49 protein-coding genes and 1 CRISPR repeat array (2 of these 50 running past the window's edge) are annotated in these 56,007 nt (G+C 67.3%); of the genes, 18 read left to right on the forward strand and 31 right to left on the reverse strand.

Annotation, left to right across the window (positions count from 1 at the left end; all coding sequences use genetic code 11):
• From HFP89_RS01630 to HFP89_RS01645, 4 genes are all read left to right on the forward strand, one after another.
• A protein-coding gene (locus HFP89_RS01630; protein WP_168715898.1) for a glycosyl hydrolase crosses the window boundary here: on the forward strand, positions 1 to 2,866 show its 3' portion. 419 nt of this gene lie to the left of the window's left edge; 2,866 of the gene's 3,285 nt are visible here — the last part of the coding sequence; its start codon lies beyond the left edge, outside the window; its stop codon occupies positions 2,864 to 2,866.
• A 245-nt stretch (positions 2,867 to 3,111) separates the two neighbouring features.
• Positions 3,112 to 3,960 (forward strand): pteridine-dependent deoxygenase, encoded by an 849-nt coding sequence (locus HFP89_RS01635; RefSeq protein ID WP_168715899.1) that lies wholly within the window; start codon positions 3,112 to 3,114, stop codon positions 3,958 to 3,960.
• Positions 3,961 to 4,168: 208 nt separating this feature from the next.
• The gene (locus tag HFP89_RS01640; protein ID WP_168715900.1) at positions 4,169 to 4,936 is read left to right on the forward strand and encodes an EAL domain-containing protein; all 768 of its coding nucleotides are present in this window, start codon (positions 4,169 to 4,171) and stop codon (positions 4,934 to 4,936) included.
• An 87-nt stretch (positions 4,937 to 5,023) separates the two neighbouring features.
• Positions 5,024 to 5,584, forward strand: coding sequence for a phosphatase PAP2 family protein (locus HFP89_RS01645; protein ID WP_240955838.1), 561 nt, complete (start codon positions 5,024 to 5,026; stop codon positions 5,582 to 5,584).
• Between the two features lie 51 nt (positions 5,585 to 5,635).
• Here HFP89_RS01645 and hisIE read toward each other — a convergent pair whose 3' ends face one another.
• The 11 genes from hisIE to HFP89_RS01700 form a co-directional block, all read right to left on the reverse strand.
• Positions 5,636 to 6,247, reverse strand: coding sequence for a bifunctional phosphoribosyl-AMP cyclohydrolase/phosphoribosyl-ATP diphosphatase HisIE (gene hisIE, locus HFP89_RS01650; RefSeq protein WP_168715901.1), 612 nt, complete (start codon positions 6,245 to 6,247; stop codon positions 5,636 to 5,638).
• Positions 6,248 to 6,272: 25 nt separating this feature from the next.
• Positions 6,273 to 7,232 (reverse strand): arsenosugar biosynthesis radical SAM (seleno)protein ArsS, encoded by a 960-nt coding sequence (arsS, locus tag HFP89_RS01655; protein WP_168715902.1) that lies wholly within the window; start codon positions 7,230 to 7,232, stop codon positions 6,273 to 6,275.
• A gap of 22 nt (positions 7,233 to 7,254) precedes the next feature.
• Complete coding sequence (gene hisF, locus HFP89_RS01660; protein ID WP_168715903.1) at positions 7,255 to 8,049, reverse strand: imidazole glycerol phosphate synthase subunit HisF; 795 nt, start codon at positions 8,047 to 8,049, stop codon at positions 7,255 to 7,257.
• On the reverse strand, positions 8,046 to 8,801 hold the full coding sequence (locus HFP89_RS01665; protein WP_206212173.1) for a HisA/HisF-related TIM barrel protein: 756 nt from the start codon (positions 8,799 to 8,801) through the stop codon (positions 8,046 to 8,048). Before HFP89_RS01665 ends, hisF begins: the two co-directional genes overlap by 4 nt.
• Positions 8,802 to 8,803: 2 nt before the next feature.
• A complete protein-coding gene (hisH, locus tag HFP89_RS01670; protein WP_168715904.1) occupies positions 8,804 to 9,397 on the reverse strand; it encodes an imidazole glycerol phosphate synthase subunit HisH in 594 nt (197 codons plus the stop codon).
• Positions 9,398 to 9,605: 208 nt separating this feature from the next.
• On the reverse strand, positions 9,606 to 9,824 hold the full coding sequence (locus HFP89_RS01675) for a hypothetical protein (protein WP_168715905.1): 219 nt from the start codon (positions 9,822 to 9,824) through the stop codon (positions 9,606 to 9,608).
• 124 nt (positions 9,825 to 9,948) lie between these two features.
• Positions 9,949 to 11,016 (reverse strand): bifunctional histidinol-phosphatase/imidazoleglycerol-phosphate dehydratase HisB, encoded by a 1,068-nt coding sequence (gene hisB, locus HFP89_RS01680; RefSeq protein ID WP_168715906.1) that lies wholly within the window; start codon positions 11,014 to 11,016, stop codon positions 9,949 to 9,951.
• Positions 11,013 to 12,080, reverse strand: a complete 1,068-nt coding sequence (gene hisC, locus HFP89_RS01685; RefSeq protein WP_168715907.1) for a histidinol-phosphate transaminase — start codon at positions 12,078 to 12,080, stop codon at positions 11,013 to 11,015. Before hisC ends, hisB begins: the two co-directional genes overlap by 4 nt.
• Complete coding sequence (gene hisD / locus HFP89_RS01690) at positions 12,077 to 13,390, reverse strand: histidinol dehydrogenase (protein ID WP_206212174.1); 1,314 nt, start codon at positions 13,388 to 13,390, stop codon at positions 12,077 to 12,079. Before hisD ends, hisC begins: the two co-directional genes overlap by 4 nt.
• Entirely contained in the window at positions 13,387 to 14,286 is a 900-nt protein-coding gene (gene hisG, locus HFP89_RS01695) for an ATP phosphoribosyltransferase (protein WP_168715908.1), read from the reverse strand. Before hisG ends, hisD begins: the two co-directional genes overlap by 4 nt.
• Positions 14,283 to 14,597: a YerC/YecD family TrpR-related protein gene (locus HFP89_RS01700; RefSeq protein WP_168715909.1), complete on the reverse strand. Its 315-nt coding sequence runs from the start codon at positions 14,595 to 14,597 to the stop codon at positions 14,283 to 14,285. The genes hisG and HFP89_RS01700 overlap by 4 nt, the downstream gene beginning before the upstream one ends.
• 360 nt (positions 14,598 to 14,957) lie before the next feature.
• Between HFP89_RS01700 and HFP89_RS01705 the strand changes: the two genes are divergently transcribed.
• Complete coding sequence (locus HFP89_RS01705) at positions 14,958 to 16,979, forward strand: sodium-translocating pyrophosphatase (RefSeq protein ID WP_168715910.1); 2,022 nt, start codon at positions 14,958 to 14,960, stop codon at positions 16,977 to 16,979.
• A gap of 1,730 nt (positions 16,980 to 18,709) precedes the next feature.
• Here HFP89_RS01705 and HFP89_RS01710 read toward each other — a convergent pair.
• From HFP89_RS01710 to HFP89_RS01725, 4 genes are all read right to left on the reverse strand, one after another.
• Positions 18,710 to 19,303 carry a TetR/AcrR family transcriptional regulator gene (locus HFP89_RS01710; RefSeq protein WP_168715911.1) on the reverse strand — a complete coding sequence of 198 codons (594 nt, stop codon included), beginning with the start codon at positions 19,301 to 19,303 and terminating at the stop codon, positions 18,710 to 18,712.
• Between the two features lie 41 nt (positions 19,304 to 19,344).
• A complete protein-coding gene (gene plsB / locus HFP89_RS01715; protein WP_168715912.1) occupies positions 19,345 to 21,870 on the reverse strand; it encodes a glycerol-3-phosphate 1-O-acyltransferase PlsB in 2,526 nt (841 codons plus the stop codon).
• A gap of 273 nt (positions 21,871 to 22,143) precedes the next feature.
• A complete protein-coding gene (gene pyrF, locus HFP89_RS01720) occupies positions 22,144 to 22,857 on the reverse strand; it encodes an orotidine-5'-phosphate decarboxylase (RefSeq protein WP_168715913.1) in 714 nt (237 codons plus the stop codon).
• Positions 22,832 to 23,695, reverse strand: a complete 864-nt coding sequence (locus tag HFP89_RS01725) for an alpha/beta hydrolase (protein ID WP_168715914.1) — start codon at positions 23,693 to 23,695, stop codon at positions 22,832 to 22,834. Before HFP89_RS01725 ends, pyrF begins: the two co-directional genes overlap by 26 nt.
• A gap of 87 nt (positions 23,696 to 23,782) precedes the next feature.
• On the opposite strand from HFP89_RS01725, the gene HFP89_RS01730 reads away from it, so the two are divergent.
• Positions 23,783 to 24,202 (forward strand): hypothetical protein, encoded by a 420-nt coding sequence (locus HFP89_RS01730; protein ID WP_168715915.1) that lies wholly within the window; start codon positions 23,783 to 23,785, stop codon positions 24,200 to 24,202.
• A gap of 36 nt (positions 24,203 to 24,238) precedes the next feature.
• Here the strand turns inward: HFP89_RS01730 and uvrD are convergent, their stop codons facing one another.
• The 3 genes from uvrD to tyrS all read right to left on the reverse strand — a co-directional run bounded on the left by uvrD (position 24,239) and on the right by tyrS (position 29,638).
• Positions 24,239 to 26,395, reverse strand: coding sequence for a DNA helicase II (gene uvrD, locus HFP89_RS01735; RefSeq protein ID WP_168715916.1), 2,157 nt, complete (start codon positions 26,393 to 26,395; stop codon positions 24,239 to 24,241).
• Between the two features lie 503 nt (positions 26,396 to 26,898).
• Positions 26,899 to 28,185, reverse strand: coding sequence for a phosphoribosylamine--glycine ligase (purD, locus tag HFP89_RS01740; RefSeq protein WP_168715917.1), 1,287 nt, complete (start codon positions 28,183 to 28,185; stop codon positions 26,899 to 26,901).
• 205 nt (positions 28,186 to 28,390) lie between these two features.
• Positions 28,391 to 29,638, reverse strand: coding sequence for a tyrosine--tRNA ligase (gene tyrS / locus HFP89_RS01745; RefSeq protein ID WP_168715918.1), 1,248 nt, complete (start codon positions 29,636 to 29,638; stop codon positions 28,391 to 28,393).
• A gap of 174 nt (positions 29,639 to 29,812) precedes the next feature.
• On the opposite strand from tyrS, the gene HFP89_RS01750 reads away from it, so the two are divergent.
• The 5 genes from HFP89_RS01750 (at position 29,813) to HFP89_RS01770 (ending at position 35,482) form a co-directional block, all read left to right on the forward strand.
• Positions 29,813 to 31,300, forward strand: coding sequence for a peptidoglycan DD-metalloendopeptidase family protein (locus tag HFP89_RS01750; protein ID WP_168715919.1), 1,488 nt, complete (start codon positions 29,813 to 29,815; stop codon positions 31,298 to 31,300).
• Positions 31,293 to 32,411 (forward strand): anhydro-N-acetylmuramic acid kinase, encoded by a 1,119-nt coding sequence (locus HFP89_RS01755; RefSeq protein WP_346775175.1) that lies wholly within the window; start codon positions 31,293 to 31,295, stop codon positions 32,409 to 32,411. The genes HFP89_RS01750 and HFP89_RS01755 overlap by 8 nt, the downstream gene beginning before the upstream one ends.
• 169 nt (positions 32,412 to 32,580) lie before the next feature.
• Positions 32,581 to 33,366 (forward strand): hypothetical protein, encoded by a 786-nt coding sequence (locus HFP89_RS01760; protein WP_168715920.1) that lies wholly within the window; start codon positions 32,581 to 32,583, stop codon positions 33,364 to 33,366.
• Positions 33,363 to 34,100, forward strand: coding sequence for a hypothetical protein (locus HFP89_RS01765; protein ID WP_168715921.1), 738 nt, complete (start codon positions 33,363 to 33,365; stop codon positions 34,098 to 34,100). The genes HFP89_RS01760 and HFP89_RS01765 overlap by 4 nt, the downstream gene beginning before the upstream one ends.
• Complete coding sequence (locus tag HFP89_RS01770) at positions 34,097 to 35,482, forward strand: type IV secretory system conjugative DNA transfer family protein (protein WP_168715922.1); 1,386 nt, start codon at positions 34,097 to 34,099, stop codon at positions 35,480 to 35,482. Before HFP89_RS01765 ends, HFP89_RS01770 begins: the two co-directional genes overlap by 4 nt.
• 21 nt (positions 35,483 to 35,503) lie before the next feature.
• Here the strand turns inward: HFP89_RS01770 and HFP89_RS01775 are convergent, their stop codons facing one another.
• The gene (locus tag HFP89_RS01775; protein ID WP_168715923.1) at positions 35,504 to 36,640 is read right to left on the reverse strand and encodes a hypothetical protein; all 1,137 of its coding nucleotides are present in this window, start codon (positions 36,638 to 36,640) and stop codon (positions 35,504 to 35,506) included.
• Between HFP89_RS01775 and HFP89_RS01780 the strand changes: the two genes are divergently transcribed.
• From HFP89_RS01780 to HFP89_RS01800, 5 genes are all read left to right on the forward strand, one after another.
• Complete coding sequence (locus HFP89_RS01780) at positions 36,639 to 37,160, forward strand: hypothetical protein (RefSeq protein ID WP_168715924.1); 522 nt, start codon at positions 36,639 to 36,641, stop codon at positions 37,158 to 37,160. The genes HFP89_RS01775 and HFP89_RS01780 overlap by 2 nt on opposite strands.
• Positions 37,161 to 37,225: 65 nt before the next feature.
• Positions 37,226 to 37,465, forward strand: a complete 240-nt coding sequence (locus HFP89_RS01785; RefSeq protein ID WP_168715925.1) for a hypothetical protein — start codon at positions 37,226 to 37,228, stop codon at positions 37,463 to 37,465.
• The gene (locus HFP89_RS01790; protein WP_168715926.1) at positions 37,462 to 37,926 is read left to right on the forward strand and encodes a hypothetical protein; all 465 of its coding nucleotides are present in this window, start codon (positions 37,462 to 37,464) and stop codon (positions 37,924 to 37,926) included. Before HFP89_RS01785 ends, HFP89_RS01790 begins: the two co-directional genes overlap by 4 nt.
• 418 nt (positions 37,927 to 38,344) lie before the next feature.
• Positions 38,345 to 38,809 carry a type II toxin-antitoxin system VapC family toxin gene (locus HFP89_RS01795; protein ID WP_206212175.1) on the forward strand — a complete coding sequence of 155 codons (465 nt, stop codon included), beginning with the start codon at positions 38,345 to 38,347 and terminating at the stop codon, positions 38,807 to 38,809.
• Entirely contained in the window at positions 38,806 to 39,024 is a 219-nt protein-coding gene (locus HFP89_RS01800; protein ID WP_168715927.1) for a type II toxin-antitoxin system Phd/YefM family antitoxin, read from the forward strand. The genes HFP89_RS01795 and HFP89_RS01800 overlap by 4 nt, the downstream gene beginning before the upstream one ends.
• A gap of 53 nt (positions 39,025 to 39,077) precedes the next feature.
• Here HFP89_RS01800 and HFP89_RS01805 read toward each other — a convergent pair whose 3' ends face one another.
• Positions 39,078 to 40,235, reverse strand: a complete 1,158-nt coding sequence (locus HFP89_RS01805; protein ID WP_168715928.1) for a DUF1887 family CARF protein — start codon at positions 40,233 to 40,235, stop codon at positions 39,078 to 39,080.
• A gap of 210 nt (positions 40,236 to 40,445) precedes the next feature.
• On the opposite strand from HFP89_RS01805, the gene HFP89_RS01810 reads away from it, so the two are divergent.
• Complete coding sequence (locus HFP89_RS01810) at positions 40,446 to 40,721, forward strand: DUF1778 domain-containing protein (RefSeq protein WP_168715929.1); 276 nt, start codon at positions 40,446 to 40,448, stop codon at positions 40,719 to 40,721.
• A gap of 98 nt (positions 40,722 to 40,819) precedes the next feature.
• On the forward strand, positions 40,820 to 41,224 hold the full coding sequence (locus HFP89_RS01815; protein ID WP_206212176.1) for a GNAT family N-acetyltransferase: 405 nt from the start codon (positions 40,820 to 40,822) through the stop codon (positions 41,222 to 41,224).
• An 85-nt stretch (positions 41,225 to 41,309) separates the two neighbouring features.
• Here the strand turns inward: HFP89_RS01815 and HFP89_RS01820 are convergent, their stop codons facing one another.
• The 11 genes from HFP89_RS01820 to cas2 all read right to left on the reverse strand — a co-directional run.
• A complete protein-coding gene (locus tag HFP89_RS01820) occupies positions 41,310 to 41,759 on the reverse strand; it encodes a cyclic-phosphate processing receiver domain-containing protein (RefSeq protein ID WP_168715931.1) in 450 nt (149 codons plus the stop codon).
• A gap of 180 nt (positions 41,760 to 41,939) precedes the next feature.
• A complete protein-coding gene (locus HFP89_RS01825) occupies positions 41,940 to 42,344 on the reverse strand; it encodes a hypothetical protein (protein WP_168715932.1) in 405 nt (134 codons plus the stop codon).
• Positions 42,319 to 42,870 carry a metallophosphoesterase family protein gene (locus HFP89_RS01830; protein WP_168715933.1) on the reverse strand — a complete coding sequence of 184 codons (552 nt, stop codon included), beginning with the start codon at positions 42,868 to 42,870 and terminating at the stop codon, positions 42,319 to 42,321. Before HFP89_RS01830 ends, HFP89_RS01825 begins: the two co-directional genes overlap by 26 nt.
• A gap of 3 nt (positions 42,871 to 42,873) precedes the next feature.
• Positions 42,874 to 43,839 carry a DUF4852 domain-containing protein gene (locus tag HFP89_RS01835; protein ID WP_168715934.1) on the reverse strand — a complete coding sequence of 322 codons (966 nt, stop codon included), beginning with the start codon at positions 43,837 to 43,839 and terminating at the stop codon, positions 42,874 to 42,876.
• Positions 43,840 to 44,114: 275 nt separating this feature from the next.
• Positions 44,115 to 46,887: a CRISPR direct-repeat array (repeat unit 34 nt; unit sequence GTCTCAATGGCCTGTGCGGCCGAGCAGTCGCGAC).
• Positions 46,888 to 47,215: 328 nt separating this feature from the next.
• Positions 47,216 to 49,390 (reverse strand): TIGR03986 family CRISPR-associated RAMP protein, encoded by a 2,175-nt coding sequence (locus tag HFP89_RS01840; protein ID WP_168715935.1) that lies wholly within the window; start codon positions 49,388 to 49,390, stop codon positions 47,216 to 47,218.
• Complete coding sequence (locus HFP89_RS01845; protein WP_168715936.1) at positions 49,390 to 49,872, reverse strand: hypothetical protein; 483 nt, start codon at positions 49,870 to 49,872, stop codon at positions 49,390 to 49,392. Before HFP89_RS01845 ends, HFP89_RS01840 begins: the two co-directional genes overlap by 1 nt.
• Positions 49,865 to 51,325: an RAMP superfamily CRISPR-associated protein gene (locus tag HFP89_RS01850; protein WP_168715937.1), complete on the reverse strand. Its 1,461-nt coding sequence runs from the start codon at positions 51,323 to 51,325 to the stop codon at positions 49,865 to 49,867. Before HFP89_RS01850 ends, HFP89_RS01845 begins: the two co-directional genes overlap by 8 nt.
• Positions 51,322 to 52,863 carry a hypothetical protein gene (locus tag HFP89_RS01855; protein WP_168715938.1) on the reverse strand — a complete coding sequence of 514 codons (1,542 nt, stop codon included), beginning with the start codon at positions 52,861 to 52,863 and terminating at the stop codon, positions 51,322 to 51,324. Before HFP89_RS01855 ends, HFP89_RS01850 begins: the two co-directional genes overlap by 4 nt.
• Positions 52,860 to 53,444: an RAMP superfamily CRISPR-associated protein gene (locus HFP89_RS01860; RefSeq protein WP_168715939.1), complete on the reverse strand. Its 585-nt coding sequence runs from the start codon at positions 53,442 to 53,444 to the stop codon at positions 52,860 to 52,862. Before HFP89_RS01860 ends, HFP89_RS01855 begins: the two co-directional genes overlap by 4 nt.
• 11 nt (positions 53,445 to 53,455) lie before the next feature.
• A complete protein-coding gene (locus tag HFP89_RS01865; protein WP_168715940.1) occupies positions 53,456 to 55,075 on the reverse strand; it encodes a hypothetical protein in 1,620 nt (539 codons plus the stop codon).
• 767 nt (positions 55,076 to 55,842) lie between these two features.
• Positions 55,843 to 56,007, reverse strand: the 3' portion of a protein-coding gene (cas2, locus tag HFP89_RS01870) for a CRISPR-associated endonuclease Cas2 (RefSeq protein ID WP_168715941.1). It continues 114 nt past the right edge of the window; the window shows 165 of its 279 coding nt (coding positions 115-279); its start codon lies off the right edge, out of view; the stop codon is at positions 55,843 to 55,845.

A 56,007-nucleotide genomic window follows, 5' to 3' on the forward strand; every position in this document is an offset into this window, starting at 1 on the left:
GGCCAGCAAGGGCCTGGAGGATTCGGAGCGCATCAGCACGATCATCATCCACCCCGACGACAGCGACACGCTGTGGGTGGCGGTGCAGGGTCCGCTGTGGTCGCCGGGCGGCCAGCGCGGGTTGTACATGACCACCGACGGCGGCGAGAGCTGGGAGCGGACGCTGGTCGGCGATGAAGGCGACGACGTCTGGACCGGGGTCACCGACGTGGTCATCGATCCGCGCGATCCGGACGTGCTCTACGCCGCGACCTGGCAGCGCCACCGCACCGTGGCGGCCTACATGGGCGGCGGCCCGAATTCCGGCGTGCACAAGTCCACCGACGGCGGCCGGACCTGGACGAAGCTCGGCGGCGGCCTGCCCGGCGGCAACCTCGGCAAGATCGGCCTGGCCATTTCGCCGCAGAATCCGGACGTGGTCTACGCCGCGATCGAGACCAAGCGCCGCGAAGGCGGCATCTGGCGCTCGACCGACCGCGGCGCCTCCTGGCGCAAGATGTCGGACAGGGTGGCCGGCGGCACCGGCCCGCACTACTACCAGGAGCTGTACGCCAGCCCGCACGCCTTCGACCGCATCTACCTGATGGATGTCCAGGCGCGTGTGTCGCACGACGGCGGCGCGACCTGGGAGAACATCGACGCCGACTCCAAGCACGTCGACAACCACGCGCTGGCCTTCCGCGACGACGATCCCGACTACATGCTCTGGGGCACCGACGGCGGCCTGTACGAGACCTTCGACCACGCCGAAACCTGGCGCTACATCGACAACCTGCCGGTCACCCAGTTCTACAAGGTCGCCGTCGACGACGCCGAACCGTTCTACCACGTCTACGGCGGCACCCAGGACAACAACACCCAGGGCGGCCCGTCGCGCACCGACAACGTGCACGGCGTGCGCAACGCGGACTGGTACGTCGTGCTGTTCGGCGACGGACACCAGCCGGCCACCGAGCCCGGCAACCCGGACATCATGTACGCGCAGTGGCAGCAGGGCAACCTGGTCCGGTTCGACCGGACCACCGGCGAGATCGTCTACGTCCAGCCCCAGCCCGAACCGGGCGATGACCCCGAGCGCTGGAACTGGGACGCGCCGATCCTGGTCAGTCCGCACGATCCGACGACGATCTTCCACGCCTCGCAGCGCGTCTGGCGCTCGGACGACCGCGGCGATTCCTGGCGCCCGATCTCCGGCGACCTGACCCGGAACCAGACCCGGATCGAGCTGGACCTGATGGGGCGGCAGTGGAGCTGGGACGCGTCATGGGACCTGTTCGCGATGTCGAAGTACAACACCATCACGTCGCTGGCCCAGTCGCCGATCGACGAGAACATCCTGTATGCCGGCACCGACGACGGCCTGATCCAGGTCACCACCGACGGCGGTGAAACGTGGCGCGAGATCGAGGTCGGCGACCTGCCGGGCGTGCCCGATCTCGCCTTCGTCAACGACATCAAGGCCGACCTGTTCGATGCCGACACGGTGTACGTGGCGCTGGACAACCACAAGTACGGCGACTTCGCCCCCTACCTGCTGAAGTCCACCGATCGCGGCCGGCGCTGGACCTCGATCGCCGACGACCTGCCGGAGCGGCACCTGGTCTGGCGCGTGGTGCAGGATCACGTCGACCCCGAGCTGATGTTCGCCGGCACCGAGTTCGGCGTGTTCGTCACGCTCGACGGCGGCGAGGAATGGACCGAACTGACCGGCAACGCGCCGAACATTTCCTACCGCGACCTGGCCATCCAGCGCCGCGAGAACGACCTGGTCGGTGCGACCTTCGGCCGCGGCTTCTGGCTGCTCGACGACTACAGCCCCCTGCGCGGGCTCGACGACGACACGCTGGCCGCCGAGGCGACGCTGTTCGACACCCGCCGGGCCTGGTGGTACATCCCGCAGGGCGTGCTCGGCATGAACGAAAAGGGGTCGCAGGGCGATGGCCTGTACACGGCCGAGAACCCGCCGTTCGGTGCGGTGTTCACCTACCACCTGGCCGATGGCTACACGACCGACGAGCAGGATCGCCAGGCGCGCGAGAAGCCCCTGATCGCCGAGGGCGAGGACGTGCCGTTCCCGGGCTGGGACGCACTCGAAGCCGAAGTTCGTCAGCCCGCCCCGACCATGCTGCTGACCGTACGCGATGCCGACGGCAACGTCGTTCGCAGGCTCGAAGGACCGGCCTCCCGCGGTTTTCATCGGGTGGCCTGGGACCTTTCCCTGCCGTCGCCGATGGCGATCGGCGCCGGCGGCGGCTTCGGCATGGGCGGCGGCTTCATGGTCGCCCCGGGCCGCTACACCGTCGAATTGGCCAAGCGCATCGACGGCGCGGTCACGCCGCTGGACGGACCGAAGGCCTTCGACGTGGTCCGGATGCGCGAAGGCGCGCTGGACGGCGCCGAGCCGGAAGAAACCGCCGCGTTCTGGAAGCGCCTGTCCGAGATGCAGCGCCGCACCACGGCCGCAGGCCAGGTGATCGGCGAAGCGCGCGCCAAGATCGATTCCATGCAGCAGGCGCTGGGCCGCAGCCAGGCGCCGGCCGGTGACCTCGATGCGCAGCTGTACCGCGTCGACCAGGCGCTGTACGAGATCGCCGAGCAGCTCGAAGGCAAGCAGACCATGAACCAGGTCGGTGAGCTGCAGCCGCCGACGATCGGTCAGCGGATGTTCGTGGCGATGATCGGTACCGGCCGGTCGACCTACGGACCGACCCCGACCCACGTCCGCTCGCTGGAGATCGCCGAGAGCGAATTCGCCGAGGTCCGGGCCGAACTCGAACGCCTGGTCGAGCAGCGGATTCCGGCGCTGGAACAGGCGCTCGAAGACGCAGGCGCGCCGTGGACCCCGGGGGCACCGATTCCCGACTGACGACGGCTCGGCCGACCCGAGGGAGCGCGGGCGGCACACGCCGCTCGCGGTCCTGCCGTGCCGGACCCGGCTCCCGGGTCCGGTCCGACGGCCCGAGCGCCGGGGTGGCGGTCGCCGTCGCCGTTGGCGAAATGCCGGTATGCTTGCCGCCGTCCCGTCGCCCACAGACTCACCGAATGCCGCCGAATCCTCGCCCTGACACCGCGCTCGATCTGTCGGTTCACGCCGCTGCGCAGCCCGGTTGCATGCTGCCGATCGCTCTGAACGGTTCCCGGCACCCCGTCGGCCCCGGACTGGAGCGGCTGGGCGGGGACTATGATCACGAGGCCTGGTGCGGCAGCGTCGACGATGTCCGGGCCTTCGTGCTGGGCCTGCCGGACCGGCCGGACGCCGATGCGGCCGAGCCGGCCGAGCGGTTGTATCGGGAATTGATCGACCGACTGCGGGACTCGCCGTTTCCCTACCCGCTTCGCTTGTGGAACTACCTGCCGGCGATCAACCTCGGCGACGGCGACGACGAGCGCTATCGTCGCTTCTGCGTCGGCCGCGGCCGGGCCCTCGAGGCGGCCGGGCTGGCCGATGCGCAGATGTGCGCAGCGACCGCGATCGGCGGGGAGGCGCCGGTGATGCAGCTGGTCGCGCTGGTCGGGCGCCGGCCGGGAGTGTCGATCGAGAACCCGCGCCAGGTCAGCGCCTGGAACTATCCGCGCGACTACGGCCCGCGCCAGCCGGCGTTCGCCCGCGCCACCGCCGTGCCGCTGTCCGACGGCCGGACCGGCCTGCTGATCTCGGGGACGGCCAGCGTGATCGGGCACGCCACGGCCCATCCGGGCGATGTGGTCGCCCAGACCGACGAGGCGGCCAGCAACCTCGATGCGCTGCTGCGCAACGCCGCCGGCACGCTGGAGCGGCCCTCGCTGGCCTACTTCTCGACCGACGCGCTGGCTCGCGTCTATGTGCGGCATGCCGAAGACTGGCCCCGGATCCGGGCCCGGCTCCGCTCGCGCTGGCCGGCGCTGAGGCTGTGCGCGCTGCGCGGCGACGTCTGCCGGGACGATCTGCTGGTCGAGATCGAGGCCTGGCAGGTGGCCTGACCGGACAGCGCCCTGTCAGTCCTTGCCGTATCCGCGCGCAGCAACGCATCGAGTGCGGCCATGGCTCTGCCGGCTCGCGTCCCTTCGTGCGGCCCGAACCGTGATGAACCCGACATTATTGATGGCTTGGCACCGGAATTGAATGTAAAGGCCATTCGCGTTGGCGACCCTCGGGGCCAGCGCCAGCCCAATGACCCGGAGCCGAATCATGGACCAGAACACCGACGTCGACCGCAGCGCCGCGCCGCTGTCGAACCCCGAGCGGGCCGCTGCGGATTTCAGTTTCGCGTTCCAGCCGATCGTCGACCTGGAGACCGCCGAGGTGGTCGCCCACGAAGCCCTGGTTCGCGGCGCCTCCGGCGAATCGGCCGGCGATGTGCTGGGCTCGATCCGCCCGGAAAGTCGCCACCTGTTCGATGAGGCCTGTCGCCACCGCGCGCTGGACATCGCGGCCCGCCTGGGCATGCAGGGCGCGCTGCACATCAACTGCTCGACGGTCACCCCCGAGCGGCTCGAGGCCACCCTGGCGTCGACCCGCGAGGCCGCCGAGGACGTCGGCATCGATCCGGGCCGGGTCGTGCTGGAATTCAGTCGCCTGGAGCCGCTGGGCAGCCCGCGCGAACTCGACCGGGTCCGCCAGGTCGCCAACCAGGCCGGGTTCGAGGTGCTGGCCGACAACTTCGGCGCCAGCGAGGTCGGCATGAAGCGGCTGGTGGTGTTCCAGCCGCAGTGGCTGAAGCTGGATCGCAATCTGGTCCAGCGCATCCACTGCAGCGAGCGGCGCAAGGCCCTGGTCAGCGGCCTGCTGGCGACCTGCCGATTGCTGAACATCGACGTGATCGCCGGCGGCATCGAGGAACCCGAAGAGCTGGAATGGATGAAGAGCGCCGGTGTGCGCTATGCCCAGGGCTACCTGCTTGCCCGGCCGACCTTCGAGTCGGTGCCGCGGTTCGATCCGGCGCGCCTCGCGGTCTGATCGACCGGGCGGCCGATGCAAGCGGCGTCATCGTGCCGTCAGCGCTCTGAAACGCACCTGTCGCATAGTCGGTATAGTGTCTGCTGCATGGAAATGCCGTTTTCCAATGCAGCGCAGCGCGGACTGGCCCGCGTGGATCAGCTGGAGCAGCGACTCTGCCTGACCCTGAACCGGGCTTCGACCCGCGCCTCGGTGCGATCGTTCTTCGCGGCGGTCAGCCGCGTCGGGGACGGTATGGTCTGGTATGCACTGATGACCGTGCTGGCCGCCACCCAGGGCATGTACGGCGTGCGCGCCGCGCTGGTCATGGGTCTGTCCTCGTTGATCGGCGTGGGCCTCTACAAGGTGCTCAAGGAGCGCCTGGTTCGCGAGCGGCCCTACCTCACCCACCACGCGATCCGGGTCGGCTGCGCGCCGCTGGACCGCTACAGTTTCCCGTCCGGGCATACGCTGCACGCGGTGTTGTTCACGACCATCGCGATCGCCTGGTTCCCGGCGCTGGCCGCGGTCCTGATCCCGCTGGCCGTGCTGATCGCCCTGTCGCGCGTGGTGCTCGGCCTGCATTACCCGACCGACGTGGTGTTCGGCGCGTTGATCGGCTGGGGCCTGGCCGAACTGGCGCTGTGGGGCTTCCCCCCGGCGACCTGATCCGCGCTGACCGCTCCGTGCCCCGATTGCCTTGTCCTGGTCCCGTCCCGTTCAGGCCCGGTGTCGCTGTTCGAGCACGGCAAGCACCTCGTCGAGCCCCACCTCCGAAGCGGTCAGCACCACCAGCAGGTGATACAGCAGGTCGGCGCTTTCGTTGACCAGTTCCTCGCGGTCGCCCGCTGTCGCGGCCAGCGCGACTTCGACGCCCTCTTCGCCGACCTTCTGGGCGCAGCGCTTGACCCCCCGGGCCAGCAGCTTCGCGGTATAGCTCGACGCCGGATCCGCGCCGCGTCGGGATTCGATCACCCGATCCAGCTCGCCGAGAAAGGCCAGCGGCGGGCGAACGGCGTCGCCGAAGCAGGTCGCCGTGCCGGTGTGGCAGGTCGGCCCCTGCGGCCGGGCCAGGACCAGCAGCGTGTCGCGGTCGCAGTCGGCCCGGGCCTCGACCAGCGCCAGCGTATGGCCGGAGGTTTCGCCCTTGGTCCACAGCCGCTGCTTGCTGCGCGAGAAGAAGGTGACGTGGCCGGTTTCGCGGGTCTTCGCAAGGGCCTCGGCGTTCATGTAGCCGAGCATCAGGACCCGGCCGGTGTCGGCGTCCTGGACCACGGCCGGCAGCAGCCCGTCGCCCTTGGCCCAGTCGAGATCGTCGGAAGAAGTCGTCATTCGATGTCCTTGCCGGGTCGCGGGCTCAGCTCAGTGCCCCGCCGCAGCTCGAGCCCTGTCCGGCGGTACAGCCGTAGCAGTGATCGGCCACGGCGATCGCCGCCGGCACCTCGGTGCGCTCGAGCAGGTCGGCCAGCGTCGGCCGACGTTCGTCGCCGCCCAGCGGCAGGCCGAGCATCTGGTTGAAATCGCAGTCGTAGAGCCGGCCTCGGTAGTCGACGCTGATCAGGTCGCGGCACATCACGCCGGCCAGGTTGTCGCGCCGGTAGCTGTTCTTGAGCAGCGTCATGTAGTCCTCGAACTGGCCCTTGGCCAGCAGGATCGCGCCGAAGCGCTTGATCGGCATGTTCGCCAGCGTGAACAGCCGGTCGAAGCGCAGGCCGAATTCATCGTCGAGCAAGCGCTTGTAGTCGGCCTCCAGGGCCGCCTGGTCCGGCGGCAGGCTCGGGCCCAGCGGGTTGTAGACGAGGTTCAGCACCCGGTCGGGATCGCCCTGTCCGTAGCCGAGCTCGTTCAGGGTCTTCAGCGCCTTGATCGAGGCCTCGAACACGCCGTTGCCGCGTTGGGCGTCGACGTTCTCCTTCGAATAGCACGGCAGCGAAGCCACCACCTCGACGTCGTGCTCGGCCAGGAACGGCCCGATCCAGTCGTAGCCCGGTTCTTCCATCAGGGTCGGATTCAATCGATCCATCACGTGCACGTCGCGGGCCCGGGCCTGCTCGACCAGCCAGCGGAACTCCGGGTTCATCTCCGGCGAGCCGCCGGTCAGGTCCAGCGTGCGGATATCGAACCGGTCGATCACCGCCAGCGCCGTTTCCATCGTCGCGCGGTCCATCAGTTCGGTGCGGTTCGGGCCGGCGTTGACGTGGCAGTGGATGCAGGCCAGGTTGCACAGGTAGCCGAGGTTCATCTGCAACGTGTCCAGCGCGCGGCGCTTGATGGCCGGAAAGTCGGTGGTCTCGAGCAGTGGGAAGGTGTCTCGCATCGGGGTCTCCTCGGGCGTCCGCTCAGGATGCCACGGATCCGGTCCGGGTCCGGACGCCCTGTTCGCCGAGCCAGCGCTTGAGGTCCGGAATCTCGATCTGGCCCGAGTGGAACACGGTCGCCGCCAGCGCGCCGTCGACGTCGGCGCGGCGGAACACGTCGAGGAAGTGCTCCGGCGTGCCGGCGCCGCCCGAGGCGATCAGCGGCACATCGCAAATGCCTCGAACGTCGGCCAACTGGTCGATATCGTACCCGGAGCGGACGCCATCGGCATCCATGCAGTTGAGCACGATCTCGCCGGCGCCGAGCGCCTGGACCCGCTCGACCCAGGCCCGCGTATCGAGGTCGGGGTCGGTCATGTTGTCCGGGTCGCCGGTGTTGGCGCGCAGCCGGTAGCGGCCGTTCTCGCGGATCGAATCGATGCCGATGACCACGCACTGGCTGCCGAAGGCATCGGCCAGCTCGGCGACCAGGTCGGGCCGGGCCAGCGCCGGCGAGTTGACCGAGATCTTGTCGGCGCCGGCGTGCAGCACCGCGCGGGCCCGGGCCACGTCGCGAATGCCGCCGGCCACGGTGAACGGGATGTCGATCGCCTCGGCGACCCGCTCGACCCATGCCACATCGACGCTGCGGCCTTCCGGGCTCGCGGTGATGTCGTAGAACACCAGTTCGTCGGCGCCCTGGTCGCGATAGGCCGCGGCCCGCTCGAGGATGTCGCCCATGTCGACGTGGTCGCGGAACTTCACGCCCTTGACCACCCGTCCGCCCCGCACGTCCAGGCACGGGATGATGCGGACCGCGACGCCTTCGCCGATCATGCCGGTGCGCTCGGCAGCGATTCGGCCAGCACGTCCAGCGGCACGCGGCCCTCGAGCAGCGCCCGGCCGACGATGCAGCCGGCCACGCCGGTGGCCGCGACCTCCGCGAGGTGGGCGGGTTCGCCGATGCCGCCCGAGGCCTGGACGACCAGGTCGGGATAGCGCGCGGTCAGTTCTCGATACAGCGCGCGGCCGGAGCCGGTCAGCATGCCGTCGCGGGTGATGTCGGTGCACAGCAGGTGGCGCAGTCCGCCCGCTTTCAGCCGCTCGAGCAGCGCGAACAGGTCTTCGTCGCCGGCCTCGGTCCAGCCGGCGGCCTGTGGAATCCAGCGGCCGCCGTCGCCGGGCCGGACGTCCAGCCCCGCGACGATGCGTTCGGGCCCGTAGCGCTCGAGCCAGCCGATCACGAGGTCGGGGCTGCGCACGCACAGGCTGCCGAGCACGACCCGGTCGATGCCGGCGTCCAGCCGCCGCGCGAGTCCGGCCTCGTCGCGCACGCCCCCGCCGGCCTGGACCGGGATCGACAGGGCCTCGGCGATCGCGGCGATCGTGTCGAGGTTGCCGTCGCCGCCGTCGCGGGCCGCGTCGAGGTCGACCAGGTGCAGGATCTCGGCGCCGGCGTCCTGGTAGGCGCGGGCCTGGTCGACCGGCGACAGCGCGTAGCGGGTTTCGCGCTGGTAGTCGCCCTGCTGCAGGCGGACCACGCCGCCGTCGCGCAGGTCGAGTGCGGGAATCACGATCATCGAGGTCATGGTCAGGACTCCAGGAAGTTCATCAGCAGGCGATGGCCGGGTCCGGCCGATTTCTCGGGATGGAACTGGCAGGCGGCGAAATTCCGGTGGCGCACGACGGCGGCGAAGTCGTCGCCGTGATGGCCGCGGGCCACGCAGGCCGGGCTGTCGGCCGGCGCGCAGTAGCTGTGCACGAAGTAGTACCAGGCGTCCGGATCGATGCCGGCAGCCAGTGGGTCGTCGCGCTGCCAGGCCAGCTGGTTCCAGCCCATGTGCGGCAGGCGCAGGCCGGGGCCACCGACGAGCCGGCGCACGCGGCCGGGGATCAGCCCCAGACCGTCGGCGTTGCCTTCGTCGGAGCCCTCGAACAGCAGCTGAAGGCCGAGGCAGATCCCGAGCACCGGTTGCTCGAGGCTCCGGATCACGTCGACCAGTCCGGCCTCGCGCAGCGCGTTCATCGCCCAGGCCGCGGCGCCGACGCCGGGCAGGATCACCTTCGAGGCACGGCGGATCGTGGCCGCGTCGCTGGTCAGCGTCGCCTCGGCCCCGATCCGGTGCAGGGCCTGCACCACCGAGCCGAGATTCGCACCGCCGGAATCGATCACGGCCAGCGTCATACGCCGTCTCCCGAACCGTTGAAAAGCGACGAACCGCAGATGAACGCAGATGAACGCAGATCAGAGCAAGATGGCGCGAAATCCAGGAGCCGGGTACCACGACATTCGGTGTCCGGTTCCGCTGGCGGCCTGGAAGCGCCTGGCAGGAAAAGCGCGTTCATCCGTGTCCATCCATGTGCGTTTGCGGACACTCTCGTCGTTGCGCCGGTCATCGCCGCTGGTCCTTCCCGGCGGACGGATCGCTGTCGCTGCGCTCGATCACCGGGCTCGTGCGATGCAGTTCGGGCGCGGCGGAATAGAGCTGCGCCAGGAAGGACACGGCCACGTCCGGTGGGCAGTCCAGTTCCACGGCAATCCGCCTTTCCGTCCCGGTCTCCGGGCTCGGCGCCCCGAAGTCCGTCGTTCTCGGGTCCTTGATCGATCCCATCAGCGATTCCTTCCCGCGCCTTCAGGGCGTGTCCTGTTCATGTTCTTCCCGAGGGCCTTTCTCTGCGCCTCTGCGCCTCTGCGCGAACCGCTTTTCGCGGTCCTTCCCGAACGAAGCGATCCCATCACAGCACCCCCTTGGTCGACGGCAGGCCGCCGGTCCCGCGGGCCAGCGCCGGGCGCAGCGCCCGGCCGACCGCCTTGAAGCAGCCCTCGACCATGTGGTGGGTGTTCTGGCCGGTGACCTGAAGGTGAATGGCGCAGCGCAGCCGTTGAGACAGCGACTGGAAGAAGTGACCGACCATTTCGGTGTGCAGCCCGCCGACCGACTCGCGCGGGAACGCGCCGTCGAGCACGAAGGCGGGCCGCCCGGACAGGTCGACCGCAGCGGTCGCCAGCGATTCGTCCATCGGCACGGTGAAGCCGTAGCGGCCGATCCCGTGGCGATCGCCCAGCGCCGTGTCCAGCGCCTCGCCGAGGGCCAGCGCGCAGTCTTCGACGGTGTGGTGCTCGTCGATGTGCAGGTCGCCCCGACAACTCAGGTCCAGCGAAAAGCCGCCGTGGGCGGCCAGCTGGTCGAGCATGTGGTCGAAGAAGCCCAGCCCCGTCTCGTTGCGGACCGGCGCGGTGGCGTCGAGGTTCACCGCCACGCGGATCGCCGTTTCGTTGGTCCGGCGTTCGGTCACGGCGGTGCGCGGCGCGCCGGTCAGCGCCTCGGCGATGCTCGGCCAGTCCTGGCCCTCGGGGCCGACGCGGAAGCCGGGCAGCCCCATGTTCGCGGCCAGCTGCAGGTCGGTTTCCCGGTCGCCGATGACCGCCGAGCGGGCGCGGTCCAGGCCCGGATCGCGGAGGTAGTCGAGCAGCATGCCGACGCCCGGTTTGCGGGTCGGCGCATGGTCGTCGGGGAACGAGCGGTCGATATGGATGGCATCGAAGCCGATGCCCTGCGATTCGAGAATCTGCAGCAGCAGATCGTGCGGGCCCTGGAAATCGGCCTCGGGAAACGACGCGGTGCCGAGGCCGTCCTGGTTGCTGACCATGACGAAGCGATAGCCGTCGGCCTTCAGTTTCAGCAGCGCCGGGATCACGCCCGGCATCAGCCGGAACTTCTCGAAGGCATCGACCTGCTCGTCGGCCGGCTCTTCGATCAGGCAACCGTCGCGGTCGATGAACAGGATCTTCTTGGTGCTCATGGCGTCCAGGTCTCCAGGAAGGCGATCAGCGCCCGGTTCTCGTCGGGCGCGCCGACGGTGATCCGCACGCAGTGGTCCAGGCCGGGCTGGGCCGACTGGTTGCGCAGCCGGATGCCGGCGGCCGCGGCATCGTCGATCAGGCGGGCGGCATCGGCGACGCGAACCAGCACGAAATTGGCTTCACCGGGCCACATCGCACGTATCGAGTCCAGCGACCGAAGGGCCTCGACCAGGCGCTGCTTCTGCTGATCGATTTCCGCGATCCGCCGGGCCTGGGTGGCCAGGGCCTCGGGCGTCAGTGCCGCCAGCGCGGCCTCGACGGTCGGGGTCGGCAGCGGGTACGGCGCGATGATGCGCTTGAGCAGGCCGATGACGGCCGGGTCGGCGATTACCGTGCCCAGCCGGCAGCCGGCCAGCGCATGCGCCTTGGACAGGGTCCGCAGGACGACCAGGTTCGGCAGTTCATCGAGCAGCGTGGTGAACGAGTCGCCGTGCTGGAACTCGACGTAGGCCTCGTCGACCACGACCAGCCCACGGCCGTCCAGCGCCCGACCGACCTCGCGTACGGTGGCTTCGGTCAGCACGTTGCCGGTCGGGTTGTTGGGCGAACACAGGAACGCGAGCTTGCAGTCGCGGGCGCGTTCGACGAGGTCGTCGGGCGCCTCGAACCGGTCGGCGTGTTCGACCAGCGGCGCCTCGATGACCCGGGCGCCCTGGACGCGGGCCGACAGCGCGTACATGCCGAAGCAGGGCGGGACGGTCAGCACTGCCTCGCCGGGTGCACAGAAGGTCCGCACCAGCAGATCGATGCCCTCGTCGCTGCCGCGGGTCACCAGCAGGCGTTCGCGCGCGACCCGATACAGATCGGCCAGCCGGTCGAGCAGCGCGGTCGGCTGCGGGTCCGGATATCTGTTCAGGCCCAGGCCGGGATCGCCGGGCGAAGGAAACGGGTTTTCGTTGGCGTTGAGCAGGATGCCGGCCGAGTCGGCCAGCGCCCGGGCCGAGGCGTACGGCGTCAGCGACCGGATCTCCGGCCGGGCCAGGGCTTCGAACGACGCGTTCATGTCGATGGGGTCTCCAGCCGGTCCAGCCGGGCGGTGATCGCCAGCCGGTGGGCGTCGAGCCGTTCGTGCGCCGCCAGCCGGGCGCCGGCCGGGCCGAGTTCGCGCAGTCCCTGGGCGGTCGCGGTCTGCACCGTCATCCGGCGCAGGAAGTCGGCCGTGCCCAGGCCGCTGTGGGTGCGGGCCCAACCCCCGGTCGGCAGCGTGTGGTTGGTGCCCGAAACGTAGTCGCCGAGCGATTCCGGAGTCCAGCGACCGACGAACACCGAGCCGGCAGTGGTGATTCGTGCGGCCAGGCCTTCGGCGTCGTCGGTGACGATGATCAGGTGTTCCGGGGCATAGGCCTGGCTGACCTCGACCGCCACGTTCATGTTCGGTACGCGAACGATCGCTGCATGTTCGAGTGCTTTTCGCGTCACTTCGGCGCGTGGAAGTGTTTCCAGGCGGCCCGCCAGTGCCGCCGGCACCGCGTCGATCAGTCGCGCCGAATCGGTGACCAGCAGCACCTGCGAGTCGGGGCCGTGCTCGGCCTGGCTGAGCAGGTCGAGCGCGACGAAGTCCGGGTCGGCGCCGTCGTCGGCCAGCACCATCACTTCCGACGGGCCGGCCGGCAGGTCCCGGGCCGCACCGTCGACGTCGAGCGCGACCTGGCGCTTGGCCTCGGCGACGAAGCGGTTGCCCGGGCCGTACAGCTTGGTGCAGGCCGGGATCGATTCGGTGCCGTAGGCCATCGCCGCGATCGCCTGGGCGCCGCCGGCGATCAGCACCCGGCCCAGGCCCAGTTTTTCGGCCACGGCCAGCACCGCGTCGTCGGCGCGGCCCTGCGCATCGGGCGGCGTGGCCAGCACGATCTCGCGGCAGCCGGCCAGCCGGGCCGGCACCAGCAGCATGATTGCCGTCGACGGCAGCGGTGCCGAGCCGGCCGGCACGTACAGCCCGACCGGGTCCAGCGGCACGTGGCGCATCGTGCAGGTCACCCCGGGTGCCGTTTCGACCGCGTAGTCCTGGGGGCGACCCCGCTCGTGAAAGGCCCGCACGGTTTCGATTGCGCGGTCGATCGCTGCATCGAGTTCCGGGTCCAGCGGTGCGCGGGTGTCGACGGCCTGCCACAGCGAGGCCGGTTCGACGCGATCGAAGCGCCGGGTGCAGTCGAGCAGCGCGGCATCGCCGCCGGCGCGGACCTCGGCGAGGATCGCTTCGACCCGGCGGGTCAGTTCCTCGTCGGATTCCATCCGCGGCCGGGCCAGCAGCGCGCGGCGCTCGTCGGCGTCGAGGGCGGTCCAGTCGACGACAGTCAGGTTCGGTCGGCTCATGCCAGCATCTTCTCCACCGGCAGCACCAGGATCGCCGATGCGCCGGCCTGCTTGAGTTCTTCGAGGTGCTCCCAGAACACCTGCTCGGTGCACAGCGCATGGACCGCGACGCGGTCCGGCTGGCCTTCCAGCGGCAGGACGGTCGGCGTTTCGGCGCCCGGCAGCACCTCGGTGATCCGGGCCAGTCGCTCGCGCGGTGCGTGCAGCATCACGTACTTGGTTTCCCGTGCGGTCTGCACGCCCTGGATGCGCTGGACCAGCTTGTCGAGCAGGTTCTGCTGTTCGGCATCGAGCTTCGACGGGCCGCGGTACAGCGCGGCCTGGCTTTCGAGCACCGTGTCGACGGCTTTCAGGTGATTGGCGCGCAGCGTGGTGCCGGTCGAGACCAGGTCGACGATGGCGTCGGCCGTGCCCAGGCTGGGCGCGATCTCGACGGCACCGCTGAGCTCGACGATATCGGCCGAAATTCCGTTTTCCTGGAGCCAGCGCGCGGTCAACTGCGGATAGCTGGTTGCGATCCGGGCGCCTTCGAGCTGCTCCGGGCCGGTGTACTGCTGGCCTTCGGGCAGGGCCAGCATCAGGCGGCAGTGGCCGAAGTCCAGCGACGCCAGCGCGTCCAGCGCGGCCCCGGGGCGGCGCGCGGCGGCGCCGAGCAGCGCTTCGGCGGCGACGTTCTCGCCGACGATGCCCAGCTCGCAGACGCCTTCGAGCAGCAGCCGCGGAATGTCGTCGTCGCGAACCAGCAGCAGGTCCACCGGCAGGTTGCGGCCGAACCAGAACAGCTTGTCCTTGCTGCGCGAGAACTGGAGCCCGGCACGTTCGAGCAGCTTCAGCGAGGTGTCCGACAGCCGGCCGGATTTCTGGATCGCGATCTTCAGTCGTCGTTCGTCGGTCATTCGCCTTCGCCTTGCAGTCGTTTCAGGGCCAGCGCGTAGCCGCCGTGACCCATGTCCAGGAATCGCGCGACGCGGCCGATGGTGGTGACGCTGACCCCGGTGCGATCGTGGATCTCCCGATACGGCAGGCCGGCGTCGAGCAGCTGGACCACCCGCCAGCGGTCGACCAGCGCCTCGAGCTCGGCCGGGGTGGTGAGGTCGCGCAGCAGCGCGCGGATCTCGTCGGGCGTTTCCATGGCGTGGAACGCCTCGGCCAGGCTGTTGCGGGCGGCCCGGTTGGCCTTGAGGTGCTGCTCGTCGAGTTGTTTCATGGCGGGGCCGTGGGGTGGTTTTTCAGCATACTAGCACGCTCGTGTATTAATACGCTATTACATTATCAAGGCGATGTGAACGCCGGCCGGTCCGACTGGCCGGGTCCGCGCGCCGAACAGACCGCCGGGAGGTCGTGTCCATATCGGCCCGCCCGTGCTTCCCGCAACGGTTCTTGCGATTGCCGCGGGCCATCCGAACCGGCTAGAATGCAGCGCTTTGCCGGTGCTTGCCGGTTCCGCCGCACCGTGCACCGGAACGCGTCTCGTTCCGGAGCTTCAAGCCCGTCCAATCGATTATCCGTTCGATCATCGGATCGACGAACCAACGATGGATTCAACGACAACAACCAGGGAGACACCATGGATATGAGTCTGATCCCGCCGGCGCTCGGAATCATCGGGCTGATCACGGCGTTCATCATCTACAGCGCGATGATGCGCTACCCGGTCATGGAAGGAAAACCGGCCGATATCGCGAAGTTGATCCAGCAGGGGGCGATGGCCTTCATGCGCCGCGAGATCGTGATGATCGGAGGCTCCGTTGCCGTGCTGTTCATCGCGCTGGCCTTCTCCGGCCTGGGCATCGAAACGGCGATTTCGTTCCTGGTCGGCGCGTTCTGCTCGGCGATCGCCGGCTACTTCGGCATGATCGCGGCGACCCGCGCCAACGTGCGCACGACCACCGCCGCCCATAACCACGGCACCGACCAGGCGCTGACCGTCGCCTTCTACGGCGGCTCGGTGATGGGCCTGGTGCTGGCCTCGCTGGGCCTGCTGGGCCTGGGCACGCTGTACCTGGTCTTCGGCACCGATCCTGAAACCGCGCACCGCATCCACGGCTTCGGCATGGGCGCCGGTGTCGTTGCCCTGTTCTACCGCGTCGGCGGCGGCATCTTCACCAAGTCGGCCGACGTCGGCGCCGACCTCGTCGGCAAGGTCGAAGCGGGCATTCCCGAAGACGATCCGCGCAATCCGGGCGTGATCGCCGATAACGTCGGCGACAATGTCGGCGACGTCGCCGGCATGGGTTCGGACATCTTCGAGTCCTACTGCGGCGCGATGATCGCCACCGTGGCGCTGGCCACCGTGATGGTCAAGCAGGCCGGCTCCACCGGCCTGGTACCGGGCATGGGTCCGGACGAGGCGCTGATGGGCCTGCCGCTGCTGTTGTCCTCGCTGGGCCTGGTCTGCTCGATCCTGGCCATCGGCCTGGTCCGCATGTCGGCCAAGAAGAGCCCGGAAGTGGCGCTTCGTATCGGCACGATCTCCGCCGCCGTGGGCTTCGTGGTCCTGGCCTACTTCCTGATCAGCGCCCTGGAAATCCAGAACGGCGTCTGGCTGGCGACGATCGTCGGTGCGGTCGGCGGCGTGATCATCGGTCTGTCGACCGAGTACTACACCGCCTCCAAGCCGGTCCGTGAAATCGCCCAGTCGGGCGAAACCGGTCCGGCCACGGTCATCATCGCAGGCCTGGCCACCGGCATGCGCTCGGTCGTGATTCCGATCCTGACCATCTGCGTGATGATCTTCATCGCCAACGGCCAGGCCGATCTGTACGGCGTCGGTATCGCAGCGGTATCGATGCTGGCCACGGTTGCCATGACCATGGCGATCGATGCCTACGGCCCGGTCGCCGACAACGCCGGCGGTATCGCCGAAATGGCCGGCCTGGGCGAGGACACCCGCAAGATCACCGACTCGCTCGACGAGCTGGGCAACACCACGGCCGCGATCGGCAAGGGCTTCGCGATCGGCGCCGCCGCACTGGCCGCGCTGACCATCATCTCGGCCTACATCGCCGAGATCCAGCACGACATGACGGACTTCGTACTGGCGATCTCCGACCCGAACGTCCTGATCGGCATGTTCATCGGCGGCCTGTTCCCGTTCCTGGTCGCGTCGATCACGATGACCGCGGTCGGTGCGGCGGCGTTCGAGATGATCACCGAGATCCGCCGTCAGTTCCGCGAGATCCCTGGCCTCCTCGAAGGCAACGCCGAGCCGGACGCGGCGCGCTGCGTCGATATCGCGACGACCTCGGCGATCAAGCGCATGCTGCTGCCGGCCGCGCTGGCCGTGCTCGGCCCGGTGGTCGTCGGCTTCGGCCTCGGCCCGCAGGCCCTCGGCGGCATGCTCGGCGGCGCGCTGGTCTCGGCGGTGCTGCTGGCCCTGACCATGGCCAATGCCGGCGGCGCCTGGGACAACGCCAAGAAGTACGTCGAGAAGGGCAACTTCGGCGGCAAGGGCTCCGACACCCACAAGGCGAACGTCGTCGGCGACACCGTCGGCGACCCGCTGAAGGACACCTCGGGCCCGTCGATGAACATCCTGATCAACGTCATGGCCATCGTCAGCCTCGTCATCGCCCCGCTGCTGCACTGAGCGAAGCGACCACGCACCACAAGAAAGCGCGGCCCCGGGCCGCGCTTTTTTTGTGCCTGATTACGAATGAATCTCGGCCTCGGTCGGGTAGCCTCCCGGCATCGGAGTGCCTCCCTTCGCCCGCAAGCGGCCTCCGACAGGCCTTCGATCGAGTGCGCCGCCCACTTCGCCTGTTGGAGGGCGCTTGCGCGCGAACTGCCCTGACCACCCTTCGCCCGCAAGCGGCCTCCAACAGACCTTCGATCCGGCCTCGGCGCTGATTCGCCTGTTGGAGGGAGCTTGCTCGCGAACTGCTCGGGCCACCCTTCGCCCGCAAGCGGCCTCCAACAGGCCTTCGGTCGGGCGTTGCGCTGATTCGCCTGTTGGAGGGCGCTTGCTCGCGAACTGCTCGGGCCACCCTTCGCCCGCAAGCGGCCTCCAACAGGCCTTCGTTCGGGCGTTACGCTGGCTTCGCCTGTTGGAGGGCGCTTGCGCGCGAACCGGTCGGGCCACCCTTCGCCCGCAAGCGGCCTCCAACAGGCCTTCGTTCGGGCGTTACGCTGGCTTCGCCTGTTGGAGGGCGCTTGCGCGCGAACCGGTCGGGCCACCCTTCGCCCGCAAGCGGCCTCCAACAGGCCTTCGATCCGGCCTCGGCGCTGATTCGTCTGTTGGAGGGCGCTCGCGCGCGAACCGGCCGGGCCACCCTTCGCCCGCAAGCGGCCTCCAACAGACCTTCGATCCGGCGCCGGTGATCCGTCGCCTGTTGGAGGGCGCTCGCGCGCGAACCGGCCGGGCCACCCTTCGCCCGCAAGCGGCCTCCAACAGGCCTTCGTTCGGGCGTTGCGCTGCCTTCGCCTGTTGGAGGGCGCTCGCGCGCGAACCGGCCGGGCCACCCTTCGCCCGCAAGCGGCCTCCGACAGGCCTTCGATCGAGTGCGCCGCCCACTTCGCCTGTTGGAGGGCGCTTGCGCGCGAACCGATCCGGCCACCCTTCGCCCGCAAGCGGCCTCCAACAGGCCTTCGATCGGGCGTTGCGCTCGCTTCGCCTGTTGAAGGGCGCTCGCGCGCGAACCGGCCGGGCCACCCTTCGCCCGCAAGCGGCCTCCAACAGACCTTCGATCCGGCGCCGGCGATCCGTCGCCTGTTGGAGGGAGCTTGCTCGCGAATCGGCCGGGCCACCCTTCGCCCGCAAGCGGCCTCCAACAGGCCTTCGTTCGGGTGTTGCGCTGGCTTCGCCTGTTGAAGGGCGCTCGCGCGCGAACCGGCCGGGCCACCCTTCGCCCGCAAGCGGCCTCCAACAGGCGAACCTGGGCAAAAAGCGCTTTCGAAGGGTCCTTGCTTGCTGTTCTCGAGTTTCCTTCAAGCCGCCGGAGGGCTGTACTACCGGCTGAGAAACGTGCGTAATCGGGTTTCTGCTTGAGTTGGCAGGCAGCGTTTCTGGAGGATGGACGCCAAGAAGAGAAGGTGCACAGAACGCGAAGAATCGCTTGTGTGTGCTCGAAGCAACGAAACGGCGCGGAACAGGAACGGGCGATGCGCTGAACGTGGCCAAGTCACGCTGACTTCAGGAGGAACCTCCCGCCCGAGTGCTGGAACGTCTCTTTTTCATGATCGCAGCAACCGGGCCGGGTTCAAGAATCCGAAGACGTCGTCGGCCGCCGTCCTTCCGGCATTCGGTTTCTCCCTGCGTTCTTCGCTACTTCTCCGCTTGGCGTAGAGAACCGGCCACCGATGCCGACCGAGGACCACGCGTCAGTGGGTGTCGATGAGGGTTTCGATAGCGTGCTGGACGTAGGCTTCGAATTCGTCGCTGCCGCGTTCCGGGGCCATGCCGCGGCTCTGGAGCTGGATGTAGCCGACGTAGCTGGTGTAGGTCAGCCGGGCCCGGTGGCGGGCCGATTCGGGGTCGAGGCCGAGCTCGCGGAAGGCCTTGGCGAGGTAGTCCAGCCGGCGCTGGGTGACCCGTTCGAGCACCGGGCGCACGCGCGGGTCGTCGCTGGCCGCGCACAGGGCGGCGTGGATCTGGTGGCTGCGGTTCTGGCGGCTGGTGCGAAGCACGAACTCGGCCAGTCGCTCGGCGGCCGGCAGCGCCGAATCCAGCGAGCGGGCCAGGGATTCGGTGTCCTGCCGTTCCCAGCGTGACAGCGCCTGTTCCAGCAGCTGGTCGCGCGTCGGGAAGTGCCAGTAGAAACTGCCCTTGGTGATGCCCAGACGGCGGGCCAGCGGCTCGACACCGAGCCCGCTGAGGCCCTTCTCGGCAATCAGGTCGAGCGCGGCACGCTCCCAGTCGGCGGCCGTCAGGGTCGTCTTTTCGGTCGCGCTGGCTGCGGGATGGACTACGCTCATTCGGGCATTCTAGCAGCGCGCCGCGCTGCGGCGGGGGAGCGTCAGTCGCGCTTGCGCGGCCCCTCGAGCTCCAGCACGCGCGGCGTGATCTGCAGGATCGTATGCCGCACTTCCTTGTCCAGCACCAGCTTGGCGTCGCGGGCGAAGGTTTCGAGTCTGCGGTCGAAGGTCAGGTTGCCGTTGCCGTCGCGTCCGAGCACGTCGATGTCCTGGAGCGACTCGATGAACTGCTTGAACAGCGTCCGGTCGGAGAACTCCGGCGCATCGAATTCGTGCAGCAGCGAGATCCGCTGCGCGCTGAGCGTGCACAGCTGTTCGAGCTGCTGGCGGCTGAGTCGGCCCGAACCGTTCTTGGCCAGCACCGCGATGGTGATGTAATAACGCTCGAAGGTCTGCAGCATCACGTTGCCGAGCAGCCGCAGGTAGTAGGTCGCATCCGAGCCGCCGGGGGTGCGCTGCAGGTAGTCGCCGCTCATGCCGATCAGCCCCAGCCGCACCAGCGCATCGGTGCAGCGCTGGATGATGATCGGGATCTCCTCCGGCGCCCAGGGCAGGAACAGCTCCTTTTTCAGGAACGGATACACCGCCTCGCTGAGCCGGCGCACGCGCGTCTTGCCGACCCGTTGGTTGTTCAGGAAACAGCAGGCGATCCAGGCCGGCATCGCGAGCAGGTGGGCGATGTTGTTGCGGAAGTAGGTCAGCAGCACGCCGTTGCCCGGCTCGATCCGGATGATGTCGCCGAGCGCGTGCGCCTGGCGCTGGATGATGCCGAGGTCGAGGCCGTACTCGATGACCTGGCCCGGGGTCAGGTCGGTGATGGTGATCCGGTCGGAATACGCCGTCATCCGGATCAGGCGCTGGTAGACGTCGATCATGGCCTCGAGGTCGTCCTCGTCCAGGGCGTGCTTGCGGGTGGCCAGAAGCGCGGCGGCCAGCAGGTTGACCGGATTGACGTGCGCGGCGCGGTTGATGTTGACCATGATGTCGTTGGCCAGCTCGTCGACCACGTGCGGCAGCCACTCCGGCTTGCTGTCGGGTTCGAAGGGCTTGTCGGCCCAGTCCGGGCAGTGCCGGTCGAGCAGCGGGGCGAGCCGGATCGGTTCGCCGAAGCTGACCTGCACCTGGCCGTAGTTCTTGCGGATGATGTTGATGACGTTGCGGAAGTCGGCCAGCGACTCGGGCTTCTTTTCCTTGCCCGAAAGTTCAGAGATGTAGGAGCTGCCCTCGGCCAGGCGCTCGTAGCCGATGTAGACCGGCTGGAACAGTACCGGGCGCTCCCGGCTGCGCAGGAACGCACGGACCGTGATCGACAGCATGCCGGCGCGCGGCGGCAGCGAGCGACCGGTGCGCGAGCGGGTGCCTTCGATGAAATACTCCAGCGCCACGCCGCGGTCGATGATGCTGGCGACGTATTCGTTGAACACCGCCGAATACAGCGGCTGGGCACGGAACGAACGGCGCAGGAAGAACGCGCCGCCGAAGCGCAGGAAGCGACCCACCACCGGCAGGTTCAGGTTGATGCCGGCGGCGATGTGCGGAGGCACGAAGCCGCGTCGGTAGAGGATGAACGACAGCAGCATGTAATCGATGTGGCTGCGGTGGCAGGGCACGTAGACGATCTCGTGGCCCTGTTGCGCTTCCCGGAAGTCGCTGAAGTGGAATACCTGGACGCCGCGGTAGATGCGGTTCCAGAACCACGACAGCAGCAGCTCGGCGATGCGGATCGCCGAATAGGAATAGTCCGCGGCGATCTCGTAGGCGTACTTGCGCGCCTCGGCCTCGGCCTTGTGCATCTCGATCCTGTCGCGCCGTGCCTTCTGCGCGATGGCCGCGCGGACCGGATCGGAACGGACCACCCGATCGACCAGCGTCCTGCGGTGCGAGCGATCGGGCCCGATCGCGGCGGTGCGCACGCGCTTGAAGTGCACCCGGAGCACCCGGCTGACGCGGCGCAGGTCGAGCTCGGTGCCCTGGCCTTCGGCGGCGACGTCGGCCAGCGACACCGCTTTGCCGAACTGGACGAAGGTGGCGCGACCGTTGATCAGCGTCGCCAGCAGTCGCCGGAAGCGGCCGCCGATGTCCCAGTTTTCCGAAAACAGGATCTTGGCGATCGACTGTTCCTTTTCCGGGGCGCGACCGATTAATACCGAGACCGGCACGATCCGGACGTCGTCGACCCGTCCGGCATCCACGGCGTCGATCAGCGTCTCGAGCATTTCGGAGTGGCGACGCTTGACCGGCCGCCGGACCAGCCAGCCGCGGTGGCGACGGCTTGCACCGTAGCGGCGCGGCAGGTCGAGTTCGCCTTCGTCGAAGTCGGCATCCGGCAGCGGCCAGCCGCGCTTGCGGCAGATCTCCTGAACGATCAGCAGCGAGCTGAGCGCATAGGTGTCGAGGATGTAGAACACCGGCGTGCCCTGATCGAACTTCTGTTCATCGACGTCCTCGGGGAGCACGGTCGCGCGGACCCACGCGTGCAGGACGCGGCCGAGCAACGCACGCCATTGCCGGCCCAGCGCATGCAGGGCCTGGCCGGGAAAGCGGCGGTGGGCGGGGTTCGACGACATCGAGGACGGTCGCTCCTGGCGGGGCGCAGAGTTTACCACCGGCGCAGGCGATGACGATTCGAGGGCGTGCGGGCAAAAAAAAGAGGCAGGACGGGAGCGTCCTGCCTGCAAACCGGCCGAAGCCGGATTCATCCCCACGTGATCATGGCGACACGCTTTATCGGATGTTGTTGTCGCTGCAACCGGTTCGCGGCGACGAGCCGGCGCGGAGAAATAATAACCTGAAGCCTGTTTTGAATGCAACACCTTGAGTAAGCGTTGTAAGAATCTGTTCTATCTCGCAAAAATGGATGCAATCTGTGCCTGGATGCCGGCCGCGGCCGCAGCCGGGTCGTCGGCGTCGCGGATCGGCCGGCCGACGACGATGTAGTCGGCGCCGTTGGCGAAGGCCTGCTCGACGCCGAGCGTGCGTTTCTGGTCGTCGGTGTTGGCAACCGGGCGGATGCCGGGACAGACCACGACCAGCGCCGGATCCGCGCCGGCGCGCAGGGCCGGTGCTTCCAGGCCCGAGGAGACCACGCCATCGCAGCCGAGTTTCAGCGCCCGCTTCGCCCGCGACAGCACCAGCGCGCCGACATCGCAGTCGAACCCGAGATCGTCGAGGTCGCCCTGATCGAGGCTGGTCAGTGCAGTGACGGCGAGGATGCGGCTGTCGCCCTTGTTGGCCGCGGCTTCGGCCAGCATCGCGTCCTGGCCGTGCACGGTGATGAAGTCCACGCCGCGTTTCGAAAGCTGGGCCACGGCGCGGCCGACGGTGGCCGGCACGTCGAACAGCTTCAGATCGGCGAACACCTGCTTGCCGGCCGCGTCGAGTTCGTCGGCGAGTTCGAAGTAGGCCCCGGACAGGAACAGCTCCAGGCCGAGTTTGTAGTGTCGTACGTGGTCGCCGAGTGTGGCGATCAGCCGCCGGGCGCGTTCGGCGTCGGGCACGTCGAGCGCGAAGATCAACCGTTCGGCCGGGTCAGTCACGGAGGTGTTCGTGGGCATGGATATGGTCCTTGATGCGTCGGGAAACGGGTTCGGCTGCCTGCATGTGCACGTGGTGACCGCCTTCGACGTCGACCCGCTCGAGGCAGCGCACGGCGGCGGCGCGACGCTCCATCAGGCCGTCGGGCAGCAGGCGCGAGCGCGGCGTGGCCAGCACGCACAGCGTCGGTGCCTCGATCGCGGCGAGCAGGTCGAGCACCTGCGGCTCGGTGTAGCGCTGGGTCGATGGCCAGGTCAGGCGCTGGTCGTGCCGCCATTGCCAGCCGCCGTCGACCTCGGTCAGGCCGCGTTCGGCCAGCCGCTCGGCGGCCTCGACCGGCAGGTCGGAATCGTGGACCCGGGCGCCGATCGCGGCGGCGCGGTCGGGATGGATGCGGCGCGGCCGCGGGCGCTGCCGGGCCAGCGCGTGGCGCCAGTTGGCCGCGGTCCGGGTACTCGGTGCCGACAGCGGTCCCAGCCCCTCGACGACGTTGAGCGTGCGCACGCGGGCCGGACAGGCCGCGGCGGTCACCGAGGCCACAGCGCCGCCCAGTGAATGACCGAGCAGGTGCGCCTGGTCCCAGCCCAGGGCGTCGAGTGCGCCGAGCACGTCGAAGACATAGTCGTCGAAGTGGTAGCGGGCAGCGTGCGGGCGCGGCGGCGATTCGCCGTGGCCGGGAAAGTCGATGCACACCAGGTCGAGCCCATCGAGCGCCTCGAAGGCCGGTGCCCAGGTCAGTACGTTGTCCAGCCAGCCGTGCAGTGCCAGCACGCGCGGGCCGGGCCCCGGCCGGTGCAGGCCGGCGATCCGGGCCCCGGTGGCCGGCAGTGTCAGTTCGATCGGGGTCGTCGAGGGCATGCAGCGTGGACAGTGGCCGGCAGGTTGCAGTAGTGTAACGGGATGGAAATCGGGACCGGCCGATACCGTCGGAACCGGGAGCAGAAAATGAACAAGTTTCGAGATAGTGACGCCGAAGAGGAAACCGGTCACGACATCTTCAATCCGGGCGTTTCCGACGATCAACGCCAGCGTGCCGAGGAGATGCTCGGCGGCCTGTCGTTCGGGATGTTCGTCGAGCAGCGCTCGCTCGACAACGAATATCGCGCCGGGGTGTTGATCGGCCTGGACGGCTCGGACCCGGTCGAGGTTGCCGTCTCACCGATGATCGACGAGACCCTGCGCGAGCACGTGGTGCTGTGCGATCGGCCGCTGCACGCCCAGCAGAAGGCCCAGATCATCACGCGCCGGGCCGGGCGCGAGACCCGGCTGATGGGGTCGCTGAGCGCCAGCCGCCCCGGCCGGCGCGAGGAAGACAGGAAGGCCGATCCGCCGATCCACGTGGCCCGCTTCTACGACAACGCCTGAACCGGAGCGGTGCGGTCGCGGTTCATGGCCCAGGGATCAGCCGATCCGCTCGAGCACCGCGTAGCCGGCGACCAGCCATTTCGGACCGGCGTCGTCGAAATTGATCTGGATTCGCGCGTTCTCGCCCTGGCCTTCGACCGACAGCACGGTGCCGGCGCCGAACTTCGCGTGACTGACCCGGCTGCCCAGTGAAGGCAGCCCGCCGCCGTGCTCGCGCGGCGCGCGCGCCTGGCTGACCTGCAGCCGCGGCCGGACGTCCTGGACCAGCCCGGCCGGCAGTTCGCCGACGAAGCGCGATGGGCGGCCGAACAGGGTCTGGCCGTGCAGCCTGCGCGATTCGGCGTAGCTCAGATACAGCAGTTCCATGGCCCGGGTCATGCCCACGTAGGCCAGCCGGCGCTCCTCGGACAGCCGGCCGGGCTCCTCGGTCGATTTCTGGTGCGGGAACAGGCCTTCTTCCATGCCGGCCATGAACACCAGCGGAAACTCCAGGCCCTTGGCCGAGTGCAGCGTCATCAGTTGGACGCAGTCCTCCCACTTCTCGCCCTGGTGTTCGCCGGCTTCCAGCGCGGCCTGGGTCAGGAACGAGGCGGTCGGACTCAGGCCGGCCTGCTCGTCCTCGATCGACGGCTCGAAGTTCTCGGTCGCGCGGATCAGTTCGTCGAGGTTCTCCTGGCGCGCCTCGGCCCGGTCGGCCGGCTCGCGCGCCCGGTAGTGCTCGATGAGCGCCGAGCGCTCGATGATCCGGTTCATGAGGCCGCCCAGGTCGGTGGCTTCGGCCTCTTCCGCCAGCCCGCGCACCAGCTCGACGAAGCCGGCCAGCGCGTTGCGGGCCCGGCCGCCCAGCGCGCCGGTGTTCAGCTGATGCAGCGTGGTGTCCCACAACGTGCGGTCCCGGGTGCGCGCGGCTTCGCGCAGGCCGGCCACGGTGCGCTCGCCGATCCCGCGCGCCGGCACGTTGACGATGCGTTCGAAGGCCGCGTCGTCGGCCGGGTTGTGGACCAGGCGCAGATAGGCCAGCGCGTCGCGGACCTCGGCGCGCTCGAAGAAGCGCAGCCCGCCGTAGACGCGATACGGGATGTCGGCGCGCAGCAGCGCCTGCTCGAACAGCCGCGACTGGGCATTGGAGCGGTACAGCACCGCGGCTTCCGACGGCCTGCGGCCCGACTCGACCCAGTCCTGGATGCGGCCGATGATGAATTCGGCTTCCTCGTCCTCGTTGTAGGCGGCGAACACCCGGATCGGCTCGCCCTCCTCGCCCTCGGTCCACAGGTTCTTGCCCATCCGGTCGTCGTTGTGGTCGATGACCCGGTTGGCGGCCTCGAGAATGGTCCTGGTCGAGCGGTAGTTCTGCTCCAGGCGAACCACTTCGGGACCGAAGTCACGCACGAAATGCTGGACGTTCTCGACCCGCGCGCCGCGCCAGCCGTAGATCGACTGATCGTCGTCGCCGACCACGAACAGCCGCGCGTCCTCGCCGCCGGCCAGCAGCCGGACCAGCGCGTACTGCAGCGTGTTGGTGTCCTGGAATTCGTCGATCATCACGTGACCGAAGCGGTTGCGGTAGTACTGCAGCCGGGCCGGGTTGTCGCGCAGCAGCTCGACGGTGCGCAGCATCAGCTCGGCGAAGTCGACCAGGCCGGAGCGCTCGCAGGCGGCCTGGTAGGTGCGGTAGATCTCGATCATCTGCGCGGTCAGCGGATTGCCGCCGGGGTCGATGTGGTCGGGCCGCACGCCGTCGTCCTTGCGCGCGTTGATGAAGCCCTGGACCACGCGCGGCGGATACTCGCCCTCGTCGAGCTGCATCTCGCGGATGGTCCGGCGGATCAGCCGGTACTGGTCGTCGGAATCGAGAATCTGGAAGTTCGGGTTCAGCCCCGCCTCGTCGGCGTGCCGCCGGAGGATGCGGTGGCAGATGCCGTGGAAGGTGCCGATCCACAGGCCGGCCGACGGAATCTGCAGCAGCTCCTCGACCCGTCCGCGCATTTCGCTGGCCGCCTTGTTGGTGAAGGTCACGGCCAGCAGCGACATCGGCGAGGCGTGCTCGACCTGGATCAGCCAGGCGATCCGGTGGACCAGCACCCGCGTCTTCCCCGACCCGGCGCCCGCCAGCACCAGGCAATGCGGCGCCTCGACCGTCACTGCCTGCCGCTGCGCGTCGTTCAACTCGTCGAGAATGTGGGAAACGTCCATCGGGGCCTGCAGTTCGGGGTCGGGGTTCGTGCGGCGATCAGGAAACTGAGGAACCGCGGATGAACGCAGATTAACGCAGATGAAGCAAAGGAAATCGAGCACCGTGCTTCCGGATCGAATCGATATGCCGGAGGTCGACGAGCTGCCGGACGCTGTTTCTGGAACCACAGGAGCCAAAGTGATTCCACGGGCGCGGGTCAAGCCCGGAGCATCGAGCCCTTCTTGCCGCATTTGCTTTTATCTGCGTCCATCTGCGTCCATCTGCGGTAATAACTCAAGAAACGATGAGCCGCCGATCAACGCGGATGAAGCAAGGCGTTTCGAGCACCGTGGCTTCAGGGAGACTCGATGGACCGAGCGCCCTTTCCGCTCCAGGGCCCGGCCTGCGCAGAACACGGACAAGCGTGCAAATCGAGGGGCACGAACGCCGCGCTACGCAGCGAAGCCTTTCAGCCGATTCTTGCCTTTATCTGCGTCCATCTGCGCTCATCTGCGGGAAAAACTCAAGAACTCTTGTCCCGCGCCAACGCCCGGTGCCCGATGTCGCCGCGCCAGTAGGCGTTGGCGAAGCCGATGCGCGGCAGCCAGCGGTAGACCTCGCCGTGGGCCTGCTCCAGGCTCTCGCCGATGGCGGTCACGCAGAGCACGCGGCCGCCGGCGGTGACGGTCTGGCCGTTGTCGATCGCGGTGCCGGCGTGGAAGACCTTCACCGTCTCCGGCCAGTCGGTGTCCAGGCCGGTGATGGCATCGCCTTTCCGATACGCCTCGGGGTAGCCGCCGGCGGCCATCACCACGCCGATCGTGACCCGCGGATCCCAGTCCAGCTCGACCTCGGCCAGCCGGCCGTCGAGCGCGGCCAGCAGCACCTCGGCCAGGTCGGACTGCAGCCGCATCAGGATCGGCTGGGTTTCCGGGTCGCCCATCCGGACGTTGAACTCCAGCACCTTCGCGCCGGTGCGGGTGACCATCAGGCCGGCGTAGAGAAAGCCGGTGAAGCGGTGGCCGTCAGCGGCCATGCCCTCGGCGGTCGGCCGGATCACGGTCTCGAGCACGTTCTGCTCCAGCTCCGGCGTGATCACCGGCGCCGGCGAGTACGCGCCCATGCCGCCGGTGTTCGGCCCGCGATCGCCCTCGTCGCGCTGCTTGTGGTCCTGGCTGGTCGCCAGCGCGACGATGTCGGTGCCGTCGACCAGCGCGATGAAGCTGGCCTCCTCGCCGATGAGGAATTCCTCGATCACCACCCGGTGGCCGGCTGCGCCGAACGCGTCGCCGGACAGCATGTCCTTCAAGGTGGCCTCGACGGTGGCCATGTCCTCGGCGATGACCACGCCCTTGCCGGCAGCCAGCCCGTCGGCCTTCAGCACCAGCGGCAGCGCGTGGCCACGCGCGAAGTCCATGCCCGCCTCAACGTCTTCGACCACGATCCAGTCGGCGGTCGGAATCCGGTGGTCGGACAGGAACTGCTTGGCGAAGGCCTTGGATGACTCCAGCTGCGCCGCCGCGGCGGTCGGTCCGAAGCACTTCAGCCCCTCGGCGCTGAAGCGGTCGACGACGCCGGCGGCCAGCGGCGCTTCCGGCCCGACCACCGTCAGCCCGACCTCGCGCGACTTCGCCAGCTCGACCAGCCCATCGATGTCCTCGGCGGCAACGTCGACGTTCTCCACGCCCGGCTCGGCCGCCGTCCCGCCGTTGCCCGGCGCGACCAGCACCGTGTCGACGATTGCAGACTGCGCCAGTTTCCAGGCCAGCGCATGCTCGCGCCCGCCCGATCCGATGACCAGAACGTTCATGGGGTTCTCTCGATGAGTGGCTTCGAGTCGGGATTCTAACGGTTCCGGGCCTCCGGGCTTCGGAGAGGGATGGATCGAGGGGCCAGGGGAGAGGGGCGAGGGACGAGTGGGACGGCTGCCCTTTTCGCGGTTCTGAGGCGCGCGGGAGTTTTTTTTGGGCGCCCCTTGGCGCTCCAGGGATCCGTGGCCCTCGGGCTTGCGCCGTTCACTCGTCCCTTGCCCCTCGTCTTTCGTCCCTCGTCCCGATTCGCACCTGCGAAAACTTCCGCTTGCCCACCTGCAGCAACCCGGTGAACCCGACCGGCAGCATCAACCCCCGGTCCTCGACCTTCTCGCCGTCGATCCTGACCGCGCCCTGCTTGATCATGCGGAAGGCGTCGGAGTTCGAGGCGGTCAGCCCCGCGGCGGTGAGTGCCGCGGCGATGCCGAGTTCGCCGTCGTCGCCGGCGGCGAGTTCGGTCTCGGGCAGGTCGTCGGGGAGCTGGCTGTCGCGGAAGCGGGCGAGGAAGGCGTCGCGGGCTTTTTCGCCGGCGCCTTTGCCGTGGAAGCGGTCGACGATCTCCAGCCCCAACTCGAACTTGACGTCCCTGGGGTTGCGGCCCTCTGCGATCGCCGTCTTCAGCGCGTCGATCTCGGCGGTCGGGCGGAAGCTCAGCAATTCGAAGTACCGCCACATCAGCTCGTCGGAGATGCTCATCAGCTTGCCGAACATCTCGTCGGCCGGGTCGTTGATGCCGATGTAGTTGTCGAGTGACTTCGACATCTTCTGGACGCCATCGGTGCCTTCCAGCAGCGGCCAGGTGATGATGATCTGCGGCTTCTGGCCGGCCTGGCCCTGGAGCTGGCGGCCGACCAGCAGATTGAACTTCTGGTCCGTGCCGCCCATTTCGATGTCGGCTTCCAGCGCCACCGAATCGTGGCCCTGGACCAGCGGATAGAGGAACTCGTGGATGGCGATCGGCTGGCCGCCCTTGTAGCGTTTCTCGAAGTCGTCGCGCTCGAGCATGCGCGCGACCGTGTGCTGCGCGGCCAGGCGGATCATGTCGGCCGACGACATCTGGCCGAACCACTCGGAGTTGAAGCGGACCTCGGTCTTGTCGCGGTCCAGCACCTTGAAGACCTGGTCGGCGTAGGTCTGCGCGTTGGCCTTGATCGCGTCCTCGGTCAGCGGCTTGCGGGTGACGTTTTTTCCCGTGGGGTCGCCGATCATGCCGGTGAAGTCGCCGATCAGGAAGATCACCGTGTGGCCGGCGTCCTGGAAGCGGCGCATGGCGTTGAGGATTACCGTGTGGCCCAGGTGCAGGTCCGGCGCGGTCGGGTCGAAGCCGACCTTGACGCGCAGCGGCGTGTTGCCGGCGAGGCGCTCGGCCAGTTCGTCGGGCTGGATGACTTCAGCGGCGCCGCGGGTCAGTTCGGCGAGCAGGTCGGCGGTCGATGCGGGGGTCTGGGCCATGGTTCGGGAGCGTGGGTTCCGGGTCAGCGGCGAGCGGCGGTTTCGGTTCGGTCGATCGGCCGGACAGTGTAGCGGCCCCGGGCCCGGGGCGGCGCGTCAATCGCAGGCTTGACGCATCGTGGATAATGTCCGCGGAATCAACGCCTGACCCGACGCATGCCCGGATCTTCGCCCATGGCTTCCCGCAAGGCTCCCTCGCGCGCCCGCGTGCTCCGCGAGCGCCTGTCCGCGTGGCTGCACGCCGCGTCGCCGTGGCTGGCGCGCCCGGCGGTCCGGCTCGGCCTGATCGGCGCGGTCTGCGCGGTGATCGTGGTCGTGCTGAGCATCGATTCGGCGCCGCCGCCGGAGGCGCGCAAGGTCGCAGCGGACGATCCGACGGCGGTCGAAGCGATCGACGGGCCGGTCGTCGCCGAACCACCGAGCGACGGCATGGCCGGCTCGACCCCGATCCCGATCACTCCGGTGGCCGACGAGGCCGAGCCGGTGCCGACGCCGGAGTTCGCCTGGGACTACGTGCAGGTCGCGTCGGGCGACACGCTGGAAGTGATCTTCCGCCGCATGGGACTGTCGCCCGGGCTGTTGCATCGAATCGTGACGCTGGACGAGCACGGCCGTTCGCTGGCCGACCTGCGGCCGGGCGACGAGCTGGCCTTCGACATTGCCGACGACGGGGTCTTCCGCGCGCTGCGCGCCGAGAAGGACGACGAGCACTGGCTGTTCATCGAGACCGTCCGGGCCGAGGACGGTGAGCTTGCGCTGAGCAGCCGAGTGGAGCCGCGCGACCTCGAGACCCGGGTCGTCGAGATCGAGGCGGAGATCACCTCCTCGCTGTTCGCGGCCGGCAAGAACGCCGGGCTGTCGGACAACATGCTGCTCCGGCTGGCCAACATCTTCGGCTGGGACATCGACTTCGCGCTGGACATCCGGCGCGGCGACCGCTTCGCGCTGGTGTTCGAGGAAATCTACCGCGACGGCCAGTTCCTGCGCCAGGGCGCGATCCTCGCCGCGCGCTTCGTCAACCGGGGCGATACCTACCAGGCGGTGCGCTTCGATGCCGGCAGCGGCCCCGACTACTACGACACCGAGGGCCGACCGATGCGCAAGGCCTTCCTGCGCGCGCCGATCAACTTCACCCGGGTGTCGTCGAACTTCAACCCGCGCCGCTTGCACCCGGTCACGCGACGCATGCGCCCGCACAACGGCACCGACTATGCCGCACCGACCGGCACGCCGGTCTGGGCGGCCGGCGACGGCACCGTGATCGAGGCCGGCTATACCCGCGCCAACGGCAACTACATCTTCCTGCAGCACGGCAACCACATCGTCACCCGCTACCTGCACCTGTCGCGCAAGGACGTGCGTCGCGGCGACCGGGTCCGCCAGGGCCAGACCATCGGCGCGGTCGGCGCCACCGGTCTGGCGACAGGTCCGCACCTGCACTACGAGTTCCTGGTCAACGGACGGCACCGCGATCCGCGCCGCGTCGATCTGCCCGAGGCCGTGCCGCTGCCTGCCGACCTGTTGCCGCGCTTCCGCGAGCACGCCGAGCCGTACCTGGCCCGGCTCGACCGGCTGATGCCGGCCGACGTGATGCTGGCCAGCAGCGACAGGGGCCGTTCGGGCTCGAGCGACGCCGAGCGGACTGCCGACGTCAGTGAGTGAGCCGCTCTACCTGGGCCTGATTTCCGGCACCAGCATGGACGGCATCGATGCCGTTGCCGTGCGCTTCGCCGCCGGCGGCGCATGCATCGAGGCCGGGACCACCGGCGATTACCCCGCCGGGGTCCGCAGCTCGCTGGACGAACTGCGCGCCGATCCGGATGCCTTTCCGGCCGCGCGCCTGGCCGCCCTGGACGCGACGATCGGAGCGGCCTTCGCGCAGGCGGCGAACGCACTGATCGAGGCCCACGACCTGGACCGCAGCGCGATCCGCGCCGTCGGCAGCCACGGCCAGACCGTGCTGCACCGGCCCGAGGCCGACCTGCCCCACACCCTGCAGCTGGGCGACCCCAGTCGGATTGCCCGTTCCACCGGCCTCGACGTGGTCGCCGACCTGCGCCGCGCCGACCTCGCCGCCGGCGGCCAGGGCGCGCCGCTGGCGCCGCTGGTCCATCGCGCGCTGCTGCACGACCCGGACGAGACCCGCGTCGTGGTCAACCTCGGCGGCATCGCCAACGTCACGCGACTGGCACCGGACGGCGCCGTGTCCGGCTTCGACACCGGTCCGGCCAGTTGCTTTCTGGATGACTGGTATCGCGCCCACCACGAGACCGGGCGCTTCGACGCCGGCGGTGCGTGGGCCGCGACCGGCCGCGTCGACCGGCCCCTGCTCGAGCGCCTGCTCGACGACCCGTATTTCTCGGCTCCGGCGCCTAAGAGCACCGGGATCGAGTACTTCAGCCCGGCCTGGCTGCGCGCGCGCCTGCCCGACGACGCCGGCACCCGGCCGGCCGACATCCAGGCGACGCTGGCCGAGTTCAGCGCCGCGACGCTGGCCGACGCGCTGAACGACCTGGCCCCGGACCGGGTACTGGTCTGCGGCGGCGGCGTCCACAACCCGGACCTGCTCGGTCGCGTCGCCGCCCGGCTCGACCGCGCGATCGACCTCGAGCCGACCACGGACCACGGCCTGGACGCGGACCTGGTCGAGGCCACGCTGATCGCATGGCTGGCCCGGGAATTCATCGAAGGCCGCGCCATCGACACCCCGCCGATCACCGGCGCCGCCCACCCGGTGCGCCTCGGCGCGCTGTGGCCGGCGCCGCCGGCCTGAACGCCCGGTGCCCGGCCTGTCGTCGAATCTGCAGAATTCGATCGTCGCGCGCGTTGCTTTCCTGAACCCGTTCCGACGTGCCCACGGCGGCGCCCGGGAACGGTAGGGTTTGATACCGGGCCGGGCCGCCGCGGTGGTCCGGGCCCTCGATCCACGCACGGCATTCGACATGACCGACGATTCCGACGAACTTTCCAATCTCTGGGCCCGGCGCGCCACGCTGAGCGAGGCGGAGTGGACCCGGTTGTACCGCCTCTGCATCGCGGTGCTCGAGGCCCGTCCCGACGCGATGGAGGCGCAGCTCGTGCCCGGCCGCGACCCGGCGGCCCGCCGGGCGCTGCGCGACTCGTTCTTCGTCGACAAGGTCCTGATGCCGGCCCACGCGTCCGATCGCGTGATGCGTGACGAACTGAAGCCCTGGGCACTGCTGGGGTTCTACGCCAACTGGCTGCGCGACCAGCTGCGCGCGCGCGGCCGCCGCCCCGAGCCGTCCGACGAACTCGACGATGGCCGCACCGTCGACGAGGACGCCGAAGTTCCCGGCGAGGTCCGCGCCGACTGCACCACCGAGGCGCCCGATGCCGTCGACGGCGAGCGCTTGCGCGTCAGCGCGCGCGACTTCGTCACCGCGCTGGAGGACTGGGCCGTGCTGTACCTGGCGCTGCACTTCTGCCACGGCCGCGAGCGCCTGCCGCTGTCGCAGCTGCACAGGACCTACGCGATCCCGTCGTACCACTACAAGGCCCGCCAGCTGGGCATCGCGCCGCCGCGCGGCGGTTTCGGCGATCCGCGCGACTTCGCCGATACGCTGCTGGGCCGCTGGCTCGTCGGCAGCGGCATCGCGCTGGAGGCCGACCGCCTCGACGCGATCCGCTTCGCCTTCGACCTGCTGTGCCTCGAGGCCTTCGCCGAACACGACCGGCGCGATCCGGCGCCGGTGGAGGACGACGCATGACCCGACTGCATCCTTCCGTCGAGAGCATCGAAGCCGGCTACGCCGCGTGGCTCGGCCGGCCGGTGCGGCCCGTCGCATCCGAGGTCGCGGTCGACGACCGTCCGCTGCCTGGTCCCGGACCCTCGACCGGCGCCGTGCCGCATGCGGTGGCCGACGCCATCCGCCGCCAGGCTGCCGCGCGACCGCACCCGGCCGCCCCGGACGAAGGCCTGCTCGTGTGTCTGAGCGCGCCGGCCGACGGCGGCGCCGAGCCGCAGTACCCGGTCGTCGTCGCGCTCGACCGCGTCGACCCGTCCGACGACGGTCGCTGGTTCGGCTGGCTGGTCGGCGCGCACGCCGACTACGCCGGCGACCGCGACCTGGTGCTCGACGCCGAGGCGCTGGCCGGCGAGGACCCGGTGCCGGCCGCCGGCATGGTGCTGTGCTGGGCGTCCGTGGCCGTGCGTCTGGGCGCCGACGCGCCGGTGCTGCACCGCCTGAGCGCCGACGCGCTGGCCTGCGTTCGCGCGCTGGCCGCCGGTGCGGCGCCGTCCGCAGATGCACCCGCCCCGGGCCGGATGTGCACGCGGCGGATCGACGGCCGGCTCGCCGTCACCGGCACGCCGTACACCCACGACGACCCGCGCACGCCGTACCTGGAGCTGACTCGCGCCCTCGCGCGCGCCGTGTCGCAGCCGTCGTACGATGACGCCGGCCGCCTGCGCCGCCCCGACCCCGACGGACCCGAACGATGACCGACGCACCGACCCGCGATGAGCCGCTTCCCGTCGCCGACACCATCGAAGGCGAGGGCCTGCTGCTCGGCTGGTCGCTGGAAGCCCGTCGCCGCCAGGCGCCGGTCGGCTTCACCAGCGATCTCGGCCGGCCCGACGACGACCGCCACCTGCGGCCGATCGTTCACGACGGCGGCGGCCACGTCATGACCTTCGCGCCGACCGGCGCAGGCAAGGGCATCGGCGCGGTCATCCCGACGCTGTTGAGCTACCCGGGTCCGGTCATCGTCGTCGACCCCAAGGGCGAGAACTACGCGGTCACCGCGCGCCGGCGGCGCGAGATGGGCCAGCAGGTGGTGTGCCTGGATCCCTTCGACTCGATCAAGGACGGCCGCGCCGACGACGCGTTCAACCCGATGGACCTGGTCGACACCGCCTCGCCGAACGTGGCCGACGACGTGATGATGCTGGCCGAAGCGCTCAGCTACCAGACGCTGATGGACGACGACCCGTTCTGGCACGTGCGCGGCAAGCAGCTGCTGGCCGGCATCATGCTCTACGTCGCCGGCATCTGCCCCGCGCCGCTGCGCACGCTGGAAGAAGTCGCCTCGATGCTGCACAAGCCGCGCAAGGAGCTGCAGGAGCACGCGCCGCTGATGCAGAGTTCACCGTTCCAGCTGGTCCGCGACACGCCAGCCATCATCGGCGGCAGCGCCGAGCGGATGATCGATTCCATCCTGGCCATGGCCCAGACCAACCTGAGCTTCCTCGGCAGCGCCACGGTCCAGCGCGCGATGGGCCGCTCGAGCTTCGACCCCGCCGCCGTCACCCGCGGCGAGCCGCTGTCCGTGTACCTGATCATTCCGCCGGAAAAGCTCGAAAGCCACGCCCCGCTGCTGCGGATCTGGATCGCCGCGCTGATGAAGCTGATCCTGAACCGGCGCGAGAAAGTCGAGCGCCCGACCCTGTTCATGCTCGACGAGGCCGCCCAGCTGGGCCACTTCCCGCCGCTCCGGCAGTCCATCACCCTGCTGCGCGGCTACGGCCTGCAGACCTGGAGTTTCTGGCAGGACCTCAGCCAGCTCAAGCGCCTGTACCCGCACGACTGGGAGACCATGTACAACAACTGCCGCGCCCACCAGTACTTCGGCATCACCACCCCCTACCTGGCCGAACAGATCGCCCAGCTGACCCTGCACGACGACCTGTTCGAAATCCTCGAACTCGACAGCGACGAAATGCTGCTGTCGCTCGCCGGCGACCGCCCCGTCGTCGCCCAGCGCCCGAACTACCTGACCGACACCCCGTTCCGCAGCACTTTCGATCCGAACCCGTACCACCAGCCCCAGGACCTCGAGGCGATCCGGCCGCGGCGGGGGCAGCGGGAGGTGACGCGGGGCTAGCGAATCATCAGCGTCGAGGGGTCATCCAGTCAGGGCCTGCAGCACGAAGATGGCGAATGCCCCCAGCGCGAAGATCGAAAGAAACACGTTCATCCAGAAGATCCAGGAAATGATCTTCAACAGCGGCGCGAAGAACACGGTTTCGCGCTGCATGATCGACTCGGTGAAAGCCTCGGAAGAAGCGTCGGCATCCGATCCCTTGACCCAGCGTTGGTGAGCCAGCGCTCGATCGCTGCGGTACGGCAGGTCCGCCGGTTCGAATCGGAAGGCGACCGGCAGCGTGCCTCGAATGCCGAGCAGGTGCTCGATCTTCTGCTCCACCGTCAGGTACTCGAGGACCTTCCGGTACTCGATGCGGGTCAGTTGCGTCACTCGCTGCCGCAGTACCGCAATCGCAATGGCCGTGGCAAGGATCAGCGCAGCGATCAGCCCCAGCGAGACCAGCCCGAAGGTCGTGTTGCCTTCGGCCTCGATCAGGCTGCGGATTCCGAAGAAGGCAATGGCGCTTTCCGCAGCGAGGATGCCTGAGAGGATCGTGACGTTCAGTCTCAGCGTGTCGAAGATCGCCTGTCGATGGTGGTTGCGTTGCGACCGGGTCTGTTCGTAGAACTCGAGGAGTTCCTCGCGGGTGAATCCCGAATCGTCGAAACGAGCCCAACTTGCCGTCGGGGAGGTCATGAGCTCTGTTTGCAACGGTTGTCGTGCTGGTCCATGGCAGTCGGCGGAGCTTCCGGATTCATTGAATTCGATCGATTGTAGAGCCAACGGACGTCCGACATACGACGCCTCCGCCTTCTGAAAAACATCCTCCGTCAGCGCGTTGTATCGGCAACTGGTCACGGAGTCGAAGATATGGCGTATCTCGCTGGAGCATTTCTCCTGCTCGTGGCGATGACCATTGCCGCGAACCTGCACCCCGAAGGCCCGGCGCTGGTCATCCTGCTGTTCTGGGCGACGCCGGCGTTGTTCTGGGGTCTCCTCTTTTTGCTGGGCCGCAACAGCAATGCAGCAAGCCGCATCGGCGGAGCGCTGTTGTTGTCGATCGGCCTCGCGCTGATGGCGCTGTTCTTCCGCTTGCTGTAGCCGGCGATTCAAAGATCGCGGGGCCCGGGCGTTGTTGAACACGAACCCGATACGATCCGGAGGCGTGCCGATCATGAAATTCCTTCTTCTTGCAGGGATTCTTCTGCTTCCCCTCGTTGCCGATGCCGGCTGCGGCGGACCGGGCGGGGTCATCGACATGCGCAGTGATGCCCAGTACCGCGCCGACCGGGAAGCGGGGCGGCTGCGCTGCGTGGTGTTCGTGCTTGCCGGCACGCCGCGCGCTCTGCGGCAGGGCTGGGTCGAGTGGCACCACGAGCGGATCGAACGGCCGACCGAGACAACGCGGCTGGGGCTCTACCGGGCCGGGCCGCGCGGCGAGCCGGCGTTCGGCCGGGTACCGCGGCGCCTGCAGGCCGAGCGGGGCGCCGACCGGCTGGTGGTGCTGCTGCCGACGACCTACTGGGCGCTGGTCAACACCACGCGGGTCGGGTGGCAGCTGCGCGCCGGCCTCGTCGACGAGCCCTCGGCCGAGCCGGTCGGCAAGCTGTTCACCGACGTCGGCCTGAATGCCGGACTCGGGCGTGACGCAGAGAGTCTCGAAGGCATCGCCGACCTGGCGCGACGCGCGCGCTGACCCGGAATTGAAAATCCGGCAGGCCGCGGCGTTTCTTCCGCGCACTCGAACCGGGAGAAACGCCCTTGCCGTCGAACGACATCCACTTCCACCTCGACCCGGCCTCGCTGGCCGACCCTGTCCTGCACCCCCAGCCCATCCTCGTCGCCTTTCTTGCGGTGCTGATGCTGGTGACCTTCTGGATCGGCCTGGTCCACGCGATCGACCGCGAGGAGGATCCCAGCGTGCGCTGGACCAGCGGCGCGCTGGCGGTGCTCAGCCTCGGCGCGCTGATCGCCAGCGTGCATGCGGGAATCGCGGCATGACGCGGGGGCGGTGGCTCGCGGTGCTCGTCCTGGCGCTGCCGCTGCTGTTCGGCCCGATCAGAACCTACGCGACCGACGTGCGGTTCATCGACTACGCCGTCGAATGGTTCGAACCGACGGGGCGATTGATCGCGACCGGCTGGCTGCACGTCGCGCTGGTGCCGGACGGCCCGGTGGGTCATCGGATCGTCGGCCACTACCGCCCGGACCGGCGCGACGAGGGTGCGCCTCCGCTGTCACCGCAAGGAAGCCGGGTTTGGGGGCGAGTTCGCGCACCGCGCGTCGAGCTGGGCATGAGCATCTTCCTGCTCGATGCCGTGCGCATCGAGGCCCACTTGGTCAATGGGGATGCACGTCGCATCCAGGGTCAGTGGCGGTGGTCTGACAGTTGGAGTTCTCGATATGGCGCGTGGCGCGCCTACGCGATCGGCAACTCGCCGTCGTCCCGCCCGCGGCGCTGAACGTAGATGCGTTCCGCAATCCGGGAAAAGCCGGTCGCGCAGAGACGCGGAGGCGCGGGGAAGAGTTGGGCAAGAGCGGGGCCGGGTGATGATGACGATTCCGAGGCGGGGGATCGTCGAGCGGTCGTGGCTTCTTTCGTAATGGAGGGGATGCCTGGGACCCCGAACCCTGTAACCCGGAACCCGGGAAAAGCGGCTTGCGCAGAGACGCGGAGGCGCAGCGAAGAGCTGGGCAAGAGCGGGGCCGAGTGATGATGACGATTCCGAGGCGGGGGATCGGCGAGCGGTCGCGGCTTCCTTCGTAAAGGAGGAGACGCCTGGAACCCCGAACCCTGTAACCCGAACCCCGAACCCCGAACCCCGAACCCCGAACCCCGAACCCCGAACCCCGAACCCCGAACCCCGAATCGGGAGACCGATGAAGGAAGCGGCGATGCCGATCGATGCCGTGGATGAACCGGGCTGCGAGTTGTACAATGGTGCAATGAAGCTTGTCGTCGACACCAGTGCGTTCCTGGCCGTGGTTCTTGGCGAAGAACGGCGCGCTGCGATTCTGGATACCACGCGCGGTGCCAACCTGTCGGCGCCGGACGTCCTGCCGTTCGAAGTCGGAAACGCGCTTTCAGCCATGGTCCGTCGCGGGCGGATCAGCGCCGAGCAGGCCGCCGTTGCCTGGCAGTCGTTCTCGACGATTCCGGTGCAATCCCGGCGTTGCGATATCGGCTCGGCACTCGAACTGGCGGCCGAGCAAGGAATCTATGCGTATGACGCGTATTTTCTGGAAACGGCAAGACGGCACCGCCTGCCGTTGTTGACCCTTGATCGAGGGATGCTCGAGTTGGCGCAACGCCTGGCCATCGATACGCTGGAGACCGATTCATGAAGAGCTATACCTATTCCCAGGCACGACAGAACCTCGCGCATCTGCTCGACCTGGCCAAGACCGAGGATGTGGAGATCCGCCGCCGGGACGGCAGCGTCTTCATCCTTCGCGCCAGGCAGCAAAGTGATCGATCACCGCTGGACGTACCCGCGGTCGACGCCGATATCGATATGGACGACATCCTCGACGCCGTTCGCGAATCCCGCGAACGCTGATCGCCCCCCAACCAGCCAACCCCAACGGACCAACGGACCAACGAATCAACGAACTAACCAGCCAACCACTCCCCCAGCCAGTCCCGAAAACCAATCAACCGCTCGGCGTCGAACACCGTCACGTCCTGCGCCCGCGCCCGCTTCACGATCAAGTCCGGCACCTCGCGCGCGCTCAGCAGCGCGGCATTGCCCGGCAGCGAACTGAGCCGGTCGGCGATGCTGTCGAGCTTGTAGAGGATCTGCGCGGTCGGGTCGCCGTCGCCCATCGTCGAGGTCTTGCACTCCACCGTCAGGGCCCGGTTGCGGTGCAGCACGAACAGGTCCAGCTCGTTGCGCGGCGCGATGCCCGGGCCGGCGTTCCAGGTCAGCTCCAGCCCGGCGTGCACGTGCTCGGCGTCCAGCTCCGAGGCCGTCAGCCAGGCGTACTCCTCCAGCCAGCCGCCGGCAACAAAGCGGCAGGCCTCGGCGCTGCGGAAGATCAGTTCCCGATCGCCGTCGTGATCCAGGACCCCGGCCTCGACCATGGCCGCGAGAGCCGCGCGCAGCGGCGAGGCCGGCGCTTTCGGCAGGTGCTGCTTCGGCTCGACCAGCGCTTCGCCGTCGCGGTCCACGGCCTGCGTGGCCAGGTAGTTCAGCGTGCCGAGCGCAGGACCCAGCGCCGCGCATTCCCGCGCGAGCAGGAGCGTCAACGCCCGCCGTGCCCCGACGCGCTGCTCGAACGCGGCCTCCTCGCTGACGGACCGACGAAGCGTCGCGCTGCAGGCCGCCAGGTAGTCGGCCGGCTCCAGCAGGCTCGGTACCTCCTCGAACGCGACCGGGCCGGGATCCACCCGCGCAGCATTGCGCCCCGCGTTCAGCAGCACCAGCACCTGGAACTCCCCGGCCCGCAGCAGGCCCTTGAGGAATCGCTGGCACGACAGCTCCCACGGCCCGCCACAATCCCCGAGCGCCAGCACGATCTCCGGCTCGCCGGCCGATTCCAGCAGCGGCGCCAGCGTCTCCATCAACACCGCCTCGTGATCGGCGCAGGCCCCGAATGACGGAAACGCCAGCGCGACGGTTTCCAGGCCGTGGGCGAGCAGCCGCTCGGTCAGCGCCTCGGCACGCCCGTGCCCGTCGACATCGGCCACGAACACCACGTCCGGCCGCAGGTGCAGCGGCAGCAGCAGATCGCGCAAGGGCTCGTCGGACGGAAAACAGAGCAGGTTCATGCTGCAAGCCTAGCCGACCGAAGCCGGCGAAACAGGGGCGCGCCCGTCGCGACACACCAGCGTGCAGCCCGACCGGCGGTTCCGCGTGGCTTTGACGGCGGAGTCCGAATCGTCGAACTCACCCCGGCCATCCTGAGGGACAGGCGGTCTCTTGACGCCGGACCCGTCTGGCCGTACATTGGCCGGACACCAGCAGCATTGCAGATTCCCATGACCACCAGAACCCGCCAGGAACGACTCGAATTCCGAACCACGTCCGCCGTCCGGAAGCTGGTCGAGCAGGCCGTACGCGAAACCGGCGGCAGCCTGACCGAGTTTGCCGAAGCCAGTCTGACTGCGGCGGCACAGCGCGTGCTGGCCGATCGGAACCGGTTCGCGCTGGACCCCGAGGCGCTCGCGGCCTGGGAGCGGATCAACGCGCGTCCTGCGCGGGAGCTTCCGGGCGTTCGCCGCTTGATGGACCGTCCCTCGCCGTTCAGCGAATGACGTATCGGGCGCCGGCCCCTCTCGAAGCCCGACACGAACTCGACGACTTCTCGTGCAGTTCGCCCGAACAGACCGATTGGCTACGGCGGCATGCCCGGATGTCCGTGGCCTCGGGAACGACCAGGGTCTTCGTCGTCACCCCGGTCGGGAGCGATCGGGCCGTCGCCTACTACGCATGGACCATGGTGCAGATCGAGACCGCCGCCGCGCCCGAGCGCTTGCGGAAGGGCGCCGGCCGGTATCCCCAGCCGGTCGCGCTGCTTGCGCGGCTGGGCGTCGATTCCGCCCATGAAGGCAAGGGCCTGGGCGCAGGCCTGCTGCAGGACGTCGTGCTGCGTGTCGCGGCCATCGGCGACGAGATCGGCTGCCGCGGCCTGCTCGTACATGCCGAATCCGAACCCGCCCGCGGGTTCTACCAGCACCTGATTCCCGAATTCGAACCCAGTCCCACCGATCCGCTGCACCTGGTGCTCCTGCTCAAGGACATCCGGCGTTCTCTCTGATCGATGGTGCGGTTCAGAATTCCGCTGGTCGAGCGGATCGAACCCATCGACCAAACCACCAACAACCAACCAACTCACCAACCCACTAGAAATTCGCTTCCCATTCTTCCCGCACAACCTCCAGCCACCGCCGAAGCCTGGCCCGAGTCAAGGCATCGAAGGGAATCCGAGTGACGTCGAAGCCGTGGTCGAGCAGGCAACGCGCCATTCTCCGCGCGCCGGGTGGATTCACGGAATGGATCAGGATCGGCACATCCCGATCGACTCGATGAACCAGCCGTTCGACCACCTGCAGCCCGCTCAGCTGTTGCTCCAATGCCATGGCCACGGATTGGTCGAGGTCGTGATCGAGCAGGATGCCGGCGAAGGTCCGGTCGCCGTCCAGTTCCAGCACCTTCAGCGCCCGCCCGGCGCTGCGAACGAAGGTCGGCCGGAACGGCGGCAGGATCCACTCCCGGAAACGGGAAATGCGCTCATCGCAGTCCTCGACGACGAGCAGGCGGCAGACGTCCGGTTCGATTCGGCGGTGTGGCATGAGACAAGCCGTTCGGGTCCGATCAATGAACGTGGCGGCCGCCGGGATTTTTCAGTCGATTGGAGCGTGGTGCGCGAAGAATGCGTGGCACGCGTTGGCCAACACATCGGCCGGTTTCAGTTCGGTCGCTCTTGGCGCTACGGGGGTAAAAGGGTCCGGTTGCCCCAACGGCCTCATGTTTCAGATCCGAACTCTACGCACGACCGGTTCCTCTCCCAGCTCGACCTCCAGTACCCACGGGCGATCCAGCCGGTGATCGTTGCCGACCGCCGCACACTGCGTCCGTCCGATCCGTTCGACGAAGGAGCCAGAGAGATCCACGGTTTCGTGGATATGCCCGTGCAGGCCGAACAGGGGCTGCCGCTGCTCGATGAAGGCCCGGAGCCCCCGCGAACCCACGTGTCGATGGCCGTGAGCCACGTCGCAGACCGTCCCATACGGCGGTGCATGGGTGACCAGTACGGCCCTGGCCATCGGTAGGCCTGCGGTCAAGGCATGCAGCTGCTCTTCGATCGACGTCCGCTGCAGCATTTCCGAGAGCGAGTGCGGCACCAGGTCGTCACCGACGCTCACCACGCCGTCCATCCGCGTATCCGCGCGCGCGCTGTAATCCCGGTCCGTGCGCTGGTCTCGACGTTCCCAGCACTTGTAGCGAAACGGCGTCGACGGCACCGATGAATAGCCGACGATGGCGAAGTCGGCTTCTGTGAGGACCCGGGTCCCGATCGATCAAGCGGAACGGCGCGCCGGCCCGCTGCGCTGCGACGACGAAATCCCGGTTCGAGCGGAAATCGTTGTTGCCGAGAATCAGCATCACCTGTAGCCGCTGCGGGTTCACGACGCGACGGAGCAGCGGGAACAGGTCTTCGGCAAGAAACGCCCGCTGTTGTGCCGGCGTGCGCCGCTTGGGATCCTTGGGCGTCAGGTCGCCGCCGAAGACGACAAGCTCGATGCCGCGATCCAGCGCGTAGCCGAGAACGTATTCGAATTGCCCGAGGTTTCCGTGCAGGTCGGCGCAGAACACCATGCGTTCGGCCGCTGCGCCGGGAGGGCCCGACGCAGTGGTGATGGCCGTGGAGGCCACGGCTTCATCGCGATCAGGGTCGCGCATGGCCTACGGGCGACCCCCTTCAGCGGGGGTGTAGGGCAGGCCCTGGATGCGCCAGCACAGCCGATCTTCGTCCAGCACGTTGGTGCACCGCAGCGCCAGTTGCCGCCGGCGTTCGATCAGCCGCTGGCACTGCGTGTAGCCGAAATCGCTGACGCAGGGGCTGGCCACCTGCATACGCTCGAAGGCCGTCCAGTTTTCCAGATCGTAGTGCGCGACCAGTGCCTCCAGGTGCTCGCGCGAACTCCAGGCCCGCGCCCAGGGGTCGGCAATCAGTCGGTCGTCGATTTCGGTCAGGCTACGCGGTTCCGGGTCGTGATCCTCGAAGGCAGAGCCGGCCTGCAGACGCGCCAGCTCCGTGTTGCCTTCTCGTAATCGGATCACGGCGCTTCCGGCATGCACGTTCAGTGCGCGATAGACCGTCAGGCCTTGCCCGCCGCCGAAATCGCGCTGCTCCGACGACAGGGGCCGCACCACGAAGCGAAGCACCACGCGCTTGTCCCCGCCAAGCCGCTCCAGCAATGCCCGGGCGGCGTCGGGCGCCATCTCCAGCTGACGGAACTCACCGGAGTTGACGATATGAACGGCGAGGGCCGGTCCGTAGATGCCCCGGGTGCCTCGAGGCGAGTAGTAGGTGCTTTCGTGGATGCCTTCGAGCGGGAATGCGTTTGCGGCGAAGTCGTACTCACCGATACGGGCGCTGACGTTGGTGGTGAAACGATCGTTCTGCTCGACCGCATGCACGATGAGCGAGTACGGCGACAGTTGCTCATCGAGAAAGGCGCGCCGATCGAACTCGTTCTCGAAGCGCGACGAGGACGAGGCGAGGATCATCGAGCGCAGCGGCAGCGGCTCTTCGGCCAATTGGAAGTAGAGGATCGCGGCCGACTCGCCGGTCAGCGGCATCTCGCTTTCGGCGAAAGCCGGCCCGGCAAGCAGACAGGACAACAGAAACAACCTGAACAGGTTCATGGATTTCTCCCGGTTTCGATGTGGATGAGACCGTCACTGGAGATGCCGGAACCGTGTGAAGGGGCCGAGAGACGATGTGATCTGCAACGCAGACAACACGCTTCGGTTCTTCACTCCGGACCGGGATTTCCGGGTGACGCATCAACAACGCACCGGGGGCGGATTTTTCAAGGCGGTAGGCAGATCGCTGATTCGGAAAGAACAGCCGCCGCCGCGGCCTTGAGCCTGACGTGCAGCCGCGGTTGGAGAGGAAAGAGAGAGTGAACCGTTGGTGGTTTTCAATGGCCTGAACGGCCAAGCGGCTTCAACTTTGTATGAGGACCTATAAAGCTGACGCAGGAAGTTTCAATGGCCTGAACGGCCAAGCGGCTTCAACACGGGCTTTACATGCCCTCTGGGCTGTCTGCTACGGTTTCAATGGCCTGTGCGGCGGAGCAGTCGCGACTTCAAGTCCGAAGGGACGGAAGTCTATTTCTACGACGCGTCTCAATGGCCTGTGCGGCCGAGCAGTCGCGACGGAGGCCCAGTTTTACAACATGTGGGTCACCAGAATGTCTCAATGGCCTGTGCGGCCGAGCAGTCGCGACTCGCCGCCCCGTTCCTTGTGGCGTTTCAGGGTGAGCGGGTCTCAATGGCCTGTGCGGCCGAGCAGTCGCGACCTGCAACAGCAGTTCCCGTCGCCAGGTACGCTGGAGTCTCAATGGCCTGTGCGGCCGAGCAGTCGCGACACGCTGGACCTTTACCTGATCCAGCTTCGTCAGGGCCCGTCTCAATGGCCTGTGCGGCCGAGCAGTCGCGACGTGGGGCTAGCGATCACGCCGTTCGTTGCCGAATGGCAGTCTCAATGGCCTGTGCGGCCGAGCAGTCGCGACAAAAGTAGTCCCCACCAATATGGTGCACATTGTGCGTCTCAATGGCCTGTGCGGCCGAGCAGTCGCGACAAACTTCATCTTGATGAGCCAGCTTCTATTTTCGTCTCAATGGCCTGTGCGGCCGAGCAGTCGCGACTCGGGCTGGTCTAGCCATGGTTACGGCCATGGGGGGGTCTCAATGGCCTGTGCGGCCGAGCAGTCGCGACTGAGGGTTTTGCCAAGGTGCTGAAGCGCACCATGAAGTCTCAATGGCCTGTGCGGCCGAGCAGTCGCGACACTCAGAACTGAAAACCCTCCTGGCTTCGGCCAAGGTCTCAATGGCCTGTGCGGCCGAGCAGTCGCGACCGTCGCCCGGAAGAGCTGGCAATCGCTGCACTCCTCCGTCTCAATGGCCTGTGCGGCCGAGCAGTCGCGACCTTCTTCCTTGCGGGTGATGCTTTTTAACGCAACTGTATCTCAATGGCCTGTGCGGCCGAGCAGTCGCGACACGATTTTGAAGCGTTGCAGGATATCGCGCGTGAAGCCCTGTCTCAATGGCCTGTGCGGCCGAGCAGTCGCGACAATCTTGACTTGACCCTTAGAAAATTCGACCGAGTCAGTCTCAATGGCCTGTGCGGCCGAGCAGTCGCGACCCCCAGGACGCTCCTGGATCTGCGGGAACTGCAAGGTCTCAATGGCCTGTGCGGCCGAGCAGTCGCGACTGTCGACATCGGTCGACGCGAGAATGGTGAGCGCAAGTCTCAATGGCCTGTGCGGCCGAGCAGTCGCGACATGCCCGGCATCGTTAACTGGACCGAGCGGAAGCAAGTCTCAATGGCCTGTGCGGCCGAGCAGTCGCGACCTGAGGTAACTTGGGATGCCGAGGTGGCGGGAGAAGGTCTCAATGGCCTGTGCGGCCGAGCAGTCGCGACAGACTGAGCCGCTTTCGGCGGAGACCCTCCGCAGGCTGTCTCAATGGCCTGTGCGGCCGAGCAGTCGCGACCCGCATTAAAAACTATTGGACGAACGCACACCACGGCGTCTCAATGGCCTGTGCGGCCGAGCAGTCGCGACTTCCACTACGCATCGACCTGAATAGCCGCATCGAGTCTTAATGGCCTGTGCGGCCGAGCAGTCGCGACTGGAGGAAGACCATGCCAACGCAGACCTGCATGTCTCAATGGCCTGTGCGGCCGAGCAGTCGCGACCCTAGAAATCATAAACTTTAAATTCGGCACCTCCCTCAAGTCTCAATGGCCTGTGCGGCCGAGCAGTCGCGACGGTGCTTTACTGTTGAGGAGCCGGATGGGGCGCAGAGTCTCAATGGCCTGTGCGGCCGAGCAGTCGCGACGTGTGGAACACATCGATGAAAAAGGTGCGGGCTACCTGTCTCAATGGCCTGTGCGGCCGAGCAGTCGCGACAGTGGCCAACGCCTTGCTCCAGCACGCCAGCACAAAGTCTCAATGGCCTGTGCGGCCGAGCAGTCGCGACGCGGCGATGCTGCAGATCTGCCCCACAACATCGTCCGAAAGTCTCAATGGCCTGTGCGGCCGAGCAGTCGCGACTTTGTGCCAGTGATCGCGGTGTCGGCCGCCTTGTTGGTCTCAATGGCCTGTGCGGCCGAGCAGTCGCGACGTTGGAGCATAAGGGCGATATCAAAATCTGCCGCGTCTCAATGGCCTGTGCGGCCGAGCAGTCGCGACCAGAAATGGAAGTCGCACGCCAGCGGGCTTATCGGGTCTCAATGGCCTGTGCGGCCGAGCAGTCGCGACAACTAATCATGGCTAACATGAAGAACCGCAAGATGCGTCTCAATGGCCTGTGCGGCCGAGCAGTCGCGACCTTCGACCTTTGCGGCCACTCAAGCCGCGGCCGAGATGAGTCTCAATGGCCTGTGCGGCCGAGCAGTCGCGACTCTTCCAGAAGGTGGAGAACTCTCGGGGCGTGCTTGGTCTCAATGGCCTGTGCGGCCGAGCAGTCGCGACCTGTGGGCGGCGTGACTTTCCAAGTCACCGGTGACGGTCTCAATGGCCTGTGCGGCCGAGCAGTCGCGACCAGCGGGGCTTTAAGGCCGCCACGGTCATTGACCAAGGTCTCAATGGCCTGTGCGGCCGAGCAGTCGCGACTGTTCGCAATCGTAATTACGGTTGGCGGATTCTAAGGTCTCAATGGCCTGTGCGGCCGAGCAGTCGCGACTGCAGTGTCAATAGTAGTTTCAAAATCAGTGTGTTGCAAGCCGCCAGCGCCGATGTCCTGATGTATCGCCTGAATTCGCGCCTTCGACGGCCAGCCCGCCTGACCTGAACGTTCCAGGTCATTGATTTTATTGTGATCGCCGGCGATTTCTCGCGCTGATTCGAAAGTCGCGGCATAAGTCATTGAGAATACGCAACGAACGTGTGCACTGGCATCTCGGGATGCCGAAGCATGTAATGGTCGGCGCGGTGAAAGGAGTAGGCCCAATGACCGGATGGCGCGGATGGGGCCCCCGGAGCGTCCCGCCATGGAACCCGAGTACATCGATTTACCATCCGTAGATCGCTTTGGCTTTCTTGACTGCGCCTCCGGGCATGTCGAACACGCCAGCGCGGTTCCAGTAGTTCTTGATGGCTTGATGGATTTCCTGCTTTTCAGCACCCTCGTCGAGCTCGGCCCAGGCCTGGGCCAGAACACGACCCCTGAGGACGGCTTCCTCCGGTGCATTATTGGACTTCGATAGCGTTGGAACCATTTCGTCGATCCATGGGTGACCGTAGCCCGTTTCGATCTTCGACAGGTTCGCCAGCGCCTCCGGGGTTGCCTCCGCATAGTTCGGAAGGACCAGCGCTGCTTGATTTTTGCCGCCTTTGACGTCTTGATAGGCTTTGGGTGTTCCCATGTACTCTAGCCGGGCCCCTGTGGTTTCCTGGTATTCGGTTGCGGCCCCGGGGCAGGCCATTGCCAACAGGTTGGTCAACTGCGGAGTCTGCTCCCAATGGCTGACGTCGGTGGTTGTCGAGTTCGAGCGGGGACGGTTCTTCTCCATCAGACTCTCGAACAATGTGATCAGTTCTTCGAATCGCGGTTCATCGAGTGTCTGTTCCTCCTTGTCAGGATCATTCGGCCAGAGCTTCGAGGCGCTGTGGTCGATGTTCAACGCAACCTGCCCGAATCCGAACGGTTTACCCATGCCCAGAGAGTGATTCAACTCCTTTCGCCCACCCCAGGTCATCACCCATAGCAACGCGCCCAGTTCCTCCGGTTTGAGGTTGTGGCAGAGGATACGACCGCTGAATTGCACTCCTTCGGCAAGCGGTTCGAGCACGACCTGGACGTCCGGCTTGGATTTCTCGGGAGGATCCTGGACACGCACCATGCTTCCGGGCCTTGCCGGATAGCGTTTGAATCCTCGGATTCTCGGTGCGCGACTGCCTTTCAGCGTCTTGTAGGTCTGGTAGGTGCCACCGTTCAATCGGCTGTTGTCGTGGCTGTTCTGTTGTACATAAGCAGGATAGAACCCCGGTTTCGGGCTGCTGAGAACGGTCGGCGATTGGAGTTGTGTGCTTGCGTCGCCGACCAGAACGGCGGTCTCCACACTCACACGCCCGCGGAGGCTATCAAGTTCGCCGTCACCGGCCGCTCCGAACAGGAGGTCGGCGAGATCATATTCGTGCTCGGTTCCCGGCGGAAGTCGGTGATCGGAATTGCTATGATCAATGGTCTCGCCGATGCTGAATTCATACGGCAGACGATACATCTGTGCCAATCCGAACGAGTCCGCCGCCGACTCGCTGCCCAGGTAGAACACGGGAACGTAGCGTTCTCGGCGCCAGTACTCCCATTCCGGACTGCTGTCGTGGACTTGGAGGAACTCGCGCCAGACGTGCTCTTCCACGGGGAAGCTTTCGAGCGGTTCTGCCGGGTCTTCGTAGAAAACGAATTCCATGTGCTTCTTTCCCGGTTTCCCGCGCTCCCGTTTCGCCGGCTGGCCGGTAAAAACAAGCGTTCCCCAGATCGGACCATCGCCCAGGGACCTGGCCTTGCGGTAGACCAGTGTCTTTCCGCCTGAATGCGCGTGCTCTTCTTCCGCTTCCGGCTGAAACCACAATTCAAGCTCGCATCCGGATTCTGCCCATTTCTCGTACTTGAATCGGCTATCCGGCTTCCTCGGAAATTCCCTCCAGATCTCGTCCCCCGAGAACGATGCCAGATCATCATGGTCGACCCTTGCATACTGGCAAGGAGTGATTCTTGCCGCGCCGGTCTCATCGAGTTCCAGCCAGCCGCTCCGCACTCTTGGTTTGTATTTCTTATGACCGATCTGCGCCGACATGAGCTCGCCGTAGAAGGAGCGGGCCTTGTTCGTCAGATCCCGAACGCTCAATGCGCGGTCATCGACGAAGCGCATCCGTCCGAACGCGGCGATCTCCAGGACCGCCCGTAGCATCCCCTTCAGGCTGGAGCCGGGGATCGCGTAGCTCTGCTGGCCGTTGCCCAACTGGAACGGGTGGACCTGCTGCGGCTGTTTTCCATTCAGTGGTGTCCGTGGTCCGCCAACGAGCAGAGGGCTTCGAGCGCGCAGTGTGTAGTGAATCTCCGCATTCAGGCCGTCTTCGAAGGGCACATCGTGCGATGCCTCTTTCCACCATTCGGGCACGTATACCTCTTCATGGAGCGGAACGAAATTGTATGGACTCGAAAGAACCTTGATCGTGGACATCATGATCTCCCAGGGTCGGTCTCGATGGAGGTCAGCATGGCGCCGACCTGGACGCATCCGTGCTCCGCGTCCAGGGTCCAGTATCTGCGGTAGTGAAGGGCCGCGTCCGCCGGATCGCGGAGCAGGTGAGTGACTCGATCCCACAGGCCGGAAGCCCCATCGTCGTGCGCCAGGACAATCACTCGCCAGCCATACGCCGGCAGGTGTTCGATCCGGGCGGATCGGCGGTCTTCGAGCACCAGGTCGGCGGCAAGCAGATGGCCCCACGCGTCGTCGATCTCGGGAAAGCCTTCGACAAAGGCGCCTTGCCAGCTCTGGAAGAGGAGCCAGCCACATTCAGGTCTTGAATCCCGCAGGTGCGCCAAGGCGTCCTGGCTCGAGGCGAAATCGCGAGTTTCCTCGCGCCGGAAACTTCCTGTCTGCATTTCAGGCAGTCCGAGCTTCGTAGCGATGGCCTTGTAATCGTCAATGAGCTCAGCCATCTTCAGCCTCCTTTGTTGAGCCGGCGGGTGCGAGCCAGTCGGTCAGCGTTCCGGTCATCGTTCCGTTGAAGAAACCGTTTCCGGATGTGGTCCGCGAGCCCAGTGCAAGCCGTCCTTCGAGCAGGTCCCGGACGGCCAGCGCCATGGCCTGGCGTATCCGTTCCAATTCCTCCTCGCTTTCGGCCGCCCGTTCGAGCCGCTTGTAGTCAAGCGCGAGGGGGATCTCGAATTCTCCGCCGATCAAGCACTCCTCTTCAAACAGCACTCGATCGCGCACGCCGCCGGTGAAGCGGTCGATCGAGTTGTGCATCACACGCTGTCGCGCAGGCTGTTCGGGGTCGAGAAATACGTCGTCCAGATACACGCAGCCCGCCTGACCCTGATCCTGACCGGAAACCACACCGAACAGCGCATCGGATTCCGGGCAGACCGGATCGACCAGCGCGCCGTTCTCGGTCCGGGAATGGTTCGCCCAGCGGCCCGCCAGGCGGTGGGCGTGAAACCGGAAGCGGTGGGCCAGTGCACCCTTGAGCGCGCTCGCCGGTACGAGGAGCTCTCGGTCGGACTCGCGACCGCTCGAGCCGTCCCACCGAACGCGGGATTCGGTGACCGGCAGGAAATCCGCCGGCTTCCGCTCGTCGCCAGGATCCGGCGTTCCCTGACCGATGCGCCATGGGCCAACGGCCTTCAGGTGAAGCGTGGCGTTGAGCCACGTATTCTCCGAGTCACGGGCGGTCATCCCTTGACGCTCCTCGAGCTGCCCGGTATCGCCGACGCTCGAGCTCAGCTTTCTGTAGCATTCGGCGTCCTTGGGATCCTTCAGATCGAAAGAACGCTCGTGCAGCCTCCGGCAGGCAACCTTGCCGAGTCCCGCGCGCGTACCGCCGCCCAGGCGAAGACCGGGATGCGCCAGCAGCGACAGCAGTTGGGTCCATTCGGCGTCAGTGGCGCCATCCATCGACAGCTCGAAGGCAAATCGATAGCCGGCCGGTACGACGGATCGGTCGAACTTCCCACGGTGCGCGGCCGCACCCTTGTGCGTCAGGCGAACGCGGTTGCGAAAGACCGGGTCGTCAGACAGCGCAGCGGCTGCGGCCAGCAACGGGTCGGAATTCAATCGGGTCCGATCTTCACCGAGCAAGAGCCCCTCCACGGGTTTGTGCTGACTGTCGAGCAGGACCGCCCACGAGGCCGAAACGCTCGACTTCTTCGCTTCCTTCTGGCGTTGAAATCCGAACAGGGAATCGGCCGATTCCTCGTCGAAGGAATCCAGCCACAAGTGACGCAACACGCCGACAAGGCTGCTGGCGGGTATGGCCGGAAGCCCGTTCGCGTCGGTCACCACGTCCGTGTCGAATACGCCGTCCGGGCTCCCGGTGCTGATCGATAGCGGCGTCAGGGCTTCGAGCACGACGCGGGCGATCCGGACGATCGGTTTTCGGTGGCTGCTCATGATCGACCTCCTTCACCGGTCCTCTGCGAAGAAACGGAGACTTGCGAGAGCATGCGACGAGCCAGCCGGCGGACCAGCGCGGCATACTCGCGGTCGTCGAGCTCAACGATCCGCTTGTTCTCGGATTCTCGTCGCAGCGCCTTGGCCAGCGCCTCGGCCAAGGTCTCCCAAGTGCCATCGGCATTGCGAAGCTCCTCGCGCCAACCTTCCGCAGAGGGCTTGACGCAGGCCTTTTCGCCCTCGAACAGGCGGGCGAAGAGGCGCTCCCCCGGTGTGTGGCGCGCCGCTTCGAGGACCGTGCCCCACTGCGCCTTCGAGGGCCCGAACCACTGGTCGGAGGCAACGCCCGCCAGCCGTCTTGCCCGCTCGATCTGGGTCATGAAGTGCTCGGACATCTGCTCTGCGAGGCGGTCGATCTCGATGTCCCGAACCCCGGTTCGCGACTCCAGCCAGGCGATCAGCGGATCGTCCGGGCGTTTCGCATCAGGTACTTCCGACGAGGCAATGGAGTCCTTGAAGACGAGCCGCTCCTGTGTCAATACGTCCGGATTGATCAGGACCTGCCCAAGCCCGCACTCCCGATGGCACCCGACGCCGGCCGCAAGCGTCTCCAGCGCGGTCGTGTCGAGTGATTGGCAGAGCTTGAACGTGATCACGCTGCCGGCATTGATGACCGCGCGCTCACAACCGTAGCCGTTGCGATACTGGTTCCACATCGAGTAGCGCCGCGTGCGAAGCCAGGTGCGCTTCCAGTCGATTTCGCCCTCGCCGAGCCCCAGCCGTTGCGGACGGGGCTCGAGCGTGGGTTGGCCGTCCTCATCGACAAGCGCGAGGTCCGAGACCAGGAGCAGATGGAGCTCCGAGGTCGTCGGGCCGGGCCTCGTCGCCGCCTCGGTCTCGATTCTTTCGATCTGCACGCAGCCGTACTCGGCCGAGCGGGAACGGCCCAGCAGACGTTCTCCGGCCAGGCTGTCGACGACGGTCTGCATCGCGGATTCCAGATCATCGTCGCACTGCAGCTCGGCCAGAAATTGCTGTCCCCTCGAGAGGCTGGCATAACCGAACAGCTGTGCCTCGGCGGCGCGCCCCGTTTCCGGCGCGATCGCGGTTTTCAGTCGCAGGCTGGTCTGCGGCTTGAGCCAGCGGCCGTCGTCCAGTACATAGCCCTTGCGCAGCTGGACCGGCTGCCTCGCCGCATCCGGTCGCGCATGGAGGAGGTTTAACACGCGATCCGGCTCCAGAAGGTTCGACTCGGGTTGCAAAGGATCCGCACCCTTGTAGTGGTGCCAGCTGAGCGGCATCGGGAGCGCCCGCGACGTGCCGCAACAGGGCAAGCCCTCGCCGAATCGGAAGCGACCGCTGTGGAAGATCGCAAACGACTGGTCTGCGTCCAGTTCCCCGTAGATCCGCGCCGCCGCCGCGCCCAGCAGGGCCTGCCCCGGAATGCGATCGAGCGCCTTGTGGCCGCCAGCGGTCGCGGTGCTTGCGCTGAATACGCAATCCTCGAGCAAGGTGATTCTGAGTGCCTGCCGAATCATTCCGTTGCCTCCAGTGCCAGTCGAGCCCGCCCCAGGCCGCGACTCCTGTAGGCGCCTACGGCCCGAATCAAAGGCAGTGCGGCTTCGAGTCGTTCGAGCCACTCGACTGGTTCTGCGCCTGCGTTCATGATCGTCATAATGGGGGCTTCCAGCTTCAGCGGGACGACGACTTCCATGCCTCGAAGGCTGCGTCGGAGCGCCGAACCGGTCTCGGGTGAAATTGCCGTACTGTGTAGGCTCCGGAACAGCGCAGGGACGAGTTTGCGCCCCGCCTCGGACTCGGCCAGGTAGCGCTGCGTGGCCGCGGGCAAGACACCATCGCCCACGCGAAGAAAGCCGGCCCGGGAATCCGCTCCGTGGGTCTCGGTACGCGTGCCGAACAGTCGCTCCGTATCGCCTCGTGCGAAGCCTTCCCATTGCCAGGATTCCGCGCAGGAGACGGCTTCACGCAGCAGGCCTTTCAGGTGCCGCCCCGGCACCACGGGCAGCCCCGAAGCATCGCGATGGATGACCGCATCCACCACGGAGCCGCCTCCTCGGCCGCCGCCGCAGTGCCAGAAGCCCAGGAAATCGATCGTCAAGCGTGCCCCCGTCATCCTGCTTCCTCCTCTGCTGGCGAATTTTCGGCCGTCGGCCGCGCAACGGCCATCAGCGCCACCGCATCACCCAGCGGGCTGCGACCGCCCTCGTCGCCCCGCTCGTAGGGCAATGCAAGCGTGGATGGGACCATGCCTTCACCCAGCAACATCAAGCGCCCCAGCAACGCGTCGAAGGCCTGGAGATGGCGCGCGTTCTTCTCGTCGCCGGCCATCACTTCGCGCCAGCGCCGGTAGCGTGTGCGGGCCTGGACCGGATCGCAGCCCATCAAGCCCAGGAGCTGCCGGGTCGGGCCGCGCGCCATGGATTCGGACTGCAGAAGCTCCTGGAGCTCGATGAGCGCATCGAGATCGGGCAGGCGCGACGACGGGTTGCCCAGCGCGTAGGTCCCGAGGCTCTGGATGAAATCATGACCATCCCAGTGATGGGTCAACTCGCGCGCCAGCACGTCCCGGTAGTCGTCGACCAGCGAGGTCGTCACACGATGGAAGACCACGCTGCTCACCGAAGCACCCTCGGCGCTAGCGCGCGCATCTCTCTTGGCCCTTTGGATCAGATCCTCGACCAGGTCGAGCGCCATGTGAAAAGGCTGGCTGGCGCGCATGCAGACGAGGCCGGCACCGATCGTCAGCTTGTCGGGCAGATCCTCGAGGCCGGTCTTGCGGAGCCGCTTCATCGCGCAGCGGCTCGCGGACTCGAAGGCCGAAACGAAGGCTTGGAGGAACGGCAAGGCCAGGTCGGCCCGGACCAGGAAGGTCAGGTCGTCGCCACCGACGACGACCGGGCGCGCCGGCAAGATGCCGCGGTCGCTCCGGTTCGGGGCCAGCACGTTCGCGACCGCCTGTTGAACCGCCGTTTCGGTGGTCTCCCGGATTTCGCCCGAAAGCGTCTCGAACACCTTCATGAAGTCCTCCGGCGTGGCCGTCACGGCTTCACGCGCGCGGCGGAGCAACTCGCCGAAGCCGTTCCCATCGGCATGCACCAGCGCGATGGTCCGGTCTTCGCCCACGAACGGGAAACCGCCCTCGTCGTCGGCCTCGAGGCTGCGTGGCCAGTTTCGCCAGGTCAGGTCCATGTTCCTGGGGCCGATCCGATCCATCAGCTGCATCGTGCTCAGGTCGGCGCTGGCGGCTTTCGCCCGCGTTGCCGCATCCGCCGGCTCGCCCGAGCGCTTGTCCAACGAAACTGCGGGAAGGCCGCTTCGCGGCGAGCGCAGGGCGACCGGAGCGGCCAGGGGGCGCGTCACGACAACGAAGGACGTATTGGCGCGTAGACGCCGCCGGGCGTCATCGAACGCGTTCAGTGGGTTTTCGCCCGTGCCTCGGGCGTGGTCGAACTGCAGGCCCGGCGCGCTCTGTTGCACCACCAGGCTCCATAGCTGCATCAGCGCGTCGAGTCCCTCGGGGGACTCGGAAAAAGCGTAGAACGCCCCACCGGCGCGGCGGGAGAAGCGGATCGTCTCTCCCGGATCGACCCGGGCGAGTACTTCATCGAGCAATTTGCCGGTGAGGCTCTCGATCAGTTCGCTGCCGCCGACCAGATCCCGCAGACGGCCCGATTCGAGCAGAAAGGTCTGGATCGACTTGGCCTCGAAGAGATAGGCATGATGTTTCATTCTTGAATCCTTGTCCTCGCATCCATTCCAGGCGCTTCGCTCGAAAGCGTCTGCTGGATCACCCAACGCGCGCCGCTCTGCCGGTGCTGCGAATTCCCGAGCCCTGCTGAAGCATCAACATCGCATGCCGGACCCTCGCGCTTCAAGCGGGTTTGTATCCGGCCAAGAGCCGGCAACGGCCGGAGCCCGAAGATGCCAAGCCATTGGCGGCGAATCCTGATCGCCGAGAAGTCAACGCCCGACCTCGAAGAATTTTTCAAGAAGAGTCGCGCGGCAGCTGCGGTGTCTGCGCAAGCGCTGCGACTCGATCGAAGAGCCGCGCATTCCCGAAATGGCCTGAGTGGCCGAGCTGCCGCGACTCTTCAGAAAGGTGGTGCCAACCAATATGGTGCACATGTCTCAATGGCCTGTGCGGCCAAGCTGCCGCAACAGCCCTAAAAATACTACCGATTGATTCAGATGCTCGCAAGACCTCGGCGCCGATGTGCTGGGCGTTTGTCCGAAAATTCCCGGAAAGCGGGTTTTTGGGGTGGTCGAAAGAAGCCAAGCGATTGATTTCATTTCGATCGCCGGCGACTGATCAGCTACTGCTGCCGAAGTCGGAGATAGGCCAATGAAAAGCCGGTCATTGTGATTTGGCGCCCTCGGAATGAATGCTTTCCAAAGCAGAACGGCGCTGATCACTGTGGTCCTTCGCTCTGTTCGCGCCTGCGCAGGCGCTGCCGATCGCGCAGTTTGCGACGCGGGGTCCTGATCCTCCACCGTACTCACAGCACGACGACCGCCGGACAATGACGCATCGGCGCACCGTCCAGCTCGCCGCTCTGCTTGCGTGTGTTCTGGTCGAAGCAATAGATTCGCACGCTGTCGCCCTCTTCGCGGATCCCCCCGAGTTCGCCGCAGAGCCTGTCGTAGTCCCTCCGATTCTTGCA

This window comes from Wenzhouxiangella sp. XN79A (assembly GCF_012272825.1).
In the GTDB taxonomy this organism is placed as follows: domain Bacteria; phylum Pseudomonadota; class Gammaproteobacteria; order Xanthomonadales; family Wenzhouxiangellaceae.

Excerpts from the sequence above, each read along its gene's own strand:
- hisH (WP_168715904.1), bottom strand. The coding sequence starts at position 9,397 with ATGACGCTGGCCGTGATCGATTCCGGCGGTGCGAATCTCGGCTCGGTG.
- purD (WP_168715917.1), bottom strand. The coding sequence starts at position 28,185 with ATGAACGTTCTGGTCATCGGATCGGGCGGGCGCGAGCATGCGCTGGCC.
- HFP89_RS01800 (WP_168715927.1), top strand. The coding sequence starts at position 38,806 with ATGAAGAGCTATACCTATTCCCAGGCACGACAGAACCTCGCGCATCTG.
- HFP89_RS01750 (WP_168715919.1), top strand. The coding sequence starts at position 29,813 with ATGGCTTCCCGCAAGGCTCCCTCGCGCGCCCGCGTGCTCCGCGAGCGC.
- hisIE (WP_168715901.1), bottom strand. The coding sequence starts at position 6,247 with ATGACGACTTCTTCCGACGATCTCGACTGGGCCAAGGGCGACGGGCTG.
- hisB (WP_168715906.1), bottom strand. The coding sequence starts at position 11,016 with ATGAGCACCAAGAAGATCCTGTTCATCGACCGCGACGGTTGCCTGATC.
- tyrS (WP_168715918.1), bottom strand. The coding sequence starts at position 29,638 with ATGGCCCAGACCCCCGCATCGACCGCCGACCTGCTCGCCGAACTGACC.
- HFP89_RS01770 (WP_168715922.1), top strand. The coding sequence starts at position 34,097 with ATGACCGACGCACCGACCCGCGATGAGCCGCTTCCCGTCGCCGACACC.
- uvrD (WP_168715916.1), bottom strand. The coding sequence starts at position 26,395 with ATGGACGTTTCCCACATTCTCGACGAGTTGAACGACGCGCAGCGGCAG.
- hisD (WP_206212174.1), bottom strand. The coding sequence starts at position 13,390 with ATGAGCCGACCGAACCTGACTGTCGTCGACTGGACCGCCCTCGACGCC.
- pyrF (WP_168715913.1), bottom strand. The coding sequence starts at position 22,857 with ATGCCCACGAACACCTCCGTGACTGACCCGGCCGAACGGTTGATCTTC.
- HFP89_RS01725 (WP_168715914.1), bottom strand. The coding sequence starts at position 23,695 with ATGCCCTCGACGACCCCGATCGAACTGACACTGCCGGCCACCGGGGCC.
- HFP89_RS01850 (WP_168715937.1), bottom strand. The coding sequence starts at position 51,325 with ATGAGCAGCCACCGAAAACCGATCGTCCGGATCGCCCGCGTCGTGCTC.
- HFP89_RS01855 (WP_168715938.1), bottom strand. The coding sequence starts at position 52,863 with ATGATTCGGCAGGCACTCAGAATCACCTTGCTCGAGGATTGCGTATTC.
- HFP89_RS01675 (WP_168715905.1), bottom strand. The coding sequence starts at position 9,824 with ATGGGATCGATCAAGGACCCGAGAACGACGGACTTCGGGGCGCCGAGC.
- HFP89_RS01825 (WP_168715932.1), bottom strand. The coding sequence starts at position 42,344 with ATGGACGGCGTGGTGAGCGTCGGTGACGACCTGGTGCCGCACTCGCTC.
- hisG (WP_168715908.1), bottom strand. The coding sequence starts at position 14,286 with ATGACCGACGAACGACGACTGAAGATCGCGATCCAGAAATCCGGCCGG.
- HFP89_RS01820 (WP_168715931.1), bottom strand. The coding sequence starts at position 41,759 with ATGCCACACCGCCGAATCGAACCGGACGTCTGCCGCCTGCTCGTCGTC.
- plsB (WP_168715912.1), bottom strand. The coding sequence starts at position 21,870 with ATGTCGTCGAACCCCGCCCACCGCCGCTTTCCCGGCCAGGCCCTGCAT.
- HFP89_RS01830 (WP_168715933.1), bottom strand. The coding sequence starts at position 42,870 with ATGCGCGACCCTGATCGCGATGAAGCCGTGGCCTCCACGGCCATCACC.
- HFP89_RS01795 (WP_206212175.1), top strand. The coding sequence starts at position 38,345 with ATGAAGGAAGCGGCGATGCCGATCGATGCCGTGGATGAACCGGGCTGC.
- HFP89_RS01635 (WP_168715899.1), top strand. The coding sequence starts at position 3,112 with ATGCTGCCGATCGCTCTGAACGGTTCCCGGCACCCCGTCGGCCCCGGA.
- HFP89_RS01645 (WP_240955838.1), top strand. The coding sequence starts at position 5,024 with ATGGAAATGCCGTTTTCCAATGCAGCGCAGCGCGGACTGGCCCGCGTG.
- HFP89_RS01730 (WP_168715915.1), top strand. The coding sequence starts at position 23,783 with ATGAACAAGTTTCGAGATAGTGACGCCGAAGAGGAAACCGGTCACGAC.
- HFP89_RS01865 (WP_168715940.1), bottom strand. The coding sequence starts at position 55,075 with ATGAAACATCATGCCTATCTCTTCGAGGCCAAGTCGATCCAGACCTTT.
- HFP89_RS01810 (WP_168715929.1), top strand. The coding sequence starts at position 40,446 with ATGACCACCAGAACCCGCCAGGAACGACTCGAATTCCGAACCACGTCC.
- HFP89_RS01805 (WP_168715928.1), bottom strand. The coding sequence starts at position 40,235 with ATGAACCTGCTCTGTTTTCCGTCCGACGAGCCCTTGCGCGATCTGCTG.
- HFP89_RS01665 (WP_206212173.1), bottom strand. The coding sequence starts at position 8,801 with ATGACCTCGATGATCGTGATTCCCGCACTCGACCTGCGCGACGGCGGC.
- HFP89_RS01760 (WP_168715920.1), top strand. The coding sequence starts at position 32,581 with ATGACCGACGATTCCGACGAACTTTCCAATCTCTGGGCCCGGCGCGCC.
- HFP89_RS01640 (WP_168715900.1), top strand. The coding sequence starts at position 4,169 with ATGGACCAGAACACCGACGTCGACCGCAGCGCCGCGCCGCTGTCGAAC.
- HFP89_RS01845 (WP_168715936.1), bottom strand. The coding sequence starts at position 49,872 with ATGGCTGAGCTCATTGACGATTACAAGGCCATCGCTACGAAGCTCGGA.
- HFP89_RS01835 (WP_168715934.1), bottom strand. The coding sequence starts at position 43,839 with ATGAACCTGTTCAGGTTGTTTCTGTTGTCCTGTCTGCTTGCCGGGCCG.
- HFP89_RS01705 (WP_168715910.1), top strand. The coding sequence starts at position 14,958 with ATGGATATGAGTCTGATCCCGCCGGCGCTCGGAATCATCGGGCTGATC.
- HFP89_RS01840 (WP_168715935.1), bottom strand. The coding sequence starts at position 49,390 with ATGTCCACGATCAAGGTTCTTTCGAGTCCATACAATTTCGTTCCGCTC.
- HFP89_RS01780 (WP_168715924.1), top strand. The coding sequence starts at position 36,639 with ATGAAATTCCTTCTTCTTGCAGGGATTCTTCTGCTTCCCCTCGTTGCC.
- HFP89_RS01775 (WP_168715923.1), bottom strand. The coding sequence starts at position 36,640 with ATGATCGGCACGCCTCCGGATCGTATCGGGTTCGTGTTCAACAACGCC.
- hisF (WP_168715903.1), bottom strand. The coding sequence starts at position 8,049 with ATGATCGGCGAAGGCGTCGCGGTCCGCATCATCCCGTGCCTGGACGTG.
- HFP89_RS01815 (WP_206212176.1), top strand. The coding sequence starts at position 40,820 with ATGTCCGTGGCCTCGGGAACGACCAGGGTCTTCGTCGTCACCCCGGTC.
- arsS (WP_168715902.1), bottom strand. The coding sequence starts at position 7,232 with ATGCGAGACACCTTCCCACTGCTCGAGACCACCGACTTTCCGGCCATC.
- hisC (WP_168715907.1), bottom strand. The coding sequence starts at position 12,080 with ATGAACGCGTCGTTCGAAGCCCTGGCCCGGCCGGAGATCCGGTCGCTG.
- HFP89_RS01790 (WP_168715926.1), top strand. The coding sequence starts at position 37,462 with ATGACGCGGGGGCGGTGGCTCGCGGTGCTCGTCCTGGCGCTGCCGCTG.
- HFP89_RS01700 (WP_168715909.1), bottom strand. The coding sequence starts at position 14,597 with ATGAAACAACTCGACGAGCAGCACCTCAAGGCCAACCGGGCCGCCCGC.
- HFP89_RS01765 (WP_168715921.1), top strand. The coding sequence starts at position 33,363 with ATGACCCGACTGCATCCTTCCGTCGAGAGCATCGAAGCCGGCTACGCC.
- HFP89_RS01710 (WP_168715911.1), bottom strand. The coding sequence starts at position 19,303 with ATGAGCGTAGTCCATCCCGCAGCCAGCGCGACCGAAAAGACGACCCTG.